This is a genomic window from Microbacterium sp. Leaf203 (genome assembly GCF_001421275.1).
GTDB lineage: Bacteria > Actinomycetota > Actinomycetes > Actinomycetales > Microbacteriaceae > Microbacterium > Microbacterium testaceum_A.
Window position 1 is genome coordinate 525,393 of sequence record NZ_LMKF01000031.1, and the last position, 57,671, is coordinate 583,063.

The window sequence follows — 57,671 nt, forward strand, 5'->3', positions numbered from 1 at the left end:
CGAAAGCACCACGTCGATTTCGGGGAAGACGCCGCGGTCTTCGATGCCCTGGATCACGGCGGCGACGTCATCGGGGGCGATGAGCGGACCGCGCCACGCGCCGTAGCCGGTGTGGTTGGAGAAGTTCACGGTGTACACCGGTAGCACCTCGACGCCGATGCGCTGCAGGGGGAAGACGGCGGCGGAGTTGCCGACGTGTCCGAACGCGACGGCCGACTGGATCGAGAGAACCTTCATGCGTCGATCCTCCCACTTCGTCCTGATCCGCGGAGCACGCCCGCGGCACGCGCGAGGTCGTCGGCAAGGGCTTCGGCCGAGGTCTCGTCGAGGTCGTGGACGGTCAAGCGCAGGAACGCGCCGGCCGGGTCGGGGGAGAGGAAGAACGGATCCCCCTCGCGCACCAGCCATCCGCGGCGCATGAGCTCTTCACGCACCACCGCGGCCGGAACCGGCAGCGGCACCCACAGGTTGAGACCGTCGCCCGGGGACACCGGTAGCCCCCGCTCGGTGAGGGCGGCCGCGAACGCCGCGTTGCGCGCGGCGTAATGTTCGGCGGCCGCCTCGATTCCGGCGCGCACGGCGTCGTCGGTGACGAGGGCGAGGGTCATGCGCTGCAGGATGTGGCTCACCCAGGTGGTGCCGGGCGTGAGGCGTACGGCGAGGCCGTCGGCGGTGTCGGGATCGGATGCCGTGACGGCGAGGCACGTGTCGGGTCCGAGGAACTTCGACATCGAGCGGATACGCGCCCATCGGCGCTGCGCGGGCCCGATGACGGAGTGCAGGGGAGCGCGGGACAGCAGGGAGAAGTGGTCGTCCTCGATCACGAGGACGTAGGGGTGCTCCGCGAGGACGTCGCGCAGAGCCGCGGCACGCGCGGCGCTGAGACTGGCCCCCGTGGGGTTGTGCGCGCGGGGCGTGCAGATCACCGCGCGAACGCCGGCGTCCAGGGCCGCGCGCAGCCCGTCGACGGTCATGCCCTCGGCATCCACCGCCACCGGAACCGCACGGTACCCGCCGGTGCGGACCGTGTGCAGGGCCGAGAGGAAGCACGGGTCTTCGAGCGCCACGGCGTCGTCGCGCTGCAGGGCCTGGGCGAGCAGGCGCTCGATCGCATCGCTCGCGCCGCTCGTCACGGTGATCAGCAGGTCGTCGTGGGGGAGGTGGTCGGACATCCAGCCGCGGGCCCACGCCTCCAGGCCCGGGTCGATAACCGGCTCGCCGTAGAGGACCGGTCGGGCTGAGCGCGCCAGGGCGGCCGTCGGGTCGGGGATGAGTGCGGGGTCGGGGTTGCCGGTGCCCACGTCGCACAGCACCGTGTCGGGCGCGTACCCCTCCTGCGCGACGGCCGTGCGGTCCGCAACGCGCGTGCCGCTTCGGCCGCGAGCCTCGACTAATCCGGCCTGGGCGAGTTGCCGGTAGGCGGCGACGACGGTGTTGCGGTTGACGCCGAGGTCGCCGGCGACGGCGCGCACGGAGGGCAGCAGCGTGCCTGGAGGGAGCTCGCCGCGCTCGATGCGCTCGCGCAGATCAGCGGCGATGGCCGATGCCGAACGCCCGGTGATGTCGATGGTCATAGGCCCCCCTGGGTCACGAACAGCCTATGTCCTGAGCCGTGCTACGGTTTGGCCTAAGCCAATGATCGCGCCCCGAAGCGCGGAAGCACGCGCCGCACGGCGCGGAACGGAGTGGACATGACCGACACCGGAACCTCCCGCGTCAAGCGCGGTCTCGCCGAGATGCTCAAGGGCGGCGTGATCATGGACGTCGTCACCGCCGAGCAGGCGCGCATCGCCGAAGACGCCGGCGCCGTCGCCGTCATGGCGCTCGAGCGCGTGCCCGCCGACATCCGCGCCCAGGGCGGCGTCGCGCGCATGAGCGACCCCGACCTGATCGACGACATCATCGCCTCGGTCTCGATCCCCGTCATGGCGAAGGCCCGCATCGGCCACTTCGTCGAGGCGCAGATCCTGCAGGAGCTCGGCGTCGACTACATCGACGAGTCCGAGGTGCTCTCGCCCGCCGACTACGTCAACCACATCGACAAGTGGAACTTCACCATCCCCTTCGTCTGCGGGGCGACCAACCTCGGCGAGGCCCTGCGTCGCATCACCGAGGGCGCGGCGATGATCCGCTCCAAGGGCGAGGCCGGCACGGGCGACGTGTCGGAGGCGACCAAGCACATCCGCACGATCCGCCGCGAGATCAACGCCCTGCGCGCCAAGACGAAGGACGAGCTTTACGTCGCCGCCAAGGAGCTGCAGGCACCCTACGACCTCGTCGCCGAGATCGCCGAGACCGGCGAGCTGCCCGTCGTGCTCTTCACCGCCGGGGGAGTGGCCACCCCGGCCGACGCCGCGATGATGATGCAGCTCGGCGCCGACGGCGTGTTCGTGGGCTCCGGCATCTTCAAGTCGGGCAACCCCGCACAGCGCGCAGCGGCCATCGTGAAGGCGACGACCTTCCACGACGACCCCAAGGTCGTGGCCGAGGCGTCGCGCGGACTCGGCGAGGCGATGGTCGGCATCAACGTCGCCGACCTCCCCGCCCCGCACCGCCTGGCCGAGCGTGGTTGGTAACACCCCTCGCGTCGGAGTGCTCGCGCTGCAGGGCGACGTGCGCGAGCACCTTGCCGTGCTGCGCGAGCTCGGCGCCGACGCGCAGCCCGTGCGTCGACTCGACGAGCTCGCCGCCGTGGAGGGCCTGGTCCTCCCCGGCGGCGAGTCGAGCGTGATCGACAAGCTCGCGCGCGCCTTCGGTCTGTTCGACCCGATCCGCGCGGCGATCGCCGACGGCATGCCCATGTACGGCACGTGCGCGGGGCTCATCTTGCTCGCCGAGCGCATCGACGGCGCGATCACGGGCCAGCAGACGTTCGGCGGCATCGACGCGCGCGTCGCGCGCAACGCCTTCGGCAGCCAGACCGCGTCGTTCGAGACCGAGCTCGACGTGCCCGTCCTGGGCGAGCCGCCGGTGCACGCAGCATTCATCCGGGCGCCCGCGGTCGTCGAATGGGGACCGGATGCCGAGCCCCTGGCATCCCTCCCCGATGGGCGCGTCGTGGCGATCGAGCAGGGCATGCTGATGGGCACCGCGTTCCACCCCGAATCGACGGGGGAGACGCGCTTTCACAAGCGGTTCCTGGACCACGTCACGAGCAGACGCGGGATGAGCGTGCCCGCGGGACCGCACTGACTCGGGAGCCGCCGTGCAACCGCCGCGTCTTCGGCTCGCGCCGCTCGGTCGGGGTGCGCCTGGCCGGGGCGAAATCAGGCGCGCAGAGGGTGAATTCGTCTCGTTCCCGTTCGTATCGTGCTGCGAGATCGGTACGTTATGCGTCGTGGGGAGGTGGAAAGTGGATCCCGAGGGTTTGCGGGCGGCGGCCTCCGTCTTCGCGGGCGTCGCGGAATCCAATGAGGGCGAAACGACGATCGCCGCGACGGGAGACGTCGGCGATGCGAGGCTCGTCTCGGCACTGTCCAGGTTCATGGAGGCGCTGATCGGCGGGTGGATGCAACGGGTCTCGCAGACGGAAGGCGTGGCGCAGACGCTGACGGCATCGGCCACGTTGTACGAGGCCGCCGACGACCACGGCGTGCACGACATGGAACGGGCGGAACACTTTTGATGGCGGAGTTGGGGCAGACCGACGACCCTGTGGCATTGGTGCCCGGTTCGACCGGCCAGATCGAAGCGATCATCGCGATGTGCCGGCGACGCGCACGTCTGGCCAGGGCATGGCAGGAGCGCGGCCACCGCGTGACCGTCGAGCGTGACACAAATCTCACCCCGCCTCGTTGGATTCTTTCCGATCCGCCGTATCTCACGGGCACACATCCCCATGGCAGCTTCTTCACCCTCAATGTCGGGGAAGGACTCGTGTACTTCGACGCGACAAGCGCCTGCGTGCCGGGTGACATCCTTCAGCTCAACGCTCGAACGCCAAGCCCATGATTCTTTCATTCGACGCCACCCCGCACGCGGAGACGATGACAAGTCTTCGTCTCGCAGCGGCCGGGCTTCAAGAGACTTTGGATGCCCTGGACGAGGAAGTCAGGGCGTTGCGTGGGCAATGGTCCGGCGCTGCGCAAGCCGCGTACGACGACGCTCACCGGCAGTGGGCGGGTCCCATGAGCCGGTTGCGAGCGGCTCTCGAGGAGGCCACCGACGCCGCGCGGTCTGCCGGAGACCGCCTCTCGCAGACCGAGGGAGACGTCACGGCGCTCTGGGCCTGAGCCGCCTGGCCTTCCTCTCAGCGCGGCCCGGCAGAGAAACATGCGCGCGGACGGCCCTACATGCGGCAGAACTCCCCGGGCCGACGGCCTCTCGCAAGCCAGGATAATGTTGACGCATGTCCGGACACTCCAAATGGGCCACGACCAAGCACAAGAAGGCGGTCATCGACTCCCGTCGCGCCAAGTCGTGGGCCAAGCTCATCAAGAACATCGAGGTCGCGGCGAAGCTCGGTGGAGCCGACCTCCAGGGCAACCCCACCCTCTTCGACGCCGTCCTCAAGGCGAAGAAGACCTCGGTCCCCAAAGACAACATCGATCGCGCGATCAAGCGCGGTGCCGGTATCGGCGGCGAAGCCGTCGAGTACTCGTCGATCATGTACGAGGGATACGGCCCCAACGGCGTCGCCTTCCTCATCGAGTGTCTGACCGACAACAAGAACCGCGCCGCGGCCGAGGTGCGCACCGCTCTCAGCCGTAACGGCGGCACCCTCGCCGACCCGGGCAGCGTCGCCTACAACTTCAGCCGCAAGGGCGTCATCGTCGTCCCCTCCGAGGGCACCACCGAAGACGACGTCATGCTCGCCGTCCTCGAGGCGGGCGCCGAAGAGGTCGAGCCGCACGGCGACGGCTTCGGCGTCATCACCGAGGCCTCCGACCTGGTGTCGGTGCGCTCCGCCCTGCAGGATGCCGGCATCGAGTACGACTCGGCCGACGTCGAGTTCGTGCCCTCGCTCAAGGTCGAGGTCGACGCCGACACCGCTCGCAAGGTGTTCCGCCTCATCGACGCCCTCGAAGACAGCGACGACGTGCAGAACGTCTACACCAACTTCGACATGAGCGCCGAGGTGCAGGCCGAGCTCGAGAACGACGAGTAAGGGCGCGCCCTCGATGTCGACACGGCCCCTGCGCTTAGCGTGGGGGCCGTGTCTCGTTCCCTCCGCGTCCTCGGCATCGACCCCGGCCTGACCCGATGCGGCCTCGGCGTCGTCGACGTCTCGCCGAACCGCACGGCCTCGCTCGTCCACGTGGGCGTCGCCCGTTCCGCGCCCACCGATCCGATCGAGAAGCGTCTCGCGGCGATCGCCGCTGGCATCCGCGACGTGCTGGTCACCCATCAGCCGCATGTGGTCGCCGTCGAGCGCGTCTTCGCGCAGAACAACCTCCACTCGGTGATGGGCACGGCCCAGGCCAGCGGCATCGCGCTGCTGCTGGCGGCCGAGCACGGATTGACGGCCGCGACGCACACCCCCAGCGAGGTCAAGGCCGCGATCACCGGGTACGGCTCCGCCGACAAGCTGCAGGTGCAGACGATGGTCGCCCGCGTGCTGCGCCTCGACGCGCTTCCCCAACCGGCGGACGCCGCCGACGCTCTCGCGATCGCCCTCTGCCACGCCTGGCGCGGGGGAGCAGCCGCCGCCTCGGCCGATGACGCGCCGACCCCCGCTCAGAAGGCCTGGAGGGATGCCGAGAAGAAGCGGACCCCGCCGAAGCGTGTCGCTCGAACACATGTACGAACGGGCGCGTAGGCTGGTCGGATGATCTCCTCGCTGCACGGCACGGCGGCTCACGTCGCCGACGACTCGCTGGTCATCGTGGTCGGAGGTGTCGGCTTCTCCGTCGCTGTCACCGCTCAGCTCGCGCGGACGGTGCACGTCGGCGACGACGTCCACCTGCACACGAACCTCATCGTGCGCGAGGACGCCCTGTCGCTCTACGGCTTCGAGGCTCGCGAAGAGCTGACCGTCTTCACCCAGCTGATCAGCGTGACGGGCGTCGGCCCGAAGTCCGCGCTCGGGGTGCTGTCGTCGCTCACGGTGCCGCAGATCGCCCAGGCCGTGGCCGACGACGACGACGCCCCGTTCCGACGCGTCTCGGGCATCGGCCCCAAGACGGCCAAGCTCATCGTGGTGCAGCTCGCCGGCAAGCTCCAGGTGGCGCCCTCCGCGGCTCCCGCCACCGCCTCGGCGCGCGGCCAGGTGCCCCTGCAGGTCACGCAGGCCCTCGTGGGCCTGGGCTGGACGGAACGGACGGCGGCCGAGGCCGTGGCATCCGTCGCCGAATCCGCCTCCGAGGCCGACCGCGCCTCGGTCCAGTCGTTGCTCCGACTCACGCTCGCCCTGCTGGGCCCGGCCCGCAAGGAGAGCGTGAGTGGCTGACGTCCGAGACGCCGGGACCCCCGACGACGAGGTCGAACTCGCGATCGAAGGGGCCCTGCGCCCCACCTCCCTCGCCGAGTTCGTCGGTCAGCAGAAGGTCCGCGGCCAGCTGCAGCTCCTGCTCGACGCCGCGCGCATCCAGCAGCGCTCTCCCGACCACATCCTGCTCTCCGGCCCTCCCGGGCTCGGCAAGACCACCCTCGCGATGATTGTCGCGCACGAGAGCGGGCGGCCGCTGCGCTTGTCGAGCGGGCCGGCGATCCAGCACGCGGGCGATCTCGCGGCCCTGCTGTCGTCGCTCACGCCGGGGGAGGTGCTCTTCATCGACGAGATCCACCGCATGGCACGCTCGGCCGAAGAGATGCTGTATCTCGCGATGGAGGACTTCCGCATCGACATCATGGTCGGCAAGGGCGCGGGAGCGACCAGCATCCCCCTCGACCTGGCCCCCTTCACCCTGGTGGGAGCCACGACACGCGCGGGCCTGCTGCCGAACCCTCTGCGCGACCGCTTCGGTTTCACCGCCCACCTCGAGTACTACGAGCCCGAAGAGCTCGAGCGGGTGGTCTCACGCTCGGCATCCATGCTCGATGTCGGCCTCCCGGGCACGGCGCGCTCCGAGATCGCCCGCCGCTCGCGGGGAACGCCCCGTATCGCCAACCGTCTGCTCCGGCGTGTCCGGGACTATCTCGTCGTGAACGGTCCGTCGACCGGCACCGACGAAGGTCACGCCGACGTGCGGACGGTCGGCGCCGCGCTCGATCTCTACGACGTGGATGCCATCGGGCTCGACCGCCTCGACAGAGCCGTCCTCGACGCCCTCGTCCGCCGATTCCGCGGGGGACCGGTGGGGCTCAGCACCCTCGCCGTGGCCGTGGGAGAAGAGCCCGAGACCATCGAATCGGTCGTCGAGCCGTACCTCGTGCGCATCGGATTCATGGGCCGCACACCCCGCGGACGCGTGGCGACTCCCGAGGCCTACGACCACCTCGGAGCGCCGCACCCGGACGGCATGCTCCGATTCAGCCAGGGGTCATGACCTATACTCGGCGAGGGATTCCCCGACCCACGCTAGGCAGTGCCGCACGGCGCGCCTGATCTGAAAGGTGCACCGCCTCCATGGACTCCAGTTTCCTCCTGCTCATTCTGTTCGCGGGCCTGCTCGTCTTCATGTTCCTGAGCTCCCGCCGTCGCATGAAGAAGCAGAAGGCCGAGCTCGAGCAGAAGGCCCGCGAGACGGTCCCCGGTGCCGAGGTGCTGCTGCAGGGCGGCCTCTACGGCACGATCGTCGAGTACGACGGTGAAGACCTCGACAAGCCCGCGCACGTCGAGATCGCTCCCGGCGTCGTCATCAAGGTGCACAGCCAGGCCATCCTCCGTATCGTCGACTCGGCTGCCGGCACCGTGACCGAAGACGAGTACATCGAAGCCGAAGAGACCGAGGCCGAGTACATCGCCGGCGTCGCCGACGGTGACATCACCTCGATCAGCGACGACCAGCGTGCCGCCCGCCAGCACGCCGCCGATGCCGAGCGTGACGACAAGGACCGCCCCGCGGTCTGATCGCCCCCTCCCGCCTTTTCGTTCACCGCCGCACAGAAAGCCGACTCCGTGGCGCCCTCGACTCCCGTCCGTCACGCCTGGCGCGTTTTGACCGGATTGCTCGCCATTACCGGCGTGCTCTTCGGCATCAACGCGCTGGGTGTGTACGTGTTCAATGCCAGCTCCTGGACCCCCGAGCTCGCGCTCGACCTCCAGGGCGGCACGCAGATCATCCTGCAAGCCCAGACCACCGACGGCGCCGCGCCCGACAGCGAACAGCTGGCGCAGGCCGTCACGATCATCCGCCAGCGCGTCGACGCGTCGGGCGTGGGTGAAGCCGACGTGGCCACCGAGGGTGGCCGCAACATCGTCGTGCAGATCCCCGGCCAGGCAGACGATGCCACGCGACAGCGCATTCAGTCCTCGGCTCAGCTGCAGCTGCGCCCGGTGCTGTTCACCGGTTCGCCGGCGACCACGTTCGTGGGTCAGGACGGCGTGACCACGCCCTACCCGACGCCCGACCCGAACCTGCCGTCGACGCCCACCGCGTCGCCGACCAACGCGAGCGACCCGGCCTACATCACCCCGGCCCTGCAGGCGCAGTTCCTCGCGTACGACTGCGCGAACCCGCCGAGCAACCCGGCGCAGGCCCCGGCCGACCAGCCGATGATCACGTGCGGGACGAACGACGGGCAGAAGTACATCCTCGGCCCCGTCGAGCTCGACGGCACCGACATCTCGAACGCCACGAACGGCCAGGAGCAGAACACCGGGCAGTGGGCGGTCAACCTGGTCTTCAACGACCAGGGCACGCAGAAGTTCGCCGAGATCAGCCAGCGCCTCTACGGTGCGCAGCCGCCGCTGAACCAGTTCGCGTTCGTGCTCGACGGCTCTGTCCTGTCGGCGCCGTCGATGAACGGCATCATCGTCGACGGTCGCCCCAGCATCACGGGATCGTTCACGCAGGAGTCGTCCAAGGCCCTCGCCGACCAGCTGAAGTACGGCGCCCTGCCGCTCAGCTTCCAGGTGGTCAGCTCCGACACCGTGTCGGCGACGCTCGGCTCGCAGCAGCTGCAGGTCGGTTTCATCGCCGGTCTCATCGGCCTCGGGCTGGTGGCGATCTACTCGCTGATCGTCTATCGAGCGCTCGGCACGGTGATCATCGCTTCGCTCGGCGTGATGGCCGTCCTGACCTATCTCGCCCTGTGCATCCTCGCGTGGCGTGCCGGCTTCCGACTCTCGCTCGCGGGTGTCGCCGGCCTGATCGTCACCATCGGCTTCACGGCGGACTCCTTCATCGTCTACTTCGAGCGAATACGAGACGAACTGCGTGACGGCAAGTCGATCACGGCAGCCGTCGAAGACGGATGGTCGCGCGCCAAGCGCACGATCTACATCTCGAAGTCGATCAACATCCTCGCGGCGGTGGTGCTGTACATCCTCGCGGATGCGACGGTGAAGGGCTTCGCGTTCACCCTGGGTCTCACGACGGCCATCGACATCCTCATCTTCATCCTGTTCACCCACCCGGTGATGCAGCTGCTCGCTCGCACGCGTTTCTTCGGCTCGGGTCACCCCCTGTCGGGCATGGACCCGAACGCGCTCGGCGCCGTCTACCGCGGACGCGCGCAGTTCCGCGCCCCCGTGATCGAGGCGGGCCGGGTGAAGAAGTCGCGCGGCGAGGCGCAGCGTCGACAGACGATCGCCGAACGCAAGCAGGCCGAGCTGACCGCCGCCAGCCGCGGCGATAGCCGCCCCACGAAGGAGGGAGACGACTGATGCGCTCCATGTCGCAGCTCGGTAACGACCTCTACTCGGGGAAGACGTCCTTCCCGTTCGTGCAGCGTCGTCGCCTCTGGTTCATCATCGCCGCGGTTCTGGTCATCGGTGCGGCCCTCGTGCCGTTCATCCGCCCCGTGCAGTTCTCGATCGAGTTCACGGGCGGCTCGCAGTTCACGGTCTCGAACCCGTCGACGTTCGATCAGGGCCTTGCGACGCAGGCCGTGACGTCGGTGGTTCCGGACGCGACGACCCGCGTCACCACGATCAGCGACCAGTCGGTCCGCGTGCAGACCGACCAGTTGGACAACGACCAGACGCAGGCTGTCTCCGCAGCCCTCGCGACCGCCTACAAGGTGCCGGCATCCGAGATCACCAACTCGTTCATCGGACCGACCTGGGGCAACGACGTCACGCGCCAGTCGCTCTGGGGTCTGTCGATCTTCCTCGCGTTGACGTTCCTCATCCTCGCGCTGTACTTCCGCACCTGGAAGATGTCGGTCGCCGCGATCATCGGCCTCGTCGACGTCCTCGTCATCACGATCGGCGTCTACGCCGTCTTCGGATTCGAGATCTCGCCGGCTGCCGTCATCGGCTTCCTCACGATCCTGTCCTACGCGCTGTACGACACGACGGTCGTCTTCGACAAGGTGAGGGAGAACACCAGAGAGGACGGCGAGATCTCCGGACGCACGTTCTCGGAGTCTGTGAACCTCGCCGCCAACCAGACGCTGATCCGCTCGATCAACACCACGGTGGTCGCCATCCTGCCGGTGGGTGCGATCCTCTTCATCGGTGTGCCGCTCGGTGCGCGCACGCTCAGCGATATCTCGCTGTCGATCTTCGTCGGCACGATCGTCGCCGCGTACTCGACGCTGTTCGTCGCCGTGCCGATGTACGCGCTGCTGCGCGAGAAGGAGAAGCCGATCGCTCTGCGCGACGCCCGCGTCGTGTCGGCCCGTGAGAAGGCGGGCGTCCCGGCCTGACGGCCGGGGCTCCCGCCCCTCGGGCCCGCACCTGGGACCCCCGCCGCGAGGCATAGAATCGATCTACTGGCCGTGAGGAAGGGGTAGTGATGACCGAGACCGCTTCCTCCGCGCCGCCGCCGTCCTCTCTGCGACGGCTGGTTCCGCGAATCTTCTCGCGCGCGGCCCGTCGTGACGACGTCGACAAGCTGCTCCGCACGGTCCGCACGCATCACCCTAAGGGCGACCTCGCGATCATCGAGCGCGCCTACGCCGTGGCCGACAAGGCGCACGACGGGCAGAAGCGGCAGAGCGGCGAGCCGTACATCACGCACCCCCTGGCGGTCGCGCAGATCCTGGCCGAGCTCGGCCTCGGCCCCAAGGCGATCGCCGCCGCGCTGCTGCACGACACCGTCGAAGACACGGGCTATCCGCTCGACGAGCTCGCCGCCGACTTCGGCGACGAGGTCGCGATGCTCGTCGACGGCGTCACCAAGCTCGACAAGGTCAAGTACGGCGACAGCGCGCAGGCCGAGACGGTCCGCAAGATGATCGTGGCGATGTCGAAAGACATCCGTGTGCTGCTCATCAAGCTCGCCGACCGACTGCACAACGCGCGCACCTGGGGATTCGTGCCGCCGCACAAGGCCGCGAAGAAGGCCACGGAAACCCTCGAGATCTACGCTCCGCTCGCGCATCGCCTCGGCATCCAGGCGATCAAGAGCGAACTCGAGGACTTGTCGTTCGCGGTGATGCACCCCAAGCTCTACGCCGAGATCGACAGCCTGGTCAAGCAGCGCACGCCCCAGCGCGAGCAGTACGTGCAGAACGTCATCGACGCCGTCGACGCGGACCTACGCGAACTCCGCGTTCGCGGCCGGGTGATGGGCCGACCCAAGCAGCTGTACTCCGTGTACCAGAAGATGGTGGTCCGCGGTCGCGAGTTCGACGACATCTACGACCTCATCGGCATCCGAATCCTGGTCGGCACCGTGCGCGATTGCTACGCCGTGCTCGGTGCGATCCACGCGCGGTGGACACCGCTGCCGGGGCGTTTCAAGGACTACATCGCCACGCCCAAGTTCAACCTGTACCAGTCGCTGCACACCACGGTGATCGGCCCCGGCGGGCGCACGGTCGAGATCCAGATCCGCACGCACGAGATGCACCAGCAGGCGGAGTTCGGCGTCGCCGCGCACTGGAAGTACAAGGAGCGGATGGCGGGCGGTAAGGCCGACGCCAAGGCCGTCGACGCCGACATGGCGTGGATCGCTCACATCTCCGACTGGCAGGCCGAGACCGCCGACCCGGGGGAGTTCCTCGACTCGCTCCGCTTCGAGATCGGCGCGAAAGAGGTCTACGTCTTCACCCCGAAGGGACGCGTGGTGGGCCTTCCCACCGGCGCAACCCCGGTCGACTTCGCGTACGCCGTGCACACCGAGATCGGTCACCGCACGATGGGCGCCAAGGTCAACGGCCGTCTGGTGCCGCTCGAGTCGACCCTGCAGAGCGGCGACGTCGTCGAGGTGTTCACCTCGAAGAACCCCGATGCCGGCCCCAGCCAGGACTGGCTCGGTTTCGTCAAGAGCACCCGCGCGCGCAACAAGATCCGCGGGTGGTTCACGAAGGAACGCCGCGAAGAGGCCATCGAGCAGGGCAAGGACTCGATCGCCCGCGCCATGCGTCGGCAGAACCTGCCCCTGCAGCGCCTCATGAACCAGGATTCGTTCACCGAGGTCGCCCGACTCTTCCACTACGAGGACGTCTCCGCGCTCTACGCCGCGGTCGGCGAGGGGCACGTCTCCACGCAATCGGTGATCGAGAAGGTCACCGCTCTCGTCAACGTCGAAGAGACCAGCACCGGCCCCATCGACATCCCCGTCGGCCGCAGCCGTGCTCCGCGTGGCGGCGACTCCGGCGTCCTCGTGCGTGGAGCCCCCGACATCCTCGTCAAGCTCGCCAAGTGCTGCACCCCCGTTCCGGGCGACGAGATCGTCGGTTTCGTCACGCGCGGCAGCGGGGTGTCGGTCCACCGCGGCGACTGCACGAACGTGAAGTCGCTGAAGGAGGAGCCCGATCGTCTGATCGACGTCGAGTGGGCGCCGACGACGAAGAGCGTCTTCCTGGTGCAGATCCAGGTCGAGGCCCTCGACCGCTCGGGGCTGTTGAGCGACGTCACGCGCGTGCTGAGCGAGCACCACGTGAACATCCTCTCGGCGACCGTGTCGACCACGAACGATCGCCTCGCGCTCAGCAAGTTCGTGTTCGAGATGGGCGACACCGTGCACCTCGACCGTGTGCTCAACGCCGTGCGGCGCATCGACGCGGTCTACGACGTGTACCGCGTCACCTCGTCGTAGCACGGGGGACGGATCACCTCTGCGCCGCGACGTCGGCCAGGAGCGCTGCGCCCCTCCTCCCGTACGGGAACGTCGGGTGCCGGGCCAGCCATGCCTGGGCCTCGTGTCGCGATTCGACATCGGATGCCGCCCACTCGATCGCCGCGGCACCCTCACCCTCGTCGTCGGAACGCGCGAGGTCGGCGAGCGTTCGCCCCGGTGTGCTGAGGTGAACACCCGCCACGAGGGTCGTGTCGGCGACCGGGAGTCTCACGTCGTGGAACACCGCCCGCGTCGCGTCACGCGCGCGCGTCCGCGTCGGCCCCACCCGCTGGAGGTGATGCCGTCTCGGCTCGGTCGCCGTGCCGCCGTGCACCCACGCCGCCGTCAGCCGCACCCCGGCCCACCGTTCGCCGAGCAGAGGAGACAGGCTCCGTGCCCGCATCCAGACCGTCTCGACCGCGTCGGCCGGCATGAAACCCTCGCCGAGCGGCACCAGCAGGCCGTCGAGGCACGCCGCGCTGAGCTCGGTCAACGCGAGACGCTCCCCGGGGAAGAACAGAAAGGGCGACACCATCCCGTCAGTGTGACGGAGCGGTGTCGCCCGTGACGGTCGAACCGTCGAACTGTGGAGAACCCGATCAGCCGCCGAGGGCGCGCAGCCAGGTGCGGCGCGCTTCGAGAGCCTCCGACGCCTGCGCTGCGGCACGCTTGTCGCCGCGCGACTCGGCCTCGGCCAGCTCGGCCTCGAGCTTGTCGATCGCGTCGGTGAGCTGACGCGTCATGTCGTTGGCGCGGGCCTTCTGCTCGGGGTCGTTGCGCTTCCAGTCGGCGTCTTCGCGGGTGCGCACGCTCTGCTCGATCTTGCGGAGCTCGTCGTCGAGGACGCGCTCCTTGTCGCGCGGGAAGATGCGTCCGATCTCGTCCCACTGACGCTGAATGGTGGTCAGCTTCTGACGGGCCGTCGCGAGGTTCTTCTCGTCGACGATCGGCGCGGCCTGCTCGAGGAGGGCGCGCTTCTGCTCGATCTTCTCCTTCGAGGCCTCGGCGTCGGCGGACTCGCGCTCGATGCGGGCTCCGTAGAGCGCGTCGCCGGCGGCCTTGAACCGAGCCCACAGCGCGTCGTCGACCTTGCGGCCGGCGCGGCCCGAGGCCTTCCACGCGTCGAGGAGGTCGCGGTAGGCCCCGATCCCGTCTTCGCCACGCGGGGCGAGGGCCTCGGCGCGCTCGACGAGACGCGTCTTGGCCTCGCGAGCCGACTTGTGGGTCTCGTCGAGCGACGAGAAGAACTCGCGGCGATGACGATCGACCGTGGCGCGCGCGTCGCGGAAGCGGCGCCACAGCTGCTGCGCGGTCGACTTCGACAGGCGAGGACCGTTCTGCTGGTGGGCCTGCCACCGGTCGAACAGCGCCGTCATGTCGGCGGTCATCTGCTTCCACTGGACCGTCTGCGGGTCGCGGGCGGCGAGGGCCTCGGCCTCCTCGACGATCGCGGTACGCTCGCGCACGGCCTCTTCGGTGGCCTGCTTGGCGGCGACGGACTCGGTTTCACTCGCTTCGGCGAGCTCTGCGGTGAGGGCGTCGACGCGGGCGATGAGGGCGGCGAGGTCGCCCACGGCGGCCGCACCCTCGAGCTTGCCGCGAAGGGTCTTCGCCGTCGAACGCAGATCCGACGCCGAGGCGCCTCCGCGACGGTGGCGCGTCTCGATCAGCGTGACCTCGCCGGCGAGGTCCGAGAACTTGCGCTGGAAATAGGCCAGCGCCTCGGCCGGCGTGCCGTCGGGGTACTGACCCACGACGCGCCAGTCGTCGCCCTCGCGGACCGAGACGGTTCCCTCGTCGTCGACGCGGCCCCAGGGCTGGGTGGCCGAGGTGGACGCGGTCTTGCCGGGAGGGGGTCCGGGCAGTCGCACGCCGGGACGCGGGGCGGCGGGCTGCGCGGCCACGGGCTGCTCGGCGGGAGCGGCGTCGCCCTCGGACGCCGCGGCCTCTTCGCCTTCGGCCGGCGCCTCGGCAGCGGGCGCTTCGGCAGCGGGCTCTTCAACGGTGGGCTCGGCGCGGGACGCGGGGTCAGCGGCATCCGTCGACTGCTCGTCGAGCGACGGGTCGTCGGACGAGGCGTCGGCGTCGGGAGCGGAGGGGTCCTCGGCCGGAACGGCGTCGGGAGCGTCGGTTTCCGCCTCGACCGGGGTCGTGGCGGTGGGGTCGACCTCGGCGGTGCTCGCGTCGTCGCGCGGGTCGGAGGTCTCGGGAGTGGGAGCGGAAGTCACGGGTAGCACCTCATCGCGGCAGAACCGCCTGGGGGAGAAGGACCCTCCGAGCCTAGTACGCGCGACCGCTCCGACACAGGATCGTCGTTCCCGCCCCGCCACGCCGCCGATCCGGCGGCGCGGGAGGATCACTCAGGGCGCGGTCGAATCCGAGGGCAGAGGGGCCGGGATCTCGGTCGGGAGGGGGGTCTCGGGGCTGACCGTCGACGACGGTTCGGGGGTCGGCGCCCCGGGGCCGGTCACGAAGTACGCCGTCTGCAGGGCAATCGCCCCGGCGATCACGAGGAGCCCGACGATCAGGCCGACGAGGTTGTCACGGGTGCGGCGGCGTCCCTGACGGTCGTGGAGCTCGAGTCGAGCCTGGTAGGCGCGCGCACGCTCGCGCTGCTCTCGGGTCCGCCGGTCTATCCCACGCGCCGCCACATCGACCTCCTCCGCCCGTCCGGGCCCCTCGATCCTACAAACAGCGGTCGGGGTGTCTCGGATCGCGGCGGGGGCACGGGAGGTCCCCGTGTCGGAGGCCCCGGTTAGCCTGGAGAGGTGACCCCTTCCTCCGCGCTCTTCCAAGGCCAGACGCCGCTGGCGGTGCGCATGCGGCCGATGAGCCTCGACGAGGTGGCCGGCCAAGGGCATCTGCTGCGACCCGGCTCCCCGCTGGTCACTCTCGCGACGACCGACTCCTCGGCATCCGTCTCGGCCGCCTCGGTCATCCTGTGGGGTCCGCCCGGCACCGGCAAGACCACGCTGGCGCAGGCGATCGCCCGGTCGTCCGGGCGACGTTTCGTCGAGCTCTCGGCCATCACGGCGGGCGTCAAAGACGTGCGCGAGGTCATGCAAGAAGCGCTGACGCGACGAGATCTGTACGGCCAGTCGACCATCCTCTTCCTCGACGAAATCCACCGCTTCACCAAGGCGCAGCAGGACGCCCTACTGCCGGGTGTCGAGAACGGCTGGGTCGTGTTGATCGCCGCCACCACCGAGAACCCGTCGTTCTCGGTCATCTCTCCCTTGCTCTCGCGATCTCTCCTGCTCACCCTCCGCCCGCTCGGCGACGACGACCTCGGCGCTCTCGTCGACCGGGCCGTGGCCGACCCACGCGGTCTGGCCGGTCGGGTGGTGCTCGACGACGACGCCCGGGCGGCCCTGGTGCGTCTGGCCTCCGGCGATGCGCGACGCGCTCTCACCGCCCTCGAGGCCGCGGCTTCGGTCGCGGGTGACGACGCGGGGGCCCCGGCTCCTGCGGCCCGAGACGATGACGAAGACGATGACGACGAACAGGACCCCGGCCCGTTCACGGGCGAGGGCGACGAACTGCCCGTCATCACCGCCGACCACATCGCCCAGGCCGTCGACCGCGCCCTGCTGCGCTACGACCGGCAGGGAGACGAGCACTACGACGTCATCAGTGCCTTCATCAAGTCGGTGCGGGGGTCGGATCCGGATGCCGCGATCCACTACCTCGCGCGCATGATCGAGGCGGGGGAGGACCCCCGCTTCATCGCGCGGCGCCTGGTCATCTCGGCCGCCGAGGACATCGGCATGGCCGACCCGCAGGCCCTGCAGATCGCGGTGGCCGCGGCCGACGCTGTGGCGTTCATCGGCATGCCCGAGGGGCGGATCCCGCTCGCCGAAGCGACCGTGTACCTGGCCACGACCGCCAAGTCGAACGCCGCCTACAACGCCATCAACGCCGCGATCGCCGATGTGCGCGCCGGCGGCTTCGGTCGCGTGCCGATGCACCTGCGCGACGCGCACTATCCCGGAGCCAAGCGTCTCGGGCACGGCAAAGGCTACAAGTACGCGCACGACAGCGACATCGGCATCGTCACGCAGCAGTACCTGCCCGACGAGCTCGTCGGCAGGCGGTACTACGAACCCACCAGTCACGGTGCCGAACGCGACGTCTCGGCACGCCTCGAGAAGATCCGCCGCATCCTCGAGGGCCGGTGACACGGCATCCGGAATGCGCCCGGCCCGCTCTGATAGCATGAACCGGCTCGAAACAGGGTTTTCGGGCATCCCCTCCTTCCTGTGATCACCTTCCGGTGCGCCCCGGCGTGCGCTTCGGATCGGGCGGAAGGGGGCGATACGCCCGTGAGCCGTGAAAGGCGCGGCCACGTCATCGGAAGGAGAACTTCGTGACCACGAAGTCTCAGGACCGCCGCAAGGTGCGTCTGTCGCGCGCCCTCGGCGTCGCACTCACCCCCAAGGCCGCCCGCTACCTCGAGAAGCGTCCCTACGCTCCCGGCGAGCACGGCCGTACCAAGCGCAAGGCCGACAGCGACTACGCCGTCCGTCTCCGTGAGAAGCAGCGTCTGCGCGAGCAGTACGGCATCCGCGAGAAGCAGCTGCGCATCGCGTTCAACGAGGCCCGCCGCACCGACGGCCTGACCGGTGAGAACCTGGTCGAGCTGCTCGAGATGCGTCTGGACGCCCTCGTCGTGCGTTCGGGCTTCGCCCGCACCACCGCGCAGGCTCGCCAGCTCGTCGTGCACCGCCACATCATGGTCGACGGCCAGCTCGTGGACCGCCCGTCGTTCCGCGTGAAGCCGGGTCAGCTGATCCACGTCAAGACCAAGAGCGAGGGCCTCGAGCCCTTCCAGGTCGCCGCCGCCGGTGGGCACGCCGAAGTGCTGCCCCCCGTTCCGGGCTACCTCGAGGTCGACCTCTCCACGCTGCAGGCGAAGCTCGTGCGTCGCCCCAAGCGCGCCGAGGTGCCCGTCACGTGTGACGTGCAGCTCGTCGTCGAGTACTACGCCGCCCGCTGATCCCAGCGAGCACACGAAGGGCGTCGGGTTCTCCCGGCGCCCTTCGCCGTTTTCGGGTCGTGCTCTCGCGCGGCCCTTCGCCTTTTTCGGGTCGCGCTCTCGCGCGGCCCTTCGTCGTCCCGGGGGCGCGCTCTGCTCGCGCTGGATTCGTTTGCCCCAGACGGCGGGTCTTGCCCGGCCTCGATGACCGTTTGCGGCGATCGAATGCGCACGCCGTGAAGTCATCTGCCCGAGATGGCGCATGCTCCGCCGAGCCGTCCACCATAGGCGGCAACCGAACGCGCACGCCGTGGATTCGTGTGCCCGAAATGGCGCATGCTCCGCCGAGCCGTCCACCATAGGCGGCAACAGAACGCGCACGGCGTTGATTCGTGTGCCCGAGATGGCGCATCTCCGCCGAGCCGCCGACCGCCGAGCCGCCGACCATAGGCGGCAACCGAACGCGCACGGCGCTGATTCGTGTGCCCGAGATGGCGCATGCTCCGCCGAGCCGTCCACCATAGGCGGCAACCGAACGCGCACGGCGTTGATTCGTGTGCCCGAGACGGCGCATCTCCGCCGAGCCGCCGACCATACGCGGCAACCGGCCGCGGGGGAGTCGATGCGGCTGTCCCGGACGGTGCCGGCGCGGGTGCGCGATGGGGGCCGTCGGCGGGATGGACGCCGGAGACGCGGCATACACAGGTCTGCCTTGTGCGTAGCGCGGGGCCCCTCGCCTACGATGGGGAATGCCGTGATCGCGGCGTCGTATCGAGGAAGAAGTGGTGATCGTGAAAAGCCTCGTCTGGTTCGCGCTGGGTATCGCCGGCGGTTTCGTCGCCGCCCATCTCGTCAACAAGGACCCCCGCGGTCAGGAGCTGCTCGCGCAGCTCGACTCGCGCATCGGCGAGTTCACCGACCACATGAGCGACGCCTACCACCAGCAGGAGAACCGTCTCTCCGAGATCATCGACGACGCCAAGGGCGTCGCCTCCTCCGCTGTCGACAAGACCGGCGACGCGGTGGAATCCGCCGCCGCCGCGGCCAAGAAGGCCGTTTCCTCCTCCGACTGACCCCCTCCGGCCTCCCGCCCCCGGCACGTGGGGCGGATCCGCATGCGTACGGAAAGACCCGCCATGAAAACCGCCGAGATCGCCCAGCGCTTCCTCGACTTCTTCGAGAAGAAGAACCACACGATCGTCCCCTCGGCCTCGCTCGTCACCGACGACCCGGCCCTGCTGTTCACCGTGGCGGGCATGGTGCCCTTCATCCCGTACCTCAGCGGTGTCGTCCCGCCGCCGTACCCGCGCGCGGCCGACGTGCAGAAGTGCATCCGCACCAACGACATCGAAGAAGTCGGCAAGACCCCGCGTCACGGCACCTTCTTCCAGATGCTCGGCAACTGGTCGTTCGGCGACTACTTCAAGGAAGACGCGATCCGCTTCGCGTGGGAGCTGCTCACCGCGCCCGAGTCGGAGGGCGGACTCGCCTTCGACCCGAAGGACCTGTGGGTCACCGTCTACGAAGAGGACGAAGAGGCGCGCGACCTCTGGCTGAAGCTCAGCACCCTGCCCGACGAGCGCATCCAGCGCCTCGGCAAGGACACGAACTACTGGTCGACCGGCCTGCCGGGCCCCGCCGGCCCCTGCTCGGAGATCTTCTTCGATCGCGGCCCCGCGTACGGCATCGACGGCGGTCCCGCGACCGACGACGACCGCTACGTCGAGATCTGGAACCTCGTGTTCATGCAGTACGAGATCACGAACGTGCGCTCCAAGTACGACTTCGACATCGTCGGCGAACTCCCCGCCAAGAACATCGACACCGGCATGGGCCTGGAGCGCATCGCGTTCATCAAGCAGGGCGTCGACAACATGTACGAGACCGACCAGGTGCGCCCCGTGCTCGACCTGGCCGCGAAGCTCGCCGGCAAGTCGTACGGCCAGGAGTCGCACGACGACGACGTGCGGCTGCGCATCGTCGCCGACCACGTGCGCTCCTCGCTCATGCTGCTCGCCGACGGCGTGACCCCCTCGAACGAAGGCCGCGGCTACATCCTGCGCCGCATCATGCGCCGCGCGATCCGCTCGATGCGTCTGCTGGGCGTCGAGGGCGCGACCTTCCCCGAGCTCTTCGCCGCCTCGCGCGACGCGATGAAGGAGTCGTACCCCGAGGTCGAGGCCGACTACGCGCGCCTCTCGGCCTACGCGATCGCCGAGGAGCAGACGTTCCTGCGCACGCTGGCCGCCGGATCCGCGATCCTCGACCAGTCGGTCGTCGAGGCCAAGAACGGCGGCGGCACCACCCTGTCGGGCTCCGAGGCGTTCCTGCTGCACGACACCTACGGGTTCCCGATCGATCTCACCCTCGAGATCGCCGAAGAGGCCGGGCTGTCGGTCGACCGCGCCGCCTTCGACACCCTCATGCTCGAGCAGCGCACGCGCGCCAAGGCCGACGCCCGCGCCCGCAAGGGGGCGATCGCCGATCAGAGCGCGTACCGCGAGTTCCGCGCGCTCGGTGAGACGGTGTTCACCGGCTACACCGAGATGCAGACGGAATCGAAGATCCTCGGCATCCTCGTGCAGGGCCAGGGCACCGACCGCGCGTCGGAGGGCCAGATCGCTGAGGTCATCCTCGCCGAGACCGCCCTGTACGCGGAGTCGGGCGGCCAGGTCGCCGACAAGGGCGTCATCGTCGGCCCGGGCTACGAGCTCGAGGTGCTCGACGTGCAGCGCCCCGTTCCGGGCCTGGTCAGCCACACCGTCGAGGTCACCACGGGCGAGGTGTCGGTCGGCGCGCCCGCGACGACGGTCGTCGACGCGCTGAACCGCCACGCCGCCCAGCAGGCGCACACCGCGACGCACCTCGTGCACGCGGCGATCCGCGACACGCTCGGCAAGACCGCGACGCAGACCGGCTCGCTCAACCGCGCCGGGTACATGCGCTTCGACTTCAGCTGGGGCTCGGCGCTGTCGCCCGAGACCCGCACCGAGATCGAGGACATCGCCAACAACGCCGTGCGCGACAACCTCGAGGTCACCACGCGCGTGATGTCGCTCGACGAGGCGAAGGCCGCCGGCGCCATGGCGCTGTTCGGCGAGAAGTACGGCGACACCGTGCGCATGGTCGACATCGGCGGCCCCTGGTCGCGCGAGCTGTGCGGTGGCACCCACGTCGCCCGCAGCGCGGAGATCGGCCTGGTCAACCTCGTCGGCGAGCAGTCGGTCGGCGCCTCGAACCGCCGCGTGGAGGCCCTGGTCGGCCTCGACGCCTTCCGCGACCTGGCAGCGGAGCGCGCGATCGTCTCGCAGCTCAGCTCGAGCCTGAAGACCCCGCGCGAGCAGCTGCCCACGCGCATCGCGGAGCTGGCCGCCAACCTCAAGGCCGCCGAGAAGAAGATCGCGGCCTTCGAGGCGCAGGCCCTGACCGGTCGCCTGCCGCAGCTGGTCGAATCGGCCGTCGCCGTCGGTACCGTGCGCGTCGTCGCGCAGAGCCTGGGCGAGGCCGCGTCGGCCGACGACGTGCGCTCGCTCGCCCTGCAGGTGCGCGACCGCCTGGGCACCGACCCGGCGGTCGTCGCTCTCGCGAGCGTCGCGGGTGGCCGTGCGACGGTCGTCGTCGTCACCAACGACGCCGCGCGCGAGCGGGGTCTCGCCGCCGGTGCCCTGGCGAAGAACGCCGCGGGCGTGCTCGGCGGCGGCGGCGGCGGACGTCCCGATGTCGCCCAGGGTGGCGGGACGGATGCCACGGCTCTGCCGCAGGCGCTCGACGGCATCGTCGCGGACGTGCGGGCGACCACCGCGTGACGGCGTTCCGGCGCGGCATCCGGTTCGGTATCGACGTCGGGCGTGCCCGCGTGGGCGTGGCACGGTCGGATCCGGACGGGGTGCTGGCCGTTCCGGTCGAGACCGTACCCCGCAAGGGGGAGCCGCTCCGCCGGATCGCGGCTCTCGCGGCGGAGTACGAGGCCTTCGAGATCCTGGTCGGGCTGCCCCTCAACCTGCGCGGGGAGGACACGGCATCGACCACCGACGCCCGGACGTTCGCGGCTGCTCTGGCGGAGGCGCTCCCCATGCCCGTGCGGCTGGTCGACGAACGGCTGAGTACGGTCTCGGCGCACGGCGTGTTGAGAGAAGCAGGGCGTTCCCAGCGGGATTCTCGTAGCATTGTGGACCAAGTCGCCGCTGTGGTCCTTCTGCAGCAGGCGCTCGACGTGGAGCGACAGTCTGGCGAGCCGGCCGGACCCACCGTCACACCGGGACAGGAGCCCGCCTGACATGCCCGAGAACCAGCCCCCCGAGAACGACCCGTTCGCGGATCTTTACGGTCGCCTGCCCGACCCCCGCACCGGCGCCCGCAGCTCGCGAGAGTCCGCACCGCAGACGGATGCCGCGCCTCCGTCGCGCCGAGCAGCTCGAGAGGCCCGCCGGGCCGCGACGGAAGCGACCCCGATCATCGGGTCGGAGCAGGCCGCTCGCCCAGCGGACGAGAACACCACCCCGTCTGCCGAGGCGCCTCGCCCGACCGAATCCCTTCCCGCCGCAGCCGCGCCCGCGCCGGCCCCCCGCGCGGCCGATGAGCAGCAGGCTGCGCGCCGGATCGAGCCGTCGTCGTCGCCCCGACCCGCCGCCTCCTCGATCCCGTCCGAGCGCTCGACTCCCGCGGCCCGCCGATCCGAGGACGCTCCCGGTCCGCGCCGCGGCGGCGACACCGTTCCCGGCCCCCGTCGCACGGGCGCCCCCGCCGTAGCCGGAACCCCCGTCGACGCACAGCCGGCCCGCGACACGCAGTCCGCCGCGTGGCAAGCCGCCGCCCGCCGAGCCGACGCCCCGCGCGCCGCCGACGCCCCGCGCTCCGGAGCGAACGCCCGCCGCACGGAGCCGTCGCGCGATCGCGAGCCCGTGCTCGTCGGTGCCGGCGCCGGCGCGGCCGCCTCCGCAGCGTCCGGCTCGGGCGCGGCATCCGGCTCCCTCGAAGACCTGTTCACCGGCGAGACCACCACGCAGCAGATCGGGTGGGCGCCGCAGAAACCCCCGAAGCGGCGCCGGTCCGTCGGTCGCTGGATCGCCCTGGCGATCGTGCTGATCCTCGTCGGTGGTGTCGCCGGCGGCGGTATCGCGCTGTGGAACACCTACGGTGACCGCGTGCAGGCGTTCCTCGGCAACGGGGAGTCGCTCGAGTACGAGGCGGGCCAAGCCACCGGCGAGGCCCGCGTGACGATCGTGGCGGGCGACACGGGGGAGTCCGTCTCGCCCAAGCTCTTCGAGGCGGGGGTGACGAAGGCCTCCAACTCGCTCTACAAGTACATGGTCGACAACGCCGTCGGTTTCACGTTCCAGCCCGGCGTCTACAAACTGCAGCAGCAGATGACCTCGGAGGCGGTGCTGGCCGCCCTGAAGGATCCGGCGAACAGGCTCGACAACTCCGTGCAGCTGCGCGAGGGCCTGACCCTGAAGCAGTCGCTCGACATCATCTCCGAGCAGACGAGCATCCCGCGCGCCGACCTCGATGCGGCGGTGGCGACGCCCTCGACGTACGGGGTGACGGCTCCGACCCTCGAAGGCTGGATCTTCCCCGCCACCTACGACTTCGACGACGGCGTCACCGCCCAGCAGGTCATCGACCGCATGGTCAAGCGCACGATCGAGTCGCTCGACAAGGCCGGTGTCGCACCCGACGACCGGGAGCGCATCCTGACGATCGCCTCGATCATCGAGCGCGAGGCGCGCAGCAGCGAAGACTTCTACAAGGTCTCGCGCGTGATCGAGAATCGCTTGCAGCCGGACAACACCGAGACGCACGGTCTGCTGCAGATGGACTCCACGGCGCAGTACGGCGCGAACGAACTCGACGCCGGATCGTCATCGTCGAGCGCGAACGCCCTTAACGGCGACAACCCGTACAACACGTACAAGTACCCCGGGCTGCCGGTCGGACCGATCGCCAATGCCGGAGACCTCGCGATCGATGCCGCGATGCATCCGGTCGACGGACCCTGGTACTACTTCACGACCGTGAACCTGTCGACGGGCGAGACGGTGTTCTCGACCACCTACGCCGATCAGGAGAAGGCGGTCGCGCAGTTCCAGCAGTGGTGCCGCGAGAACCCGAACGGCGGATGCTGACCGCCCCACGCCGCCTCGCCGTCTGGGGCGACCCGATCGCGCACTCGCGGTCGCCCCGACTGCACGCGGCCGCGTACAACGTCCTCGAGCTCGATTGGGAGTACGGGCGCAAGCAGGTCGACGAGGCGGGCTTCGAGAGTGCCTGGAGGAGTCTGGATCCCGACTGGCGCGGCCTCTCGCTCACCATGCCGCTCAAGCACGCCGCCGCGCGCGACGCGATCTCGCTCGACGACGATGCGCGCCTCACCGGCGCCGTCAACACCTTCCTGCTGAGCGAGGACGGACCCCGCGGCTTCAACACCGACGTGGGCGGCCTCGCGCGGGCACTGGACGAGTTCGGGGTGCGGGAGCCCGACGCCATCCGCGTGCTCGGCGCGGGGGCCACCGCGACCTCCGCGGTCGTCGCGGCGGCCCGCGCCGGTGCCCGGACCGTCGAGGTGCGCGCCCGCCGTCCCGAGGCCGCCGCGCCGATCGCCGCTCTCGGCGACGCCCTGGGCGTGGCGATCCAGGTCGCCGCCCTGGACCAACCGCTCCTGGCACCCGTCGACGCCACCGTCGCGGCTTTGCCCGGGGGCACCGACCTCGGCCGGGTCGCCGACGATCTGGCATCCGTCTCGGGTCCGCTCGTCGACGTCGTCTACGGGGGCTGGCCGACCCCGCTCGCGCGGGCGTGGGAGCGCGCGGGAGGGGAGGCGCACGACGGTCTCGCGATGCTTCTGCACCAGGCCCTGCTGCAAGTGCGCGTCTTCGTCGGGGGAGACCCCGGGGTCGCCGTCGAGCGCGAGGCCGAGGTGCTGGCCGCAATGCGCACCGCGCTCATGGGAGACTAGGACCATGCTTCGCGTTCTCACCGCCGGCGAGTCCCACGGCCCCGAGCTGATCGCCCTCATGGAAGGGATGCCGGCCGGCGTTCCGATCTCTTCGGCCCAGATCCGCGCCGAACTCGCGCGTCGTCGCCTCGGCTACGGCCGGGGCTCGCGCATGAAGTTCGAAGAAGACGAGCTGTCGCTGTCCACCGGCATCGTGCACGGCTTCACGATCGGCAGCCCCATCGCGCTGCGCATCGGCAACACCGAGTGGCCCAAGTGGACCGAGGTCATGAGCCCCGAGCCCGTCGAGCTGTCCGACCGCTCTCGCGGCCGCGGGGCCGCTCTCACGCGCCCGCGTCCCGGACACGCCGACCTCGTCGGCATGCAGAAGTACGGCTTCGACGAGGCCCGACCGATCCTCGAGCGGGCCTCGGCCCGCGAGACCGCCGCACGCGTCGCCCTCGGCGCCGTCGCGCGTTCGTTCCTGAACGAACTCGGCATCCGTCTGGTCAGCCACACGCTCTCGATCGGTCCCGTGCGCGTCCCTGACGACGCGGAGTTCCCGACTCCAGACGACGTCGATCGTCTCGACGCCGATCCGCTGCGTTGCTTCCACGCCGAGACGAGCGCCGCGATGGTCGCCGAGGTCGACGACGCGAAGAAGGCCGGCGACACGCTCGGCGGCGTCGTCGAGGTCCTCGCCTACGGCCTCCCGCCCGGACTGGGCTCCCACGTGCAGTGGGATCGTCGGCTGGACGCCAAGCTCGCTCAGGCCCTCATGAGCATCCAGGCGATCAAGGGCGTCGAGGTCGGCGACGGCTTCCTCACCACGACCCGCCGTGGATCGCAGGCGCACGACGAGCTCTTCGCCACGGGTGACGGGATCACCCGGTCGTCCGATCGCGCGGGCGGCACCGAGGGCGGCATGTCGACCGGCACCGTGCTGCGCGTGCGCGCCGGCATGAAGCCGATCGCGACGATCCCGAAGGCCCTGCGCACGGTCGACGTCGCCACGGGCGACACCGCTGCCGCGCACCACCAGCGCTCCGACGTCTGCGCGGTCCCCGCCGCCGGCGTCGTCGCCGAGGCCATGGTCGCGATCACCCTCGCCGACGCCGTCCTCGAGAAGTTCGGCGGCGACAACATCGTCGAGACCCGCCGCAACGTCGAGACCTACCTCGCGAACCTGCCCGAGACGCTGCGCACGACCGACGCGTCCGACGCGGCGCTCCTCGCGCATGACCTCGCCTGACGCCGCTTCCGAGACCGCGTCCGCGGGTCCCGCCGTCGTGCTCATCGGGCCGATGGGGGCGGGAAAGACGAGCGTGGGCCGTCGCGTGGCGCGCGCGCTCGGAACGCCGTTCACCGACACCGACAAGCTCGTCGTGCGCGACCACGGTCCGATCCCGGCACTGTTCGTCGCCCACGGCGAACCGCACTTCCGCGCCCTGGAGCGCGACGCGGTCGTCGAGGCCCTGGCCCGCGGCGGTGTCGTGGCGCTCGGCGGGGGAGCAGTGCTCGACCCGCTGACGCGCGAACGTCTGCGCGCGCATCACGTCGTGCTGCTGACGGTGGCGCCGCATGTCGTGGCATCCCGGATCCACGGCGACGAGCGGCCGTTGCTCGGCGGAGAAGACCCCGTCGCGCGCTGGCAGCGCATCTTCGACGAGCGACGACCCGTCTACGAGCAGACGGCCGACATCGCATTCGACACCTCGTCCGGCCCCCTCTCGCGGGTCGTGGACGACATCGTGGCCTGGGCACGCCGTGTGCCGGCCGGAGAGACGGCATGACCGACACCACCACCATCAGCGTCGCCGGTGACCCCGGCTACGACATCACGATCGGTCGGGGCCTGCTCGCCTCGCTCGGCGAGACGCTCCCCGCGGGGGCGCAGAAGGTGCTCGTCGTGCACCCGCCGACGCTCGCGAAGCAAGCCGAGGAGCTGCGGTCGCAGCTGATGGGCGACCGGCAGGTGCTGCTCGCCGAGATCCCCGACGCCGAGGCCGGAAAACGCGTCGAGGTCGCGGCCTTCTGCTGGCAGGTCATGGGACAGGCCGACTTCACCCGCACCGACGTCGTCGTCGGTTTCGGCGGGGGAGCGGTTACCGACCTCGCGGGCTTCGTCGCGGCGACCTGGTTGCGCGGCGTCGCGCTCGTGCAGGTTCCGACGACCGTGCTCGGAATGGTGGATGCCGCGGTGGGCGGAAAGACCGGCATCAACACCGCCGAGGGCAAGAACCTCGTCGGCGCGTTCTGGCCCCCGGTCGCCGTGGTGTGCGACCTGGACCTGCTCGACACGCTGTCGAAGAACGAGGCGACCGCCGGGTTCGCCGAGGTGGTCAAGGCGGGCTTCATCTGGCATCCCGAGATCCTCGACCTCATCGAGGCCGACCCTGAGGGGATCGTCGATCCGCGCGGAGAGGGCTTCCGCCGCTGCGTCGAGCTCGCGATCGACATGAAGGCGCGCGTCGTCGGCGAGGACCTGCGCGAGGCCGGGCTGCGCGAGGTGCTGAACTACGGCCACACGCTCGGCCACGCGATCGAGCACGCCGAGCGCTACCGCTGGCGCCACGGCGCGGCGATCTCGGTCGGCATGGTGTTCGCGGCCGAGCTGTCGCGCCTCGCGGGCCGCCTGTCCGACGACGTCGCTCAGCGCCACCGCACGGTGCTCGAGTCGCTGGGGCTCCCCACGACCTACCGCGCCGGCGCGTTCCAGACGCTCAAGGCGACCATGCAGCGCGACAAGAAGAGCCGCGGCAGCATGCTGCGGTTCATCGTGCTCGACGACCTCGCCCGCCCGACGGTGCTGCAGGCGCCCGACGAGTCGCTGCTGTTCGCGGCGTACCAGGAGGTCGGTGCGTGAGCACCGCCCGACGGGGGACACCCGTCGACAACGCCCCGTTCGTCAGCCGCAACCGGACCCGGGCGGGACGCGCCCCGCGCCCTGCACCCACGGGCGGGGTGCGGGAGTGAGGATCGGCGTACGCCGGGTGCGCGCGGGCGAGGGCGCACGCGTGTGCGAACTGCGGCTGCGCGCGGTGAGCGACCCGGTGGCATCCATCGCTTTCCTCACCACCCGCGAGCAGGAGCTCGAGCGCGAGCCCGCGTTCTGGGACGAACGAGCCGCCGGCGGAGCCTCCGGCGGCTCGACGGCGATGTTCGTGGCCGAAGACGGCGACACGTGGGTCGGGTCGGTGACCGTGCTCGTGCGTCACGCGGGCGAGATCGACCACACCGGGCGGAGGCTGCCCCAGGGCCGCGCCGACGTCGTGGGCGTCTACGTCGCGCCCGAAGCGCGGGGCAGCGGCGCGATCGACGCTCTGCTCGACGCCGCCGCGCGGTGGACAGCCGAGCAGGGCTTCGAGACGCTGTCGCTCGACGTGCACGTCGACAACCACCGCGCCCAGGCCGTCTATCGTCGCGCCGGATTCGTCGCGACGGGCGAGACCTTCACCGGCCCCATCGGCGCCGAGCTCGCGATGAGCAGGTCTCTGCGCACGCTCTGACGCGTACAGCCGACGGCATCCGCCCCTCGTCCTCTCTAGTGCGAGGCCGCACCCCGCGGACACGAAAGCCCCGCGCACGCGGAAGCCCCGCCTCCCGAAGGAGACGGGGCCTCTGCGTGACAGGTCAGACCGTGGCCGGGACGCGACGCTCGGCCGCGAGACCCAGCTGGTCGGTGGGCACGTCCTTCGTCTCGCGAGCGGTCAGCGCGCTCACCGAGGCGATCACGGCGATGACCGCGGTGAAGACGCTGATCACGACCCAGCCGCCGGCGGACCCTCCGCCGAGCGCTGCGACGATGCTCGGCGCGAACCCGGCCATAAGGAACCCGAGCTGCGTGCCGATCGCCATGCCCGAGAAGCGCACGCGAACGCTGAACATCTCGCCGTAGAACGACGGCCACACGGCGTTGGCGGCGGCGTATCCGCACGAGAAGGTGAGGATCGCGAGACCGAAGGTGACGAGCGTGTTCCCCGCCCCCATCGACAGCATGTAGAACGGCATGAACACCGCCGACGACAACGCCCCGTAGATGAAGACGGGCTTGCGGCCGATCCGGTCGGCGAGCTTGCCGAACAGGGGCTGGGTGAGCAGGGCGACGACGTTGGCCACGACGACGAGCCACAGGGTGACGCTGGCGTCGAGTCCCTGCTCCTTGCCGTAGGCGATGGCGAGCGTCCCGAACACGGTCGACACGGCGGCGATGAACGCGCAGCAGATGACGCGCAGCACGTCGCGCCAGTGGTTCTTCAGAAGCGGCACGAGCGGCATGCGGGCGATCTGGCCGTCGGCTTTGGCCTGCTCGAACTCGGGCGTCTCGTGCAGGCTGCGGCGGATGAAGAACGCCACGACCACGACGACCGCACTCAGCCAGAACGGCACGCGCCAGCCCCACGAGAACTTGATCTCATCGGGGAGGGCGACCACCGGGATGAAGATGAGGGCCGCGAGGATCTGCCCGCCCTGGGTGCCGGTGAGCGTCCACGACGTGAAGAACGAGCGGCGCGAGTCGGGGGCGTGCTCGAGGGTGAGCGACGACGCGCCCGCCTGCTCGCCGGCGGCCGAGAGCCCCTGCGCGAGGCGGCACAGCACGAGCAGGGCCGGAGCGAACCAGCCGATCTGCGCGAAACCGGGGAGGCAGCCGATGACGAAGGTCGAGAGCCCCATCAGCAGCAGGGTGAACATCAGCACCTTCTGTCGACCGATGCGGTCACCGAAGTGGCCCAGGATGACCGCGCCGAAGGGACGCGCGATGTACGCGAACCCGAAGGTCGCGAACGACATCACGAGGGCCGCCTGGTCACCCGACGGGAAGAACACGGTCGGGAAGATGAGGGCGGCGGCCGAGCCGAACAGGAAGAAGTCGTAGTACTCCACGGCGCTTCCCATGAAGCTGGCGGTGGCCGCCTTCACGGGAGTCTTCCGCGTCGTTGCGGTGGTGGTCATGGACGAGTGCTCCTTAGCGGGAGAGGGCCGGGCCGACGGGGAGGTCGGCGGTCGGGCCGGGGGTGACGAGGTCGAGGAAATGGGCGGTCATGCGGTCGGGATCGGGTCGCGTCCCGGTGATGAGGGCGAAGGCGTCGACGGCCTGGTGGACCGCCATGCGTCCGCCGCTGAGGGTGCGGCATCCGCGCTCGCGCGCGGTGACGAGGAGTTCGGTGTCGAGGGGCCGGTAGACGATGTCGGCGACCCACAGCTCGGGCCGCAGCAGGTCGGCGTCGAGGGGGAGTCCCGGGTGCTCGGCCATGCCGACGGGGGTGCAGTGCACGAGGCCGTCGGCGTCGGCGAGCACGGCGGGCAGGTCGGTGGGGGAGGCGGTGTCGACGACGGCGAGCGGATGCCGTGCGGCGAGGTCGTCCGCGAGGCCCCGCGCTCGCGACGGGTCGAGATCGACGATGCTCAGCCGGGCGGTGCCCAGGCGCAGCAGCGCGTCGGCGACGGCCGACCCCGCCCCGCCGGCGCCGAGCTGGACGACGTGCCGGGTCTCGGCATCCGGAAGCCCATCGGTGAACGCGGCGGCGAAACCGGTCGTGTCGGTGTTGTGTCCGACGCGCCCGGTGGGGGTGAAGAGCACGGTGTTGACCGCGCCGAGGGCCGCGGCGACCGGATCGATGCGGTCGAGGTGGGAGAGCACGCTCTGCTTGCAGGGGTGGGTGACGTTGACGGCGTCGTAGCCGAGACGTTCGGCCCAGGCGAGCACGTCGCCGATGCGGTCGGGATCGATGCCGAGAGCGGTCAGATCGAGCGGGCGGTAGACGTAGGTGAGCCCGAGCGCGCGGGCCTCGGCCATGTGCATGGGCGGCGTCAGCGACGGGAGCACGCCCGTGCCGATGAGGCCCACGAGATAGGGGTGCGAGTCGATCACGGTACTCCTTCGTCTCCGCGACACCGGCTTATGTACTAACCGGTACGTTCAGAGGAAACCACGATCGCGCGGTGGTGTCAACGACAAGATTCCGCACGCTGTGGACCCGGGGCGCCGCGCGGGTATCCGGTGGCTTCGACGGGCTCAGCCACCCGTGTCGCGAGATCCCTGAGGGTGCCGAAGGGTCCGGGGACCGTCATGCCCCCTCCGTGCGATCAGCGCGCGGGAGCCGTGAGCCAGCCGACGACCACGTCGCCGATCACCGCGCGCAGGTGCGGGCGGCGGTCGGGGGAGGAGAGGTCGACGTCGAACAGGTGCCCGAAGGTGTACCGGTTCGCGACCTGGAACACGCAGTAGGAGCTGATCACGAGGTGCACGTCGATCGCGTCGACGTCGGCGCGGAAGATGCCGTCGGCGCGGCCGCGCTCGAGGATCTCGTCGAGCAGACCCTTGGCCGGTTGCGACAGGGTGCGCAGTCCCTCGATCTGGCGGATGAAGGTGCCGCGGTGGATGTTCTCGATCGCCACGAGACGAATGAAAGCGTCGTGCCCGACGTGGTGGTCGTAGGTCAGCTCCGCGAGGGCGCGGATCGCGTCGACCGGGTCGGCGTGATCGACGTCGATCGAGCGCTCGGCCTCGCGGATCCCGCGGTACGCCTCTTCGAGGACGGCCCGGTAGAGCCCCTCTTTGCTACCGAAGTAGTAGTAGATCATCCGCTTCGTGGTGCGCGTGCGGGCGGCGATCTCGTCGACGCGGGCGCCCGAGAAGCCGTCTTCGGCGAACACCTCCGTCGCCACCGCGAGCAGTTCGGAACGCGTGCGTTCGGCGTCTCGACGTGCCTCGGCCATGGCTTCAACCTACTGGACGGGGGAGTGGACCCCGTTTGTACTAACTGGTACATTCGGCCGCCATGAGGACCTCGATGGCGACCGTCTGCATCAGCGGCACCCTGGCCGACAAACTCCACGCGTGCGCCGACGCCGGTTTCGACGGCGTCGAGATCTTCGAACCCGACCTGCTGGCGGCCCCCGAGAGCCCCGAGGAGATCGCCGCGCTCGCGGCCCGCCTGCACCTCACCCTCGACCTCTACCAACCGATGCGCGACGTGGAGGGCGTCGACGAGGTCGCGTTCTCCGCCGTTCTCCGCCGCGCCGAGGCCAAGTTCCGTCTCATGAACCGCCTCGGCATCGACCTCGTGCTGTGCTGCAGCAACGTCGCGACCGCGACGATCGACGACGACGAGGTGTCGGCCGGGCAGTTGCGCCGGCTCGGAGACCTCGCACAGAGGCACGGCATCCGGATCGCCTTCGAAGCCCTCGCGTGGGGCCGTTTCGTCGACGACTACCGCCGCGCCTGGCACATCGTCGAGCTCGCCGCTCACCCCGCGGTGGGGGTCTGCCTCGATTCGTTCCACATCCTCTCTCGCGGGCACGACCCGGCCGACATCTCCCGGATCCCCGCCGAGAAGATCTTCTTCGTCCAACTCGCCGACGCCCCGCGCCTGAGCATGGACGTGCTCTCGTGGAGTCGCCACCACCGCCTCTTCCCCGGCGAAGGAGACTTCGACCTCGTGGACTTCACGGCGAGGATCGTGGATGCCGGGTACTCGGGCCCGTGGTCGCTCGAGGTGTTCAACGACACCTTCCGACAGACCGACGCGCTGCGCACGGCCCGCCACGCGCGGCGGTCGCTGCGCTGGCTCGAAGACGCGGTGGCGCGCGCCCGACCGACGGCGCCGGCCGCGCTGCGCATGCTTCCCGACTCCGCGGCCCCCTCGGGGGTGGACTTCGTCGAGATCAAGGCGGAGGACACCTCCGCGGTCGAGGAGCTCCTAGGGCAGCTCGGCTTCACCTCTCGCGGGCGCCACCGTACGAAGCCCGTGATCCTCTGGACCGCCGGGAACGCGCGCGTCGTGCTGAACGAACAGCACGCGCGGGGATGGGAGCCGCGACTCGCGGCGATCGGTCTCGAGGTCGACGACGCCGAAGCGGTCGACCTGCGCATGGACGAGCTCCGCGTGCCGCGCGCCTGGCGCCGCACTTACGCGAGCGAGGAGCGACTCGACGGCGCCGTCGCTCCCGACGGCACCGAGGTGTACTGGGCCCAGGCCGCCGACGAGGGCGAACCGGCGTGGGTCGCGGAGTTCGAGCACGGCGAACCCGAACGCCCGAGCGAGGTGATCGGCGTCGACCACGTGAGCCTCTCGCAGCCCTGGCAGGCGATCGAAGAAGCCACCCTCTTCTACACCGCCGGGTTCGCCCTGCGCGTCGACAGCAGCACCGAGGTGCCCGGGCCGCAGGGCCTCGTCGCCAGCCGCGTGCTCGGCGCCCCCGGCGGCGGAGTGCGACTGCCCCTCAACGTCGCACCGCCGATCCTCGCGGGCGAGCGCGCCGGTGCCGCCCTGCCGCAGCACGTCGCCTTCGCCTGCACCGACGTGCGCGCCCTGGCGCGCGCCGCACGGGCGCGGGGTTTCGTCCCCCTCGCGATGCCCCGCAACTACTACGACGACCTCGCCGCACGGTTCGAGATGACGGATGCCGCGGTCGACGAGCTGCGCGAGCTGCATCTCGGCTACGACCGCGACGCCGCGGGCGAATACCTGCACTTCTACACGCGCACGATCGGCGAAGTGTTCCTCGAGTTCGTCCAGCGCGTGGACGACTACGCCGGATACGGCGCGGGGACGGCCCCGGTCCGCCTGAGCGCGCAGGGTCGGCGCTGATAGCGTGCCGAGCATGACCACGCCCCGCCGCCTGCTGCTCGTCAACGGTCCGAACCTCAACCTGCTCGGCACCCGGCAGCCCGAGATCTACGGTCGCGACACCCTCGCCGACGTCGAGCGCGTGACGAGCGAGACAGCGGCTCGTCACGGCCTCGAGGTGCGCGCCGTCCAGAGCAACCACGAGGGCGTGCTGATCGACGAGATCCACACCGCGCGGCTCGACTGCGCCGGGATCGTCATCAACGCCGGAGGGCTGACGCACACCTCCGTGTCGTTGCGCGATGCGCTGGCATCCGTCGACCTCCCCGTCGCCGAAGTGCACATCTCGAACATCCTCGAGCGCGAGAGCTTCCGCCACTTCTCGTACATCCACGACGTCGCCGCGGTGCACGTCATCGGCGAGGGAGTACCCGGCTACGCGCGCGCCGTCGACCTCCTCGTCGAGGTGATCTCGGGTCGCGCAGACGGCTGACGGCGGGGATCGCGTAGACTCTGACGTCGGGCTCTCGCCCACTTCGACTCACGAAACGGAATATCGGCACTCATGGCATCCACCGCAGACATCAAGAACGGCGTCGTCCTGAACATCGACGGTCAGCTCTGGAGCGTCGTGGAGTTCCAGCACGTCAAGCCCGGAAAGGGCGGCGCGTTCGTCCGCACGAAGCTGAAGAACGTCATGAGCGGCAAGGTCGTCGACAAGACCTTCAACGCCGGCGCCAAGATCGAGACCGAGAACGTCGATCGCCGCGACTTCACCTACCTGTACAACGACGGCGACGGCTTCGTGTTCATGGACGTCGCCGACTACGACCAGATCACGGTCGGCGCGGCCACCGTCGGCGACGCCGCGAACTTCCTGCTCGAGAACCAGCAGGTGCAGATCGCCCTCAACAACGGCAACCCCCTCTACGTCGAGATGCCGCCGTCCGTCATCCTCGAGGTGACGTACACCGAGCCCGGCCTGCAGGGCGACCGTTCGTCGGCCGGCACCAAGCCCGCCACCGTCGAGACCGGCTACGAGATGCAGGTTCCCCTGTTCCTCGAGACCGGCACGAAGATCAAGGTCGACACTCGCACCGGCGAGTACCTCGGCCGCATCAGCTGACCTTGAGCGCCCGTACCAAAGCGCGCAAGCGCGCCCTCGACATCCTCTTCCAGGCAGACGTCCGCGGCGAAGAGCTCGCGATCATGCTCGCCACCGAAGCGAAGCGCGCCGCCTCCGAGCCCGCCCGCGAGGCCTCGTGGCTCTACGCCCGCGACATCGTCGACGGAGTGATCGACAACCGCGACGCGATCGACGAGCAGATCACCACGTTCGCGAAAGACTGGTCGCTGCAGCGCATGCCCGCCGTCGACCGTGCGCTGCTGCGCATGGGCACGTGGGAGATCCTCTACAACGACGAGGTCCCCACCGCCGTCGCGATCGACGAAGCGGTGGAGCTCGCGAAGGAGTTCTCGACCGACGACTCCGGTTCGTTCGTGCACGGCGTGCTGGCGCGGATCGCGCGCTCGTCCTGAGCCCTATCGACGTGTCTCGACGCGGCCCCGACCCTCGGTCGGCGGTCGCGTCGCGTCGTTTCCCGAGCGGGGCGGATGCCGCGCGCGTGCGGATCGGCGGACTGTCGGTGGGTCGCAGAGTTCGGCTCCGTCGCGATTCTTCGCCTGTGGACGCTGTCGGCGCCGAAGACAGCGAAAAACTCGCGTTCACGCGCGTCAAGACCGTTTCTGCGTGTGGCGGGGGCCGCTGCGCACCGCGCGGGCGGGCGTCGATGTCGGAGGTCCGCGGAAGGATCGCGGCGTGACGTCGTGGCGTGAGCTGATCCCCGCGAGCGGGGCCGAGCCGCACGCGGCGCTCGCGCTGGGTATCGAGCTGCGCCAGCGCGAGGCGTACGACCCCGCACGGTGGGAAGCCCGCGCGGTCGTTCCCGTGACGCCGCGTCTGCTCGCACAGCGGCAGGACGACCTGCAGCTCGCTGCCCGTCCGCTCGTTCGCGGGGCGCGCGACGCCTGGATCCGGGCGGATGCCACGTGGGAGACCGTACGACGATCGGCGGGGCGGTTCGACCCGGCGCACGTGCAGTGGTTCGCCGAACTGTTCGCCCTCGCCCAAGCGTTCCGGACCACGGGACCCTTCGCCCCATCCGGCGACACGGTGGCCCTCGACGCCGTGTCCTCGCCCCTGCTGTGGCCGCACCTGGACGCGGCGGCGGAGCTCGGCATCCCGATCGTGTCGATGAACCCCCAGCAGAGCGTGCGTCTCGCGGGCGAAGCGACCGCACGGGTCGCGCTCGACGCCGTGGGTGGGGGAGCGTTGCGCATCTCGGCCGACCTCACGCTCGAAGGCGACACCGTCGACGCGACGCGAGCGCGCGCGATCGGCGAGTCGGGACTGTTCGTGTTCGAACTCGACCGCGACCCCGTGCCGATCGTTCTCGCGCCCGTGGCGTTGCCCGCACCCCTCCCGACGCTCCTCGGCACCGCGGGCGTCGATGTGCCGCGCACGGAGGCCGACGAGTTCGTCGCCGAGGTGTACCCGCGACTCGCACGGCGCGCGCCGCTGTCGGTCGGAGCAGGGGTCCCGGCCCCGCCGCCCGATCGCCCGACGCTCGAGGTCGCGGTGGCCTACGCCGATGACGACGTCGCCTATCGACTCGAGTGGGTGTACCCGGGTGCTCGTCGCGTCGCGTACGACGCGACCGACGACGCCGAGCGCGACCTCCGCGCCGAGGCGCAGATCGGCGAGCGGTTCGAGACGGCGTGGATGGCGGCATCCGACCTCCCCGTGGCGCCCCGCGCGAACCTGCACGACGCGGATGCCGCCGTGTTCGCGACCCGGGTGCTCCCCGCGATCGACGTGCTCGACGAGGTGCGGGTGCGCACGACCGGCACGGCGCCGACGTTCCGCGAGCTGAGGGGTGACCCGTCGCTGCGGATCACGGCGGTCGAGTCGCTCGATCGCGACTGGTTCGACCTCGGCATCGTCGTGACGATCGAGGGGCGCACGATCCCGTTCGGAACGCTGTTCTCGGCGCTGTCGCGGGGGCGCACGCGCATCAAGCTCTCGGACGGCGCATGGTTCTCGCTCGCGCATCCGGCCCTGCAGCGGCTTCGCGACCTGCTTGAAGAGGCGGCGGCGCTCGACGAGTGGGAAACCGGTCCGCGGCTTCCGCGCACGCACCTCGCCCTGTGGGCGGAGTTCGAAGACCTCGCCGACCAGTCCGAGGCAGCCGTCGAGTGGCGCGGCCTGGCGCGCGCGTTGCGGGCAGTCGCCGAGGTGCCCGAGGTGCCGACCCCATCCGGGTTCCGCGCCGAGTTGCGCCCGTACCAGCGCGAGGGTCTGTCGTGGCTCGCGCTGCTGCACCGGCACCGGCTCGGCGGGATCCTCGCCGACGACATGGGTCTCGGCAAGACCCTGCAATTTCTGGCCCTGATCGCCCATGCGAAGGCCGCGGGGGAGCGGCGCCCCTGGCTCGTCGTCGCGCCCACCTCGGTCCTGCCGACGTGGCGAGACGAGGTGGCGCGCTTCGCACCCGACCTGCGGGTCGCGATGGTCGAGGCGACGGCCGTTCGCCGACAGTCCGCGATCACCGACATCGCGGGGGGCGTCGACATCGTGGTGGCCCCCTACGGGGTCGTGCGGGCGGATGCCGCGGAGTTCGCCGAACCGCACTGGGCGGGCGTCGTGCTCGATGAGGCGCAGTTCGTGAAGAACCCCGCGACGCGTATCCATCGCGCGATCGCGGCGTTGCAGACCGACGCGGTGTTCGCCGCGACCGGGACGCCGATCGAGAACGGTCTCGACGACCTGTGGGCGCTGCTCTCGCTCACCGCTCCGGGGCTCTTCCCCTCGATCCGGCAGTTCCGCGAGGACTACACCCGGGCGATCGAGCAACTGCCGTCCGATGCCCCCACCGCACTGTCGGCGGCCGCGGCGAGCGCGCACCGCGAGAAGACGCTCGATCGTCTGCGCCGTCGGGTGCGGCCGTTCCTGCTGCGTCGCACGAAGGACGTCGTGGCATCCGATCTGCCTCCCAAGCAGGAGCAGGAGATCGCGGTTCCCCTCGGTCCCGCGCACCAGGAGCTGTACGACCGTGTGCTGCAGCGCGAGCGGCAGAAGGTGCTCGGGTTGCTCGACGATCTCGATCGGCAGCGCTTCATCGTCTTCCGCTCGCTGACCCTGCTGCGCATGCTGGCCCTGGCCCCGGGGCTTGTCAACGACCGCGACGCGCATCTGGGCTCGGCGAAGCTCGACGTGCTGCTCGACCGTCTCGTCGAGGTGGCGGCCGAGGGGCACCGTGCGCTGGTGTTCAGTCAGTTCACGTCGTTCCTCGATCTGGCTGCGGAGCGACTGGATGCCGCGGGTCTCGCGTATGCGCACCTCGACGGGTCAACGGCTCGCCGAGGCGAGGTGATCGACGGGTTCCGCGAGGGGGATGCTCCCGTGTTCCTCATCAGCCTCAAAGCCGGCGGTTTCGGTCTGACCCTCACCGAGGCGGAGTACGTGTTCCTTCTGGATCCGTGGTGGAATCCCGCCGCCGAGAATCAGGCGATCGATCGCGTGCACCGCATCGGTCAGACCAAGAGCGTGTTCGTGTACCGCCTCATCGCCGCGGGAACGGTCGAAGAGAAGGTGCGAGCGCTGCAGCACCGCAAGGCGGCTCTGTTCGACGCGGTGATCGATGATGAGGACGCGTTCGCCGCAGCCCTCGACGCGGACGACATCCGGGGCTTGCTCGGGCCGTGACCGGGGTGCCGGCGTCCGATCATGGCGCGCTCCGCGGTCGGGCGAGGTGTCGCGGGATGCCCGGGAAGCGGCATCCGGGATCTCAGCCGAGCTCGCCCGTCAGGAACTGCGCGGTGCCGTGACCGAACGACCAGTCGGCGTCGCCGTTCTCGGTGATGCTCACGACGAGGTCCTCCCCGCCGATGTCGAGGCGGTCCTTCAGGTTGCGAGCGAGAGCGCGGTACAGGGTTCGTCGGTTCGTCGGGCACGGTACTCCGCGACGATATGGACGAGGGCGGCTTGACGACGACATCTCGACACCCCTGCACTCCCCGGGCTCTCGCAGTCGCCCCCGCGTAGACTCGTGTGGTTCGCCAACGACACAGGAGCGACATGAAGATCACCGGCCTCGGCCACGCGGGAATGTTCATCGAGACGCGCGGCGGCAGCATCATCTGCGACCCCGTCATCGGTCCGAGCTTCTTCGGCTCGTGGTTCCCGTTCCCCGACAACCGCGCCCTGGACTGGGAGCGCTTCGGCGCGGCGGACTTCCTGTACATCTCGCACCGCCACCGCGATCACTTCGATCCGGCGATGCTCGAGCGGTACGTGTCGAAGGACATCAAGGTGCTGCTCCCCGAGTACCCCACCGATGACCTCGAGCAGGACCTCATCGCGCTCGGCTACACCAATCTCGTTCGCACCGAAGCGGGCGTTCCCCTGCAGTTCGGCGAGCTGAAGCTCATGGTGACGCCGCTGCGCGCGCCCTCCGACGGACCGATCGGCGACTCGTCGCTCTCGCTCGACGACGGGACCGCCTCGATCCTGAACCAGAACGACTCGCACCCGCTCGATCTCGAGAAGCTGTTCGACTTCGGCAAGCCCGACGCGTACTTCACCCAGGTGTCGGGTGCGATCTGGTGGCCGATGGTCTACGACCTGCCGCAGGACGCGAAGCAGAACTTCGCCAAGCTCAAGCGCGACGCGCAGAACAAGCGCGCGATGTACTACATCGACAAGGTCGACGCCGAGCACGTGTTCCCGATGGCGGGTCCGCCGATGTTCCTGCGCGAGGAGCTGTTCCGTTACAACGGCACCGGCATGGACGACGACTCGATCTTCACCGATCAGCGCGAGTTCCTCGCCCACATGAAGGAGCAGCGTCCCGACCAGAAGGGGTACCTGTTCCTTCCGGGCACCGAGGTCGAGGTGCAGGGGTCGGATGTCACGGTCACCCAGACCCTGTACACGGATGCCGAGATCGAACGCGTCTTCGGCGACAAGTGGAACTACCTGGCCGAGCAGCGCGACAGCCGCCAGGCCGAGGTCCAGGCCGAAGAGGCGACGCGTGCCGAAGTCATCCCGCCGGCTGAGATGCTCGCTGCTCTGAAGGAGTGGTGGGAGCCGCTGCTGCGTCGCGCCCGCACGATCCGCAACGGCGTGGGCGGCATGGTGCGGTTCCGCATCGGAGAGCTCGACATGGTCGTGGATTTTCCGAAGGCGAAGCTGCGCGAGTACGCCGGCGAGGAGTGCATCTACTGGTACACGATCCCCGCCGATCTCGTGTCGACGAACATCCGCGATCACGAGATCGACTGGTCGAACTCGATCTTCCTGTCGATGCAGTTCGAGGTGGGTCGTTCGGGCAAGTTCAACGAGTTCCTGACGACGTTCCTGAAGTGCCTGTCGCGCGACCGCATCGAGTACGTCGAGAACTGGTACGCCGAGCAGTCTGACCAGACCGAGGATGCCGAGATCGACGGCTGGACCGTTCAGCGTCGGTGCCCGCACCTCCGTGCCGACCTGACGAAGACCGGAAAGATCGAGGACGGCGTGCTGACCTGTTCGCTGCACGACTGGAAGTGGGACCTCGCCTCGGGCCGGTGCCTGACGACGACCGGTCACCCGATCCGCTCGTCCCGCGTGCGCACCACCCCGAGCGGAGAGCGCGCCGCCGCCGAGGTCGCTGCGGGCTGACACCACGGACGTGAGTTCTCGCGACCTCCGGCGGCGGCGGCCCTCACGCGCACGAGAGCACCCGAACCGCGCGAGGCGACATGCGGCGTGCAGGCCGGGACGTACGACCTCGACTCGCACGTGTGCTGTCGGGCTCGGCGGCACCGCACCGTCCGCGCGCCACGCGACGGCCCGCTCCGGCAGCTAGACTGGAAGTCGAACCACAGCAACCTTTAACCCCGTCCCGTGAGGCGGAGAAGGGAGCGGCGGATGAATACGCGCACCGTCATGCACGATGCCGATATCGCCCGCGCTTTGACGCGCATCTCGCACGAGATCCTGGAGTCCAACAAGGGACCGGAAGGACTCGTCCTCCTCGGCATCCCGACCCGTGGCGTCACGCTCGCGAACAGGATCGGCCCCCTCGTCAGCGATTTCGGCGGCGCAGCCGTGCCGGTCGGCTCGCTCGACGTGACGATGTACCGCGACGATCTGCACCGCAATCCCACGCGGGCGCCGCGCCGCACCGAGATCCCCGCCGGCGGCATCGACGGCAAGGTCGTCGTGCTCATCGACGACGTGCTGTTCTCGGGTCGCAGCATCCGCGCCGCCCTCGACGCGCTGCAGGACATCGGTCGCCCCGCCGCCGTGCGCCTGGCGACGCTGATCGACCGCGGCCACCGCGAGCTGCCGATCCGCCCCGACTTCGTGGGCAAGAACCTGCCGAGCGCCCGCGACGAGCGCGTCAACGTGCGCCTCGCCGAGATCGACGGCATCGAGGAGGTGACGATCGAGTCATGAGGCACCTTCTCGACACCCAGCACCTCTCGCGCGCCGACGCGCTCGAGATCCTCGACGTCGCCGAAGACATGGCCGACACGCAGCGCCGCGAGGTCAAGAAGCTCCCCACGCTGCGGGGCAAGACCGTGGTGAACCTCTTCTTCGAGGACTCCACCCGCACGCGCATCTCTTTCGAGGCCGCCGCCAAGCGCCTCTCCGCCGATGTCATCAACTTCTCAGCGAAGGGCTCGAGCGTCAGCAAGGGCGAGTCTCTGCAGGACACGGCGCAGACGCTCCAGGCGATGGGGGCGGATGCCGTGGTCATCCGCCACGGCGCGTCCGGCGCCCCGCGGACCCTGGCGACCTCCGGCTGGATCAGCGCCGGCGTGGTGAATGCGGGCGACGGCACCCACGAGCACCCGACGCAGGCCCTGCTCGACGCCTTCACGATCCGCAAGCGCCTGTTCGGCGACGACAGCCGCGGCCGCGACCTCGACGGCATCCGGGTCACGATCGTCGGTGACGTGCTGCACTCGCGCGTCGCGCGCTCGAACGTGTGGCTGCTGCACACCCTCGGCGCGCATGTGACGCTGGTGGCTCCGCCGACGCTGGTGCCGCAGGACGTCAGCCGTTGGCCCGTCGAGATCGACTTCGACCTCGACCACGCGATCGCGGCCGGTCCTGACGCGCTGATGATGCTGCGCATCCAGCTCGAGCGGATGTCCGCGGCGTATTTCCCGACTGAACGGGAATATTCCCGCCGCTACGGCCTGGACGCGCGGCGTTTGCAGGCTCTGCCGGACGGTAGCATTGTCCTGCACCCCGGCCCCATGAACCGGGGTCTGGAGATCTCCGCCGAAGCCGCCGATTCGCCTCGCTCGACGGTGCTCGAGCAGGTCACGAACGGTGTCTCCGTGCGGATGGCCGTTCTGTACCTGCTCCTGGCGGGTGAACGGCCCCACACCGAGAAAGAGGACCTCCGATGAGCCACGCCCCCGCTCAGACCCTTCTGGTGCGCGGCGCGCGCATCGAGGGCCGGGATGCCACGGACCTCCTCGTCCGCGACGGGATCATCGCCGAAACCGGCTCCGGTCTCTCGCACGCGGGTGCGACGGTCGTGGACGCCGAGGGTCTCGTCGCCCTGCCGGGCCTCGTCGACCTGCACGTGCACCTGCGCGAGCCCGGGTATGAGGCATCCGAGACGATCCTCACCGGTTCGCGGGCCGCCGCCGCCGGTGGATTCACCACCGTCTTCGCCATGCCGAACACCTCTCCGGTCGCCGACACGGCGGGCGTGGTCGAGCAAGAGCTCGCCCTGGGCGAGGCCGCCGGCTACGTGCACGTGCAGCCGATCGGCGCCGTGACCGTGGGGCAGAAGGGCGAGCGCCTCGCCGAACTCGGCGCGATGGCCGACTCCCGCGCCCGCGTCCGCGTGTTCAGCGACGACGGCTTCTGCGTCTTCGACCCGCTGATCATGCGGCGAGCGTTGGAGTACGTGAAGGCGTTCGACGGCGTCATCGCGCAGCACGCGCAGGACCCGCGCCTCACCGAGGGCGCGCAGATGAACGAGGGCGCCGTCTCGGCCGAATTGGGCCTCACCGGCTGGCCGGCCGTCGCCGAGGAGTCGATCATCGCGCGCGACGTGCTGCTGGCCGAGCACGTCGGCTCGCGCCTGCACGTGTGCCACCTGAGCACCGCGGGCTCGGTCGACATCATCCGCTGGGCCAAGAAGCGCGGCGTCAACGTCACCGCCGAGGTCACCCCGCACCACCTCCTGCTGACCGATGAACTCGTGCGCGACTACGACGCACGGTTCAAGGTCAACCCGCCGCTGCGCCGCGAAGAAGACGTGATGGCCGTGCGCGAGGGTCTGGCCGACGGCACGATCGACATCGTCGCCACCGACCACGCCCCGCACCCCACGGAGGCGAAGGCCTGCGAGTGGGCGGCCGCAGCGAACGGCATGGTGGGCCTCGAGAGCGCGCTGCGCGTCGTGCACCACGCCATGGTCGAGACCGGCCTGCTCGACTGGGCCGACGTCGCCCGCGTGATGTCGGCGAACCCCGCCCGCATCGGACGCCTCGACGGACACGGCACCCCCGTGGCCGCGGGACAGCCGGCGACCTTCACGCTCTACGACCCGCGCCCCTCCCGCATGTTCGGCCTCGACGACCTGCGCGGTCGCAGCACCAACTCGCCCTACCTCGGCCGCGAGCTGCCCGGCGAGGTGCGCTGGACCGTGCGCGCCGGCGTCCCGACCGTCGTCGACGGTGCCGTGCTCGACGCTCCCGGGGTGCTCGCATGAGCCGCGAGGGCGCCCTCGTCGTGATGATCGGCGTGGCCCTCGTGCTGCTGGCCGTGCTCGCGTGGGCCTGGGTGAGACGAACGCGGCGCGATGCGCGCTACACGGCTCCGGTGGGGGAGCTGCCCGCAGACGCCGTCGAAACGGCGGTGTTCTCGGGGCTCTACGTCGCCACGACCCGACACGACGAGCCGCTCGAACGTCTCGCCATCAAGGGTCTCGGCTTCCGCTCCCGCGTCGACGTCACGGTCACCTCGGCCGGCGTCGCCCTCGACCTGCAGGGCCAGCCCCGCATCGCGCTCACCCGCGACCGCCTCGTCGACGCAGCTCAAGCCACGGTCGCCATCGACCGCGTGGTCGAGCGCGACGGCCTGACGCGCGTCAGCTGGCGCATCGACGACGACACGATCGTCGACACCTACCTCCGTCCTCAGGAGGCCTCGGCCAAAGCACTGGCCGACGCCATCCGCCCCCTCACCTCGACAGGAAGCGACGCATGACCGCCCTGATCCCTTCCTCGCGCCTCTCGCGCGACCCGGCCGTCCTCGTGCTCGAAGACGGCACCCGCTACACCGGCCGCGCCTACGGCGCTCGCGGCGAGACCCTCGGCGAGGTCGTCTTCGCCACCGGCATGACCGGTTACCAGGAGACGATCACCGACCCCTCGTACGCGGGCCAGATCGTCCTGCAGACCGCGCCCCACATCGGCAACACCGGCGTGAACGACGAAGACCCCGAGTCGCGTCGCATCTGGGTCGCCGGCTACGTCGTGCGCGACCCCTCGCGCATGGTGTCGAACTGGCGCGCGAACCGCTCGCTCGACGACGCGCTCGTCGAAGACGGCATCGTCGGCATCTCCGGCATCGACACCCGGGCCGTCACCCGCCGCATCCGCTCCGAGGGCAGCATGCGCGGCGGCGTCTTCTCGGGCGAGGCCGCGAACCTCGACGCCGACGAGCAGCTGCGCCGCGTGCGCGAGGCCCCGGGCATGGCGGGTCGCAACCTCTCCGCCGAGGTGTCGGTCAGCGAGGTCGAGGTGACCCCCGCGACCGCGGAGCGTATCGGCAACCTGGCCGTGCTCGACCTGGGCGTGAAGCAGTCCACGATCGACAACCTCGCCGCGCGCGGTTTCGACGTGCACGTGTTCCCGCAGTCCGCGACGATCGACGAGATCCGCGCGATCGAGCCGGTCGCGGCGTTCTACTCGAACGGCCCCGGCGACCCCGCGGCATCCGATCAGCACGTCGAACTGCTGCGCGCCGTGCTCGGCGACGGGCTGCCCTTCTTCGGCATCTGCTTCGGCAACCAGCTGCTGGGTCGCGCCCTCGGCTTCGGCACCTACAAGCTGCCCTTCGGTCACCGCGGCATCAACCAGCCCGTGCTCGACAAGACCACCGGTCGCGTCGAGATCACCTCGCAGAACCACGGCTTCGCGGTCGAGGCGCCCCTCGATCAGATCGTCGACAGCCCCGCCGGCTTCGGCCGCGTCGAGGTCAGCCACATCGGCCTGAACGACAACGTGGTCGAGGGCCTGCGCGCCCTCGACATTCCGGCGTTCAGCGTGCAGTACCACCCCGAGGCCGCCGCCGGCCCGCACGACGCCAACTACCTGTTCGACCGCTTCCGCGACATGGTGATCGCGACCCAGGAGACCAAGACCAATGCCTAAGCGCGACGACATCCACTCCGTCCTCGTCATCGGCTCCGGCCCGATCGTCATCGGTCAGGCCTGCGAGTTCGACTACTCCGGCACCCAGGCGTGCCGCGTGCTGCGCGAAGAGGGCGTGCGCGTCATCCTCGTCAACTCCAACCCGGCGACGATCATGACCGACCCCGACTTCGCCGACGCGACCTACATCGAGCCGATCACCCCCGAGGTCATCGAGTCGATCATCGCCAAAGAGAAGCCGGATGCCGTTCTCCCCACGCTCGGCGGACAGACCGCTCTGAACGCGGCGATCCAGCTGCACAAGCGCGGCATCCTCGAGAAGTACAACGTCGAGCTCATCGGCGCCGACTTCGACGCGATCAACCGCGGCGAGGATCGCCAGATCTTCAAGGAGCTCGTGCTCGAGGCGGGCGCCGACGTCGCGGCATCCGTCATCTGCCACTCGATGGACGAGCTGCTCGCCGGCGCCGAGAAGCTCGGCTACCCGCTGGTCGTGCGCCCGTCGTTCACCATGGGCGGCCTCGGCTCGGGCTTCGCGTACGACGAGGCCGACCTGCGCCGCATCGGCGGCGCGGGCCTGCACGACTCGCCCACCAACGAGGTGCTGCTCGAGGAGTCGATCCTCGGGTGGAAGGAGTACGAGCTCGAGCTCATGCGCGACACCGCCGACAACACGGTGGTCGTCTGCTCGATCGAGAACGTCGACCCGGTCGGCGTGCACACCGGCGACTCGATCACGGTGGCGCCCGCGCTGACCCTGACCGACCGCGAGTACCAGAAGCTGCGCGACATCGGCATCGACATCATCCGCGCGGTGGGCGTCGACACGGGTGGCTGCAATATCCAGTTCGCCGTCGACCCGAAGACGGGCCGCATCATCGTCATCGAGATGAACCCGCGCGTCTCGCGCTCGTCGGCGCTGGCGTCGAAGGCCACCGGCTTCCCGATCGCCAAGATCGCCGCGAAGCTCGCGATCGGCTACCGCCTCGACGAGATCCCGAACGACATCACCAAGGTGACCCCGGCGAGCTTCGAGCCCACGCTCGACTACGTCGTGGTCAAGGTGCCGCGCTTCAACTTCGAGAAGTTCCCGGCCGCCGACACCACGCTGACCACCACCATGAAGTCGGTCGGTGAGGCGATGGCGATCGGCCGCAACTACACCACGGCCCTGCAGAAGGCGCTGCGCTCGCTCGAGAAGCGCGGGTCGAGCTTCCACTGGGGCGAGGAGTCGCGTTCGGTCGACGAACTGCTCGAGATCGCGAAGACTCCGACCGACGGCCGCATCGTCGTGCTGCAGCAGGCGCTGCGCAAGGGCGCGACGCCCGAGCAGGCGTTCGACGCCACGGCGATCGACCCCTGGTTCATCGACCAGATGGTGCTCATCAACGAGGTCGCGGAGTTCATCGGCGCAGCCGAGAGCCTGGATGCCGACACCCTCCGCGTCGCGAAGGAGCACGGTTTCAGCGACGCCCAGATCGCGCAGATCCGCGGGCTCGACGAGACCGAGGTGCGCGAGAGCCGCTACGCGCTCGACGTGCGCCCGGTCTACAAGACGGTCGACACCTGCGCGGGGGAGTTCCCGGCCCTCACGCCGTACCACTACTCCTCGTACGACGCCGAGACCGAGGTCACCCCCTCCGACCGCACGAAGGTCGTCATCATCGGATCGGGCCCCAACCGCATCGGTCAGGGCGTGGAGTTCGACTACTCGTGCGTGCACGCCTCGTTCGCCCTGTCGGACGCCGGTTACGAGACCGTCATGGTCAACTGCAACCCCGAGACCGTGTCGACCGACTACGACACCTCCGACCGCCTGTACTTCGAGCCGCTGACGCTCGAGGACGTGCTCGAGGTGCTGCACGCCGAGAGCCAGTCGGGCACCATCCTCGGTGTCGTCTGCCAGCTCGGCGGCCAGACGCCGCTGGGCCTGGCAAAGGGGATCGAGGCCGCGGGCTACACGATTCTCGGCACTAGCCCCGAGGCGATCGACCTCGCTGAGGAGCGCGAGCTGTTCTCGCGCCTGCTCGACGACGCCGGTCTCGTGGCGCCCCGTAACGGCACCGCGATCGACGTCGAGGGCGCCGTGACCGTGGCCGAGGAGATCGGCTACCCGGTGCTGGTGCGTCCGAGCTTCGTGCTCGGCGGGCGCGGCATGGAGATCGTCTACTCGACCGAGGCGCTGCGCGATTACTTCGTGCGCGTCGCCGACCAGGCGATCATCGGACCCGGCCTCCCGCTGCTCGTCGACCGCTTCCTCGACGACGCGATCGAGCTCGACGTCGATGCGCTGTTCGACGGCACCGACCTGTACATCGGCGGCGTCATGGAGCACCTCGAGGAAGCCGGCATCCACTCCGGTGACTCCTCGTGCACCCTCCCGCCCGTGTCGCTCGGTCGCACCGAGGTCGACCGCGTCCGCGAAGCGACCCTCGCCATCGCGAAGGGCGTGGGCGTGCGCGGCCTGCTGAACGTGCAGTTCGCGATCTCGGCGGGAGTCCTCTACGTCATCGAGGCGAACCCGCGCGCGAGCCGCACGGTGCCGTTCGTGTCTAAGGCGCTGGGCATCCCTCTCGCCAAGGCCGCCAGCCGCATCATGGCCGGGAACACGATCGCCGAGCTCATCGCCGAGGGCATGCTGCCCGAGCAGGACGGCTCGCGCGTGCCGCTCGACGCCCCCGTCGCCGTCAAGGAGGCCGTGCTGCCGTTCAAGCGGTTCCGCACCGCCGACGGGCACACGGTCGACTCGGTCCTCGGACCCGAGATGCGTTCGACCGGTGAGGTCATGGGCATCGACCGCGACTTCCCGACCGCGTTCGCGAAGTCGCAGGAGGCCGCGTACGGCGGCATGCCGACCTCGGGAACCGTGTTCATCTCGGTCGCCGACGCCGACAAGCGCGCCGTGATCCTGCCGGCCCACCGCCTGCAGGAGCTCGGCTTCTCGTTGCTCGCGACCGAGGGCACCGCCGAGATCCTGGCGCGCAACGGCATCCGGGTGAAGGTCGTCGAGAAGTACTCCGAGACGCAGGGGTCCGACCAGCAGAACGTGGTCGACCTGATCAACGCGGGGGAGATCGACATGATCGTCAACACCCCCTCGGGCGGCACGGCCCGTGCCGACGGCTACGAGATCCGCGCCGCGGCCGTGGCCGCCGACAAAGCCCTGTTCACCACGATGGCCGTTCTCGGCGCCGCGGTGAGCGCCCTGGGTGCGATGAAGAACGGCTTCGAGGTGCGCAGCCTGCAGGAGCACGCCTCGGATCGCGCGGGACGCCTGTGAGCGAGACGTTCGGTCAGCGGCTCTCCGCCGCCCTCGGCCTGCACGGCGCTCTGTGCGTCGGCATCGACCCCCACGCCGCACTGCTGTCGGCGTGGGGGCTGGATGCCACGGCCGAGGGCGCGCGGGAGTTCGGCCTGCGCACCGTCGAGGCCGCCCGCGGCCGGGTCGGCGTTGTCAAGCCGCAGGTCGCGTTCTACGAGCGCTACGGCTCCCGCGGATTCGCGGCGCTCGAAGACGTGATGGCCGCCGCGCGCGACGCGGACCTGCTCGTGATCGCCGACGCCAAGCGCGGTGACATCGGCACGACCATGGAGGGCTACGCCCACGCCTGGCTCGCGCCCGGTTCTCCTCTCGAAGCGGATGCCGTGACCCTGTCGCCCTACCTCGGCGCCGACTCGCTGCGCGAGGCGCTGGCGTTGGCCGTGCACCACGGCAAGGGCGCGTTCGTGCTGACCGCGACGAGCAACCCCGAAGCTCGGGCTCTGCAGAGCGCGATCGTCGACGACGCCCTCGCGGTGGGCGACCACGAGTTCGTCGCCGCGCGCGTGGCGCACGACGTCAATCAGGCCAACATCGGCGCCCCCGGGGCGCTGGGTCCGATCGGCGTCGTGGTCGGCGCGACCGTCGACCGCTCGGCGTTCGGATTGAGCGACATGGCTCTGGCGGGCATGCCGATCCTCGCTCCCGGCTTCGGCGCGCAGGGGGCAGCGCCCGCCGACCTGCGCCGGTTGTTCGGGTATGTGGCATCCGCCGTCGTCGCGAACGAGAGCCGCAGCATCCTCGCGGTCGGACCCGACCGTCTCGCCGCCCGTATCGATGAGCGTGCCGCGCTCTACCGGGAGTCTTCGAATGGCTGAAACCCGCCGTCCGCCCGAGGTCGACCGCGCAGCCGCCTCGCGCCGCGCCGTCGAGGCCCGTCGCGAGCGCGCCGCGCTCAAGCGCGACGTGTCGACCCGTGTGATCTCGCCGCAGGAACTGCTGCGCCGCGGCCTCGCCGACCCGCTGTCGGCGGCCGGGGCGATGCGCGTGACCGAGTTCCTCACCGCGATCCCCGCGATCGGCGAGAGCAAGCGCGATCGCATCCTCGCCTCCCTGTCGATCTCTCCGGTGAAGCGCCTCGGCGGTCTCGGCACGCGGCAGCGCGACGCACTGCGGCAGTACCTCGACTCGCGCTGGCCGGAGCCGGGCCCCCGAGAGGGTCGCAGTCGCCTCATCGTGCTCGCCGGCCCCACCGCCGTCGGCAAGGGGACGGTCGCCGCCCACATCAAAGAGAACTACCCCGAGATCCACCTCTCGGTGTCGGCGACCACCCGGTCGCCCCGCCCCGGCGAGGTCGAGGGGGAGCACTACTACTTCGTCGACGACGCCGAGTTCGACCGTCTGGTCGCGGCGGGGGAGTTGCTGGAGTGGGCCGTCGTGCACAACAAGAGCCGCTACGGTACCCCGCGCGCTCCCATCGAGCGCGTGCTCGCCGAGGGCGGCACGGCACTGCTCGAGATCGACCTCCAGGGCGCGCGCCAGGTGCGCGCGGCCGACCCGTCGGCGACCCTGGTGTTCCTGCTTCCGCCGAGCTGGGACGAGCTCGTCCAGCGCTTGGTCGGACGGGGGACCGAGGATGCCGAGGAGCGCGCGCGACGCCTGCGCACGGCCCGCGTCGAACTCGCCGCGCAGAACGAGTTCGACTATCGCGTCGTGAACGACGAGGTGGCTCACGCAGCCGCCCAGGTCGTGGCGCTCGCCTCGGCGCAGCACTGATCCGACCCACCCGACGCCCCTCGGCACAGGCCGCGCCGGCGTCGGCTAGAATAAGAGGATGCTTCGGCGCTCGAGCGCCGCATCCACCCCATCCCGCCGAACCAGGAGGTTCCCCATGGCCGGACGTGACAAGGGCATCATCGACCCGCCCATCGACGCTCTGCTCGACAAGGTCGACTCGAAGTACCAGCTCGTGATCTACGCGTCCAAGCGCGCGCGCCAGATCAACGACTACTACTCCGACCTGCACGAGGGAAACCTCTTCGACAACGTGGGACCGCTGGTCGACTCCACCGTCGAAGACAAGCCCCTCACGATCGCGCTGCACGAGATCCACGAAGACAAGCTGCGCCTGCGCGCTGCGGAGTGATCCGCAGCCGACGCATTTCGTGATCTGTTCACACATGTGACGATGCCCCGGGCGGCCCACCGCCGCCCGGGGCATACTTGTGCCCGTCCCCAGCCCTCAATCCTCCCGGAGTCGTCTTGACCGACCTGCGCCTGTTCACGTCCGAGTCCGTGACCGAAGGACACCCCGACAAGATCTGCGACCAGATCTCCGACAGCATCCTCGACGCGATCCTCACCGACGACCCCACCGGTCGCGTGGCCGTCGAGACGCTGGTCACCACCGGTCTCGTGCACGTCGCCGGCGAGGTCTCCACCCGCGCCTACGTCGAGATCCCCGCGATCGTGCGCGACGTGGTCAACCGCATCGGCTACACCTCGAGCGACACCGGGTTCGACGGCGAGTCGTGCGGGGTGAGCGTGTCGATCGGCGCGCAGTCGTCCGACATCGCCGCCGGCGTCAACAAGGCGTTCGAGCAGCGCGAGCGCGGCTCCGTCGACCCGCGCGACCTGCAGGGTGCGGGCGACCAGGGCATCATGTTCGGTTTCGCGACCAACGAGACCCCGCAGCTCATGCCCATGGCCGCCTGGACCGCTCACCGTATCGCCGAGCGCCTGGCATCCGTGCGCAAAGACGGCTCGCTGCCGTTCCTGCGTCCCGACGGCAAGACCCAGGTCACGCTCGGCTACGAGGGGCACGTCCCCCGCACGGTCGACTCCGTCGTGCTGTCGACGCAGCACCACCCCGACATCTCGCAGGAAGACCTGCGCGCCGAGGTGCAGGCCGCGGTCATCGACCCGGTGCTCGCCGAGACGGGGCTCGAACTGCCCGACGTGAAGTACTACATCAACCCGGCCGGTCCCTTCGTCATCGGCGGCCCCAAGGGCGACGCCGGCCTCACCGGTCGCAAGATCATCATCGACACCTACGGCGGCGCCTCGCGGCACGGCGGCGGCGCGTTCAGCGGCAAGGACCCGTCCAAGGTCGACCGCTCGGCCGCGTACGCCATGCGCTGGGTCGCGAAGAACGCCGTCGCCGCGGGTCTCGCCGACCGCCTCGAGGTGCAGATCGCGTACGCGATCGGCAAGGCCAATCCGGTCGGCCTGTACGTCGAGTCGTTCGGCACCGCGCACGTGGCCGACGACGTGATCGTCAAGGCGATCCGCGACGTGTTCGACCTGCGCCCGGCAGCGATCGTCGACCAGCTCGACCTGCTGCGCCCGATCTACGCGCAGACGGCGACCTACGGCCACTTCGGCCGAGAGCTGCCCGACTTCACCTGGGAGCGCACCGACCGCGTCGACGATCTGCGTACCGCTGCCGGGCTCTGAGAGTGCGTGGGGGAGTGCGCCCCGGCACCACTGATGGCCACCGCACCCGGGGGAGGATCACGTGAGCGAGCGTCGTGTGGCGCGCGTGCAACTCGAGTCGCCCGTCCCGCAGCTTGATCGACTGTTCGACTACGCCGTTCCGCATCCGCTCGTCGCCGACATCGCACCCGGCGTGCGGGTGAAGGTGCCGTTGCGTTCGGCCGGTCGCATGATGGACGCCTTCGTCATCGAGGTCGTGCCCGATGACGGCACCGAACGCCCGCTGTCGGCGGTCGAAGCGGTCGTCTCTCCCATGCCCGTGCTGCCCGAACGCCTCTACACCCTCGCGCGCCGCGTCGCCGATCGGGCCGCGGGGTCGGTGAGCGACGTGCTGCGCCTGGCGGTCCCCAAACGCATGGTGCGCGCCGAGAAGGCGTGGGCCGCAGCCCCCGCGCCCGTGGCGCACGAGGTCGTCCCGGCGGCGTCCGAACGGGCCGCCGCGCTGCTCGCCCCCTACGCGGGTCTCGCGGCCGCCCTTGACGCGGGGGAGCGGATCGCCCTCGACGCCCCTCCCCACCCGCATCCCGAACTCCCGCGCGGGGCATGGGCCGATCTCCTCGCCGCCGCCGCAGTGCACACCCTCGCCCGTGGGCGCAGCGCCGTCCTCGTGGTTCCCGACTACCGCGACCAGGCACAGCTCCTCGCCGCACTCGGCGAGCTCGTGAGCCCGGATGCCATCGTGCGCGACGACTCCGACCAGTCCGGTCCCGCGCGCTACGCCCAGTACCTGCGCACCCTCGCGCCGGTGCCCTGCATCGTCGTCGGACGCCGATCGGGTGTCTACGCTCCCGCACACGACACCGGTCTCGTCGCGATCTGGGACGACGGCGACACCCTGCTCGCCGAGCCCCTCGCGCCGGGCGTGCACGCGCGCGACGCCGCGCTCGTGCGCCAAGAGATCGAGGGCTCCGCCCTGCTCTTCGCGGGACACACGCGAACGACCGACGTGCAGCGCCTGGTCGACGTCGGGTACGTCCGCGACATTCCGCAGACGCGGCGGCCGAGCCCCCGTGTGGTCCTGAGCGCCACACGCGAGGGCGAGCAGCGGCAGTCGCGCGTGCCCTCGTCGGCGTTCGCCGCCGCGCGCGAGGCGTTGCAGAGCGGTCCCGTCCTGGTGCAGGTCGCCCGCCCGGGATACGCCCCCTCGCTCGTGTGCGCCGACTGCCGTCGACCCGCGCGCTGCCCGCACTGCGCCGGTCCCCTTCGGGCGGCCCGGCCCGGCGCGACGCCCGTCTGCGCCTGGTGCGGTCGCAGCGCCCACGCCTGGGCCTGCGGTCACTGCTCGTCGACCAAACTGCGCATGGCGTCGTCGGGAAGCGAGCGCACGGCCGACGAGCTCGGTCGCGCCTTCCCGAACACGCGCGTGATCGTCGCCGACGGCGCCCATCCCGTCGCCGAGGTCGACGGCGTCCCCGCGCTCGTGATCGCCACCCGGGGCGCCGAACCCCTCGCCCGGGGCGGATACCGCGCCGTGATCCTGCTCGACGGCGACCGGATGCTGCAGAACGAGGCCCTCCGCATCGGCGAGCACTGCTTGCGCTGGTGGTCGAATGCCGCCGCCCTGGCGGCCCCGGGCGCCCCGGTTCACCTCGTGGGCGTCGCCGGTCCCGTCGCGCGTGCTCTGGCGACCTGGACCCAGCCGGCCTACGCCCGTGCCGAACTCGTCGATCGCGCGCCCCTCCGAATGCCCCCGGCGGTGCGCGTCGCCAGCGTCGACGGACACGCCCGGAGCGTCGATGTCCTGCTGGAGTCGTTGCGGGACGGCGTCCCGGATCTCGACCCGATGGCGATCCTCGGCCCCGTCGACACGTCGACGGACCCCGACACGTCCACCTCGCGCGCCCTCGTGCGCTTCGACTACGCGCACGGTCGCGCCGTGGCCGAGGCCCTGCGCGCCGGGGTCATCGCCGACGCCCTGCGCGCGCGCAAATCGCGCAAGGATCGCGGCCCCAGGCCGCGCAGTACGCTCAGAGTCCGCCTCGACATCCCCGAGCCCGACCTGTGACCGGGTCACGCACCCGTCCGCTTCCCCGAGTCTGAGGAGACCCATGCGCCTCGTCTTCGCCGGCACACCCGCTGTCGCCGTCCCGTCGCTCCGCGCTCTGGCGGCCGGTCCGCACGAAATCGCCGCCGTCATCACCCGAAGCGACGCGCCCCTGGGGCGCAAGCGCGTACTGACCCCCTCGCCGGTTGCACAGGTCGCTGATGAGCTCGGCATCCCGGTCATCAAGGCCGACCGTCTCGACGCCGAGGTGACCGCCCGCATCGCGGAACTCGAGCCCGATCTCGGGGTGATCGTCGCGTACGGCGGGCTCGTGCGCGAGCCGCTGCTGTCGACGCCCGCGCACGGCTGGATCAACCTGCACTTCTCGTTGCTCCCACGCTGGCGCGGTGCGGCTCCCGTGCAGCGCGCGCTCATGGCGGGCGATGCGGTCACGGGCGCGAGCGTGTTCCAGCTCGTCGCCGCGCTCGACGCCGGAGACGTCTTCGCCGAGGAGCGCTACGAGGTGCCCGCCGGGGCGACCTCGGCCACGGTGCTCGACGACCTCGCCGAGATCGGCGCTCCGCTGCTGGCGGGCGTGGTCGACGGCATCGCCGACGGCTCGGCGGTCGCGACTCCGCAGCAGGGCGAACCGACCCTCGCCCCCAAGCTGACCCTCGACGACGGTGCCCTCGACCTGACCCGGGATGCCGACACCCTCCTGCACCAGATCGCCGGGGTCACGCCCGAACCCGGCGCGCACACCACCTTCGACGGCGCGCGCTTCAAGGTGCTGCGCGCCGCCCCCTCCGATGCGCCGCCGTTACCGCCGGGCCGGGTCGCGGCATCCGGAAAAGACGTCGTCGTGGGCACGGGCACCACGCCGCTGCGCCTCGACACCGTGCAACCCGCCGGAAAGGGAGCGATGAACGCGAGCGACTGGTTCCGAGGCCTGCGCACCGACGAGCCGGAGCTCGGATCATGACCGTGCAGGGAGCCCGTGCCGTGGCCTACGAGGTGCTGCGCGCCGTCTCGGGAGACGAGGCCTATGCCAACCTGCTGCTGCCGCACGCGATCGGCCGACAGAAGCTGGATGCCAAGGACGCCGGGCTCGCGACCGAGCTGACCTATGGCACCCTTCGCCGCCGGGGCACCTACGACGCCATCATCGCCGCGGCCGCCGACCGCACGGTCGACCGCATCGACCCGGCCGTCCTCGACGCCCTCCGCCTGGGCGTGCACCAGTTGCTGTCGACCCGCGTCGCCTCGCACGCCGCGGTGAACGAGTCCGTCGAGCTCGCGCGGCGGCACGGTGGGGGACGAGGGGCCGCCGGCTTCGCCAACGCGGTGCTCCGCCGCGTCTCGCGCGACAATCCGGGGCGGTGGATGCAGACCATCTCGGCCGCGGCGCGCAGCGACGACGAGCGCATCGGCCTGACGACCTCGCACCCGGTGTGGATCGTGCGGGCGCTGCGCCGCGCCCTCACCGCCGAGGGGCGCGCCGACGAACTCGAGGGGCTGCTCGAGGCCGACAACGTCGCTCCGCGCGTCGCGATGATCGCCCTGCCGGGCCTCGCCGAGGTGCCCGACGACGCGACGCCCACGCGTTACGCCCCGACGGCGTTCACCACCCGCGGGGGAGACCCCGAGGGGCTCATCCGTTCGTCCGGCGGCACGATCCGCGTTCAGGACGAGGGGTCGCAGCTCGCCGCCCTCGCCCTCAGCCGCGCCCTCCCCGTGCGCGAGGGCGAGCGCTGGCTCGACCTGTGCGCGGGCCCCGGCGGCAAGACCGCGCTGCTCGCCGCCGAAGCCCTCGCCCACGGGGCGACGCTCGACGCCAACGAGATCGCCCCGGCACGAGCGGGGCTGGTTCGCCAGGCCGTGGCATCCGTGCCCCTCGAGGTCGAGGTGAGCGAAGAGGACGGGCGCGAGCGCGCAGCCCGGATGCCGGGGGAGTACGACCGCATCCTCGTCGACGCGCCGTGCACCGGCATCGGCGCCCTGCGACGCCGTCCCGAAGCGCGTTGGCGCAAGACGCCGGCCGACGTGCCCGACCTGACCGCCCTGCAGCAGGAGCTCGTGCTCGCGGCCTTCGAGGCGCTGAAGCCCGGGGGAGTCGTGGCCTATGTCACGTGCTCGCCGCACCTGGCCGAAACCTCGGGCGTGCTGGCCGAGGTCAAGCGCGCACTCGGCGACGCGGCCGAAGAACTCGACGCCCGCGCGGTGGTCCGAGCGATCGCGAACGACGAGATCGACCTACCCGATCAGGCGGACGGGTCGCTCCGCGCCCAGCTGTGGCCGCACCGCCACGGTACCGACGCGATGTCGATCGCCCTGCTGCGCAAGCGCTGAGACCGCACTCGCGCGTGAGGGGTCAGTTCTTGTCGCCTGGACCAGCTCTCGGCGACACTTTCTGACCCCTCACGCGATCGGCGCAGGCGACCCGGCGCCCATAATGGTCGGGTGCCTACCGACGCCCCGCGCATCAACCCGAGCATCCTCGCCGCCGACTTCGTGAACATGGAGGCCGAGCTCGCGCGCATCGCCGGCGCCGACTTCGTGCACGTCGACGTGATGGACAACCACTTCGTGCCGAACCTCACGTTCGGACCGCAGATGGTGGGCCGCATCCAAGAGACCAGCCCCGTGCCGCTCGACGTGCACCTCATGATCGACGACCCCGACCGGTGGGCTCCGGCGTACGCCGAGCTGGGTGCGGCATCGGTCACCTTCCACCTCGAGGCCGCGGCCTCACCCGTGGCGCTCGCCCGGCAGCTGCGTTCGATCGGCGCCCGCGCCGGGGTGGCCGTCAAGCCTGGGACGCCGGTCGAGAACCTCTTCGATTCGCTGAACGAGTTCGACCAGATCCTCGTCATGACCGTCGAGCCGGGCTTCGGGGGGCAGTCGTTCATGCCCGAGACCATGCCGAAGCTCCGCTCGCTCGCCGACGAGGCGAAGCGCCGGGGATCGAGCGTCTGGTTGCAGGTCGACGGCGGCATCGGCGAATCGACGATCGCCCAGGCCGCCGAGGCCGGGGCCGACACGTTCGTCGCGGGGTCCGCGGTGTTCGGCGCCGACGACCCCGATCGCGCGATCCAGTCGCTGCGCGCCTCGGCCGCCCGCCACCGCCACTGAGCCCGCGGACAGCCCCACCCCCGCCGACCCGATACCCTGGAACCGTGAAAACTTTCGACGACCTGTTCGCGGAACTCAGCGCCAAGGCCGTCGAGCGACCGGCCGGCTCCGGCACCGTCGCTCAGCTGGATGCCGGCGTGCACGCCATCGGCAAGAAGATCGTCGAAGAGGCCGCCGAGGTGTGGATGGCCGCCGAGTACGAGTCCGACGAGGCCGCGGCCGAAGAGATCTCGCAGCTGCTCTACCACCTGCAGACGCTCATGCTCGCGAAGGGCCTGTCGCTCCAGGACGTCTACCGACATCTCTGAGTCGCGCTCGCCCTCCCCACGCTCACACAACACGAAAGCCCCCGTCATGCTGCGAATCGCCGTGCCGAACAAGGGGTCGCTCGCCGAGACCGCCGCCGAGATGCTCTCGGAGGCCGGGTATACCGGACGTCGCGACTCGAAAGACCTGTACACCGTCGACCCCGTGAACGAGGTCGAGTTCTTCTACCTCCGTCCGCGTGACATCGCGACCTACGTCGGCTCGGGCGCGCTCGACGTCGGCATCACCGGCCGCGACCTGCTGCTCGACGCCCGCATGCCCGGCGCCCGCGAGGTCGAGTCACTCGGCTTCGCCGGTTCGACGTTCCGCTTCGCCGGTCGACCCGGTCGCTTCACCGACATCGCCGACCTCGAGGGTCTGCGCGTCGCGACGGCCTACCCGGGCCTGGTCGACGCCTTCCTCGACGAGCGCGGCATCGCCGTCGACATCGTTCCCCTCGACGGGGCGGTCGAATCGGCCGTGCAGCTCGGAGTGGCGGATGCCGTG

Annotated in this window: 55 protein-coding genes (2 of these 55 cut by a window edge); 46 read left to right on the plus strand and 9 right to left on the minus strand. The window is 70.3% G+C overall.

The window, feature by feature from the left end; all coding sequences use genetic code 11:
• Positions 1-237, minus strand: the start of a protein-coding gene (pdxY, locus tag ASE56_RS15290; protein WP_056231639.1) for a pyridoxal kinase PdxY. The gene continues 615 nt to the left of window position 1, outside the view; only the first 237 of its 852 coding nucleotides appear in the window; it begins with the start codon at positions 235-237; its stop codon lies off the left edge, out of view.
• Entirely contained in the window at positions 234-1,574 is a 1,341-nt protein-coding gene (locus ASE56_RS15295; RefSeq protein WP_056231641.1) for an aminotransferase class I/II-fold pyridoxal phosphate-dependent enzyme, read from the minus strand. Before ASE56_RS15295 ends, pdxY begins: the two co-directional genes overlap by 4 nt.
• A 117-nt stretch (positions 1,575-1,691) precedes the next feature.
• On the opposite strand from ASE56_RS15295, the gene pdxS reads away from it, so the two are divergent.
• From pdxS to ASE56_RS15355, 13 genes are all read left to right on the plus strand, one after another.
• On the plus strand, positions 1,692-2,576 hold the full coding sequence (gene pdxS, locus ASE56_RS15300; RefSeq protein ID WP_056232393.1) for a pyridoxal 5'-phosphate synthase lyase subunit PdxS: 885 nt from the start codon (positions 1,692-1,694) through the stop codon (positions 2,574-2,576).
• Positions 2,566-3,192 carry a pyridoxal 5'-phosphate synthase glutaminase subunit PdxT gene (pdxT, locus tag ASE56_RS15305; protein ID WP_056231644.1) on the plus strand — a complete coding sequence of 209 codons (627 nt, stop codon included), beginning with the start codon at positions 2,566-2,568 and terminating at the stop codon, positions 3,190-3,192. Before pdxS ends, pdxT begins: the two co-directional genes overlap by 11 nt.
• A 160-nt stretch (positions 3,193-3,352) precedes the next feature.
• A complete protein-coding gene (locus tag ASE56_RS15310) occupies positions 3,353-3,625 on the plus strand; it encodes a hypothetical protein (protein ID WP_056231647.1) in 273 nt (90 codons plus the stop codon).
• Between the two features lie 8 nt (positions 3,626-3,633).
• The gene (locus tag ASE56_RS17090; protein ID WP_235557014.1) at positions 3,634-3,951 is read left to right on the plus strand and encodes a hypothetical protein; all 318 of its coding nucleotides are present in this window, start codon (positions 3,634-3,636) and stop codon (positions 3,949-3,951) included.
• Positions 3,952-3,986: 35 nt separating this feature from the next.
• Positions 3,987-4,232, plus strand: a complete 246-nt coding sequence (locus tag ASE56_RS15315) for a WXG100 family type VII secretion target (protein WP_235557026.1) — start codon at positions 3,987-3,989, stop codon at positions 4,230-4,232.
• 116 nt (positions 4,233-4,348) lie between these two features.
• Complete coding sequence (locus tag ASE56_RS15320; RefSeq protein WP_056231653.1) at positions 4,349-5,107, plus strand: YebC/PmpR family DNA-binding transcriptional regulator; 759 nt, start codon at positions 4,349-4,351, stop codon at positions 5,105-5,107.
• 48 nt (positions 5,108-5,155) lie between these two features.
• Positions 5,156-5,758: a crossover junction endodeoxyribonuclease RuvC gene (gene ruvC / locus ASE56_RS15325; RefSeq protein WP_056231655.1), complete on the plus strand. Its 603-nt coding sequence runs from the start codon at positions 5,156-5,158 to the stop codon at positions 5,756-5,758.
• A gap of 9 nt (positions 5,759-5,767) precedes the next feature.
• Positions 5,768-6,388 carry a Holliday junction branch migration protein RuvA gene (gene ruvA / locus ASE56_RS15330; protein WP_056231658.1) on the plus strand — a complete coding sequence of 207 codons (621 nt, stop codon included), beginning with the start codon at positions 5,768-5,770 and terminating at the stop codon, positions 6,386-6,388.
• Positions 6,381-7,427 carry a Holliday junction branch migration DNA helicase RuvB gene (gene ruvB, locus ASE56_RS15335; RefSeq protein ID WP_056231660.1) on the plus strand — a complete coding sequence of 349 codons (1,047 nt, stop codon included), beginning with the start codon at positions 6,381-6,383 and terminating at the stop codon, positions 7,425-7,427. Before ruvA ends, ruvB begins: the two co-directional genes overlap by 8 nt.
• A gap of 80 nt (positions 7,428-7,507) precedes the next feature.
• Complete coding sequence (gene yajC / locus ASE56_RS15340; RefSeq protein ID WP_056231662.1) at positions 7,508-7,951, plus strand: preprotein translocase subunit YajC; 444 nt, start codon at positions 7,508-7,510, stop codon at positions 7,949-7,951.
• A gap of 48 nt (positions 7,952-7,999) precedes the next feature.
• Positions 8,000-9,709 (plus strand): protein translocase subunit SecD, encoded by a 1,710-nt coding sequence (gene secD, locus ASE56_RS15345; protein WP_056231666.1) that lies wholly within the window; start codon positions 8,000-8,002, stop codon positions 9,707-9,709.
• Positions 9,709-10,695 (plus strand): protein translocase subunit SecF, encoded by a 987-nt coding sequence (gene secF / locus ASE56_RS15350; RefSeq protein WP_056231669.1) that lies wholly within the window; start codon positions 9,709-9,711, stop codon positions 10,693-10,695. The genes secD and secF overlap by 1 nt, the downstream gene beginning before the upstream one ends.
• An 89-nt stretch (positions 10,696-10,784) precedes the next feature.
• The gene (locus tag ASE56_RS15355) at positions 10,785-13,034 is read left to right on the plus strand and encodes a bifunctional (p)ppGpp synthetase/guanosine-3',5'-bis(diphosphate) 3'-pyrophosphohydrolase (protein ID WP_056231672.1); all 2,250 of its coding nucleotides are present in this window, start codon (positions 10,785-10,787) and stop codon (positions 13,032-13,034) included.
• 13 nt (positions 13,035-13,047) lie between these two features.
• On the opposite strand, the gene ASE56_RS15360 is transcribed toward ASE56_RS15355, so the two are convergent.
• The 3 genes from ASE56_RS15360 to ASE56_RS15370 form a co-directional block, all read right to left on the minus strand.
• Positions 13,048-13,590: a hypothetical protein gene (locus ASE56_RS15360; RefSeq protein ID WP_056231675.1), complete on the minus strand. Its 543-nt coding sequence runs from the start codon at positions 13,588-13,590 to the stop codon at positions 13,048-13,050.
• Positions 13,591-13,654: 64 nt separating this feature from the next.
• Positions 13,655-15,283 carry a DUF349 domain-containing protein gene (locus ASE56_RS15365; protein WP_082450739.1) on the minus strand — a complete coding sequence of 543 codons (1,629 nt, stop codon included), beginning with the start codon at positions 15,281-15,283 and terminating at the stop codon, positions 13,655-13,657.
• A 132-nt stretch (positions 15,284-15,415) separates the two neighbouring features.
• Positions 15,416-15,706 carry a hypothetical protein gene (locus ASE56_RS15370; protein ID WP_056231679.1) on the minus strand — a complete coding sequence of 97 codons (291 nt, stop codon included), beginning with the start codon at positions 15,704-15,706 and terminating at the stop codon, positions 15,416-15,418.
• A gap of 117 nt (positions 15,707-15,823) precedes the next feature.
• On the opposite strand from ASE56_RS15370, the gene ASE56_RS15375 reads away from it, so the two are divergent.
• From ASE56_RS15375 to ASE56_RS15425, 11 genes are all read left to right on the plus strand, one after another.
• Entirely contained in the window at positions 15,824-17,233 is a 1,410-nt protein-coding gene (locus ASE56_RS15375; protein WP_156371758.1) for a replication-associated recombination protein A, read from the plus strand.
• Between the two features lie 188 nt (positions 17,234-17,421).
• On the plus strand, positions 17,422-18,051 hold the full coding sequence (gene rpsD / locus ASE56_RS15380) for a 30S ribosomal protein S4 (RefSeq protein WP_056231683.1): 630 nt from the start codon (positions 17,422-17,424) through the stop codon (positions 18,049-18,051).
• A 764-nt stretch (positions 18,052-18,815) separates the two neighbouring features.
• Positions 18,816-19,103, plus strand: a complete 288-nt coding sequence (locus ASE56_RS15385) for an ATPase (RefSeq protein WP_074695157.1) — start codon at positions 18,816-18,818, stop codon at positions 19,101-19,103.
• Between the two features lie 63 nt (positions 19,104-19,166).
• On the plus strand, positions 19,167-21,836 hold the full coding sequence (gene alaS, locus ASE56_RS15390; RefSeq protein WP_056231688.1) for an alanine--tRNA ligase: 2,670 nt from the start codon (positions 19,167-19,169) through the stop codon (positions 21,834-21,836).
• Positions 21,833-22,306, plus strand: a complete 474-nt coding sequence (gene ruvX / locus ASE56_RS15395) for a Holliday junction resolvase RuvX (protein ID WP_056231693.1) — start codon at positions 21,833-21,835, stop codon at positions 22,304-22,306. The genes alaS and ruvX overlap by 4 nt, the downstream gene beginning before the upstream one ends.
• Before the next feature lies 1 nt (position 22,307).
• Positions 22,308-24,155: an endolytic transglycosylase MltG gene (gene mltG, locus ASE56_RS15400; protein ID WP_056231696.1), complete on the plus strand. Its 1,848-nt coding sequence runs from the start codon at positions 22,308-22,310 to the stop codon at positions 24,153-24,155.
• Positions 24,149-24,985, plus strand: a complete 837-nt coding sequence (locus tag ASE56_RS15405; protein WP_056231700.1) for a shikimate dehydrogenase — start codon at positions 24,149-24,151, stop codon at positions 24,983-24,985. Before mltG ends, ASE56_RS15405 begins: the two co-directional genes overlap by 7 nt.
• A 4-nt stretch (positions 24,986-24,989) precedes the next feature.
• Positions 24,990-26,216 (plus strand): chorismate synthase, encoded by a 1,227-nt coding sequence (gene aroC, locus ASE56_RS15410; protein ID WP_056231703.1) that lies wholly within the window; start codon positions 24,990-24,992, stop codon positions 26,214-26,216.
• Positions 26,203-26,757 (plus strand): shikimate kinase, encoded by a 555-nt coding sequence (locus tag ASE56_RS15415; protein WP_056231708.1) that lies wholly within the window; start codon positions 26,203-26,205, stop codon positions 26,755-26,757. The genes aroC and ASE56_RS15415 overlap by 14 nt, the downstream gene beginning before the upstream one ends.
• Positions 26,754-27,830 (plus strand): 3-dehydroquinate synthase, encoded by a 1,077-nt coding sequence (aroB, locus tag ASE56_RS15420; RefSeq protein ID WP_056231713.1) that lies wholly within the window; start codon positions 26,754-26,756, stop codon positions 27,828-27,830. The genes ASE56_RS15415 and aroB overlap by 4 nt, the downstream gene beginning before the upstream one ends.
• A 151-nt stretch (positions 27,831-27,981) precedes the next feature.
• On the plus strand, positions 27,982-28,473 hold the full coding sequence (locus tag ASE56_RS15425) for an N-acetyltransferase (protein WP_235557015.1): 492 nt from the start codon (positions 27,982-27,984) through the stop codon (positions 28,471-28,473).
• Positions 28,474-28,597: 124 nt separating this feature from the next.
• On the opposite strand, the gene ASE56_RS15430 is transcribed toward ASE56_RS15425, so the two are convergent.
• From ASE56_RS15430 to ASE56_RS15440, 3 genes are all read right to left on the minus strand, one after another.
• Positions 28,598-29,917, minus strand: coding sequence for an MFS transporter (locus ASE56_RS15430; protein WP_056231723.1), 1,320 nt, complete (start codon positions 29,915-29,917; stop codon positions 28,598-28,600).
• A 13-nt stretch (positions 29,918-29,930) separates the two neighbouring features.
• Positions 29,931-30,836, minus strand: a complete 906-nt coding sequence (locus ASE56_RS15435) for a shikimate dehydrogenase (RefSeq protein ID WP_056231728.1) — start codon at positions 30,834-30,836, stop codon at positions 29,931-29,933.
• Between the two features lie 215 nt (positions 30,837-31,051).
• Positions 31,052-31,684 carry a TetR/AcrR family transcriptional regulator gene (locus ASE56_RS15440; RefSeq protein ID WP_056231733.1) on the minus strand — a complete coding sequence of 211 codons (633 nt, stop codon included), beginning with the start codon at positions 31,682-31,684 and terminating at the stop codon, positions 31,052-31,054.
• A 62-nt stretch (positions 31,685-31,746) separates the two neighbouring features.
• Here ASE56_RS15440 and ASE56_RS15445 point away from each other — a divergent pair, with 62 nt between their 5' ends.
• From ASE56_RS15445 to ASE56_RS15465, 5 genes are all read left to right on the plus strand, one after another.
• Positions 31,747-33,558 (plus strand): sugar phosphate isomerase/epimerase and 4-hydroxyphenylpyruvate domain-containing protein, encoded by a 1,812-nt coding sequence (locus tag ASE56_RS15445; protein ID WP_056231737.1) that lies wholly within the window; start codon positions 31,747-31,749, stop codon positions 33,556-33,558.
• Between the two features lie 13 nt (positions 33,559-33,571).
• The gene (locus ASE56_RS15450) at positions 33,572-34,030 is read left to right on the plus strand and encodes a type II 3-dehydroquinate dehydratase (protein ID WP_056231740.1); all 459 of its coding nucleotides are present in this window, start codon (positions 33,572-33,574) and stop codon (positions 34,028-34,030) included.
• Positions 34,031-34,102: 72 nt separating this feature from the next.
• On the plus strand, positions 34,103-34,663 hold the full coding sequence (gene efp / locus ASE56_RS15455) for an elongation factor P (RefSeq protein WP_056231743.1): 561 nt from the start codon (positions 34,103-34,105) through the stop codon (positions 34,661-34,663).
• A 2-nt stretch (positions 34,664-34,665) separates the two neighbouring features.
• Positions 34,666-35,076: a transcription antitermination factor NusB gene (gene nusB, locus ASE56_RS15460; protein ID WP_056231746.1), complete on the plus strand. Its 411-nt coding sequence runs from the start codon at positions 34,666-34,668 to the stop codon at positions 35,074-35,076.
• A gap of 280 nt (positions 35,077-35,356) precedes the next feature.
• On the plus strand, positions 35,357-38,302 hold the full coding sequence (locus ASE56_RS15465; protein WP_056231751.1) for a DEAD/DEAH box helicase: 2,946 nt from the start codon (positions 35,357-35,359) through the stop codon (positions 38,300-38,302).
• An 82-nt stretch (positions 38,303-38,384) separates the two neighbouring features.
• Here ASE56_RS15465 and ASE56_RS17530 read toward each other — a convergent pair whose 3' ends face one another.
• Complete coding sequence (locus ASE56_RS17530; RefSeq protein ID WP_056231754.1) at positions 38,385-38,594, minus strand: tautomerase family protein; 210 nt, start codon at positions 38,592-38,594, stop codon at positions 38,385-38,387.
• Between the two features lie 80 nt (positions 38,595-38,674).
• Between ASE56_RS17530 and ASE56_RS15475 the strand changes: the two genes are divergently transcribed.
• The 17 genes from ASE56_RS15475 to hisG form a co-directional block, all read left to right on the plus strand.
• On the plus strand, positions 38,675-40,258 hold the full coding sequence (locus tag ASE56_RS15475) for a Rieske 2Fe-2S domain-containing protein (RefSeq protein ID WP_056231758.1): 1,584 nt from the start codon (positions 38,675-38,677) through the stop codon (positions 40,256-40,258).
• Between the two features lie 249 nt (positions 40,259-40,507).
• Complete coding sequence (pyrR, locus tag ASE56_RS15480; protein WP_056231760.1) at positions 40,508-41,038, plus strand: bifunctional pyr operon transcriptional regulator/uracil phosphoribosyltransferase PyrR; 531 nt, start codon at positions 40,508-40,510, stop codon at positions 41,036-41,038.
• Positions 41,035-42,003 (plus strand): aspartate carbamoyltransferase catalytic subunit, encoded by a 969-nt coding sequence (locus ASE56_RS15485; RefSeq protein WP_056231763.1) that lies wholly within the window; start codon positions 41,035-41,037, stop codon positions 42,001-42,003. Before pyrR ends, ASE56_RS15485 begins: the two co-directional genes overlap by 4 nt.
• Positions 42,000-43,322 carry a dihydroorotase gene (locus tag ASE56_RS15490; RefSeq protein ID WP_056231766.1) on the plus strand — a complete coding sequence of 441 codons (1,323 nt, stop codon included), beginning with the start codon at positions 42,000-42,002 and terminating at the stop codon, positions 43,320-43,322. Before ASE56_RS15485 ends, ASE56_RS15490 begins: the two co-directional genes overlap by 4 nt.
• Positions 43,319-43,819 (plus strand): hypothetical protein, encoded by a 501-nt coding sequence (locus tag ASE56_RS15495; protein WP_056231769.1) that lies wholly within the window; start codon positions 43,319-43,321, stop codon positions 43,817-43,819. Before ASE56_RS15490 ends, ASE56_RS15495 begins: the two co-directional genes overlap by 4 nt.
• Positions 43,816-44,988, plus strand: coding sequence for a glutamine-hydrolyzing carbamoyl-phosphate synthase small subunit (gene carA / locus ASE56_RS15500; protein ID WP_056231771.1), 1,173 nt, complete (start codon positions 43,816-43,818; stop codon positions 44,986-44,988). The genes ASE56_RS15495 and carA overlap by 4 nt, the downstream gene beginning before the upstream one ends.
• Positions 44,981-48,268 carry a carbamoyl-phosphate synthase large subunit gene (gene carB / locus ASE56_RS15505; protein WP_056231774.1) on the plus strand — a complete coding sequence of 1,096 codons (3,288 nt, stop codon included), beginning with the start codon at positions 44,981-44,983 and terminating at the stop codon, positions 48,266-48,268. Before carA ends, carB begins: the two co-directional genes overlap by 8 nt.
• On the plus strand, positions 48,265-49,125 hold the full coding sequence (gene pyrF / locus ASE56_RS15510) for an orotidine-5'-phosphate decarboxylase (RefSeq protein ID WP_056231777.1): 861 nt from the start codon (positions 48,265-48,267) through the stop codon (positions 49,123-49,125). The genes carB and pyrF overlap by 4 nt, the downstream gene beginning before the upstream one ends.
• Positions 49,118-50,023, plus strand: a complete 906-nt coding sequence (gene gmk, locus ASE56_RS15515) for a guanylate kinase (protein ID WP_056231782.1) — start codon at positions 49,118-49,120, stop codon at positions 50,021-50,023. The genes pyrF and gmk overlap by 8 nt, the downstream gene beginning before the upstream one ends.
• 115 nt (positions 50,024-50,138) lie before the next feature.
• Positions 50,139-50,393, plus strand: a complete 255-nt coding sequence (gene rpoZ / locus ASE56_RS15520) for a DNA-directed RNA polymerase subunit omega (RefSeq protein WP_055837405.1) — start codon at positions 50,139-50,141, stop codon at positions 50,391-50,393.
• 116 nt (positions 50,394-50,509) lie between these two features.
• Positions 50,510-51,703 carry a methionine adenosyltransferase gene (metK, locus tag ASE56_RS15525; RefSeq protein ID WP_056231786.1) on the plus strand — a complete coding sequence of 398 codons (1,194 nt, stop codon included), beginning with the start codon at positions 50,510-50,512 and terminating at the stop codon, positions 51,701-51,703.
• A gap of 61 nt (positions 51,704-51,764) precedes the next feature.
• The gene (locus ASE56_RS15530) at positions 51,765-53,747 is read left to right on the plus strand and encodes a hypothetical protein (RefSeq protein WP_056231791.1); all 1,983 of its coding nucleotides are present in this window, start codon (positions 51,765-51,767) and stop codon (positions 53,745-53,747) included.
• Positions 53,748-53,790: 43 nt separating this feature from the next.
• On the plus strand, positions 53,791-54,708 hold the full coding sequence (fmt, locus tag ASE56_RS15535) for a methionyl-tRNA formyltransferase (protein ID WP_056231794.1): 918 nt from the start codon (positions 53,791-53,793) through the stop codon (positions 54,706-54,708).
• A complete protein-coding gene (locus ASE56_RS15540) occupies positions 54,705-56,075 on the plus strand; it encodes an RsmB/NOP family class I SAM-dependent RNA methyltransferase (RefSeq protein WP_056231799.1) in 1,371 nt (456 codons plus the stop codon). The genes fmt and ASE56_RS15540 overlap by 4 nt, the downstream gene beginning before the upstream one ends.
• Positions 56,076-56,186: 111 nt before the next feature.
• Positions 56,187-56,858, plus strand: coding sequence for a ribulose-phosphate 3-epimerase (gene rpe, locus ASE56_RS15545; RefSeq protein WP_056231804.1), 672 nt, complete (start codon positions 56,187-56,189; stop codon positions 56,856-56,858).
• Positions 56,859-56,902: 44 nt separating this feature from the next.
• Positions 56,903-57,166, plus strand: coding sequence for a phosphoribosyl-ATP diphosphatase (locus ASE56_RS15550; protein ID WP_056231808.1), 264 nt, complete (start codon positions 56,903-56,905; stop codon positions 57,164-57,166).
• A 46-nt stretch (positions 57,167-57,212) separates the two neighbouring features.
• Positions 57,213-57,671, plus strand: the 5' portion of a protein-coding gene (gene hisG, locus ASE56_RS15555) for an ATP phosphoribosyltransferase (RefSeq protein WP_056231810.1). It continues 384 nt past the right edge of the window; 459 of the gene's 843 nt are visible here — the first part of the coding sequence; its start codon is at positions 57,213-57,215; its stop codon lies off the right edge, out of view.

What these genes read in the sequence shown, in the direction of transcription:
- ASE56_RS15415 (WP_056231708.1), top strand. Translation starts at nt 26,203, where the DNA reads ATGACCTCGCCTGACGCCGCTTCCGAGACCGCGTCCGCGGGTCCCGCC.
- ASE56_RS15490 (WP_056231766.1), top strand. Translation starts at nt 42,000, where the DNA reads ATGAGCCACGCCCCCGCTCAGACCCTTCTGGTGCGCGGCGCGCGCATC.
- ASE56_RS15445 (WP_056231737.1), top strand. Translation starts at nt 31,747, where the DNA reads ATGAGGACCTCGATGGCGACCGTCTGCATCAGCGGCACCCTGGCCGAC.
- ASE56_RS15495 (WP_056231769.1), top strand. Translation starts at nt 43,319, where the DNA reads ATGAGCCGCGAGGGCGCCCTCGTCGTGATGATCGGCGTGGCCCTCGTG.
- carB (WP_056231774.1), top strand. Translation starts at nt 44,981, where the DNA reads ATGCCTAAGCGCGACGACATCCACTCCGTCCTCGTCATCGGCTCCGGC.
- pyrR (WP_056231760.1), top strand. Translation starts at nt 40,508, where the DNA reads ATGAATACGCGCACCGTCATGCACGATGCCGATATCGCCCGCGCTTTG.
- mltG (WP_056231696.1), top strand. Translation starts at nt 22,308, where the DNA reads ATGCCCGAGAACCAGCCCCCCGAGAACGACCCGTTCGCGGATCTTTAC.
- rpoZ (WP_055837405.1), top strand. Translation starts at nt 50,139, where the DNA reads ATGGCCGGACGTGACAAGGGCATCATCGACCCGCCCATCGACGCTCTG.
- ruvA (WP_056231658.1), top strand. Translation starts at nt 5,768, where the DNA reads ATGATCTCCTCGCTGCACGGCACGGCGGCTCACGTCGCCGACGACTCG.
- efp (WP_056231743.1), top strand. Translation starts at nt 34,103, where the DNA reads ATGGCATCCACCGCAGACATCAAGAACGGCGTCGTCCTGAACATCGAC.
- ASE56_RS15540 (WP_056231799.1), top strand. Translation starts at nt 54,705, where the DNA reads ATGACCGTGCAGGGAGCCCGTGCCGTGGCCTACGAGGTGCTGCGCGCC.
- carA (WP_056231771.1), top strand. Translation starts at nt 43,816, where the DNA reads ATGACCGCCCTGATCCCTTCCTCGCGCCTCTCGCGCGACCCGGCCGTC.
- ASE56_RS15355 (WP_056231672.1), top strand. Translation starts at nt 10,785, where the DNA reads ATGACCGAGACCGCTTCCTCCGCGCCGCCGCCGTCCTCTCTGCGACGG.
- ASE56_RS15485 (WP_056231763.1), top strand. Translation starts at nt 41,035, where the DNA reads ATGAGGCACCTTCTCGACACCCAGCACCTCTCGCGCGCCGACGCGCTC.
- ASE56_RS15475 (WP_056231758.1), top strand. Translation starts at nt 38,675, where the DNA reads ATGAAGATCACCGGCCTCGGCCACGCGGGAATGTTCATCGAGACGCGC.
- fmt (WP_056231794.1), top strand. Translation starts at nt 53,791, where the DNA reads ATGCGCCTCGTCTTCGCCGGCACACCCGCTGTCGCCGTCCCGTCGCTC.
- ASE56_RS15430 (WP_056231723.1), bottom strand. Translation starts at nt 29,917, where the DNA reads ATGACCACCACCGCAACGACGCGGAAGACTCCCGTGAAGGCGGCCACC.
- pdxS (WP_056232393.1), top strand. Translation starts at nt 1,692, where the DNA reads ATGACCGACACCGGAACCTCCCGCGTCAAGCGCGGTCTCGCCGAGATG.
- ASE56_RS15405 (WP_056231700.1), top strand. Translation starts at nt 24,149, where the DNA reads ATGCTGACCGCCCCACGCCGCCTCGCCGTCTGGGGCGACCCGATCGCG.
- ASE56_RS15295 (WP_056231641.1), bottom strand. Translation starts at nt 1,574, where the DNA reads ATGACCATCGACATCACCGGGCGTTCGGCATCGGCCATCGCCGCTGAT.
- aroC (WP_056231703.1), top strand. Translation starts at nt 24,990, where the DNA reads ATGCTTCGCGTTCTCACCGCCGGCGAGTCCCACGGCCCCGAGCTGATC.
- ASE56_RS15320 (WP_056231653.1), top strand. Translation starts at nt 4,349, where the DNA reads ATGTCCGGACACTCCAAATGGGCCACGACCAAGCACAAGAAGGCGGTC.
- ASE56_RS17530 (WP_056231754.1), bottom strand. Translation starts at nt 38,594, where the DNA reads ATGTCGTCGTCAAGCCGCCCTCGTCCATATCGTCGCGGAGTACCGTGC.
- aroB (WP_056231713.1), top strand. Translation starts at nt 26,754, where the DNA reads ATGACCGACACCACCACCATCAGCGTCGCCGGTGACCCCGGCTACGAC.
- ASE56_RS15360 (WP_056231675.1), bottom strand. Translation starts at nt 13,590, where the DNA reads ATGGTGTCGCCCTTTCTGTTCTTCCCCGGGGAGCGTCTCGCGTTGACC.
- alaS (WP_056231688.1), top strand. Translation starts at nt 19,167, where the DNA reads ATGAAAACCGCCGAGATCGCCCAGCGCTTCCTCGACTTCTTCGAGAAG.
- gmk (WP_056231782.1), top strand. Translation starts at nt 49,118, where the DNA reads ATGGCTGAAACCCGCCGTCCGCCCGAGGTCGACCGCGCAGCCGCCTCG.
- ASE56_RS15440 (WP_056231733.1), bottom strand. Translation starts at nt 31,684, where the DNA reads ATGGCCGAGGCACGTCGAGACGCCGAACGCACGCGTTCCGAACTGCTC.
- yajC (WP_056231662.1), top strand. Translation starts at nt 7,508, where the DNA reads ATGGACTCCAGTTTCCTCCTGCTCATTCTGTTCGCGGGCCTGCTCGTC.
- secF (WP_056231669.1), top strand. Translation starts at nt 9,709, where the DNA reads ATGCGCTCCATGTCGCAGCTCGGTAACGACCTCTACTCGGGGAAGACG.
- ASE56_RS15450 (WP_056231740.1), top strand. Translation starts at nt 33,572, where the DNA reads ATGACCACGCCCCGCCGCCTGCTGCTCGTCAACGGTCCGAACCTCAAC.
- ASE56_RS15315 (WP_235557026.1), top strand. Translation starts at nt 3,987, where the DNA reads ATGACAAGTCTTCGTCTCGCAGCGGCCGGGCTTCAAGAGACTTTGGAT.